This is a genomic window from Streptomyces sp. NPDC001634, assembly GCF_040298185.1.
Taxonomy (GTDB): domain Bacteria; phylum Actinomycetota; class Actinomycetes; order Streptomycetales; family Streptomycetaceae; genus Streptomyces.
In genome coordinates this window covers 55,771-111,746 of record NZ_JBEOZU010000025.1, presented here as the reverse complement: position 1 = coordinate 111,746, position 55,976 = coordinate 55,771, and the positions used below count along the sequence as shown (strand labels likewise).

General features: G+C 69.1%; 54 protein-coding genes and 2 pseudogenes (2 of these 56 only partly in view). 30 read left to right on the top strand and 26 right to left on the bottom strand.

Annotated elements, in window-relative coordinates; all coding sequences use genetic code 11:
• Positions 1-519: the 3' portion of a hypothetical protein gene (locus tag ABT186_RS19105; RefSeq protein ID WP_351233277.1), read on the top strand. It extends 111 nt beyond the left edge of the window; only the last 519 of its 630 coding nucleotides appear in the window; its start codon lies off the left edge, out of view; its stop codon occupies positions 517-519.
• Between the two features lie 217 nt (positions 520-736).
• Here the strand turns inward: ABT186_RS19105 and ABT186_RS19100 are convergent, their stop codons facing one another.
• Positions 737-1,258 (bottom strand): hypothetical protein, encoded by a 522-nt coding sequence (locus ABT186_RS19100; protein ID WP_351233278.1) that lies wholly within the window; start codon positions 1,256-1,258, stop codon positions 737-739.
• Between the two features lie 78 nt (positions 1,259-1,336).
• Positions 1,337-1,750, bottom strand: coding sequence for an ATP-binding protein (locus ABT186_RS19095; RefSeq protein WP_351233280.1), 414 nt, complete (start codon positions 1,748-1,750; stop codon positions 1,337-1,339).
• 357 nt (positions 1,751-2,107) lie between these two features.
• On the opposite strand from ABT186_RS19095, the gene ABT186_RS19090 reads away from it, so the two are divergent.
• Both ABT186_RS19090 and ABT186_RS19085 read left to right on the top strand, forming a co-directional pair.
• Positions 2,108-2,338, top strand: a complete 231-nt coding sequence (locus ABT186_RS19090) for a DUF397 domain-containing protein (protein WP_351233282.1) — start codon at positions 2,108-2,110, stop codon at positions 2,336-2,338.
• 98 nt (positions 2,339-2,436) lie between these two features.
• Positions 2,437-3,357: a helix-turn-helix domain-containing protein gene (locus ABT186_RS19085; RefSeq protein WP_351233284.1), complete on the top strand. Its 921-nt coding sequence runs from the start codon at positions 2,437-2,439 to the stop codon at positions 3,355-3,357.
• Positions 3,358-3,363: 6 nt separating this feature from the next.
• Here ABT186_RS19085 and ABT186_RS19080 read toward each other — a convergent pair whose 3' ends face one another.
• A complete protein-coding gene (locus tag ABT186_RS19080) occupies positions 3,364-4,182 on the bottom strand; it encodes an SAM-dependent methyltransferase (protein ID WP_351233286.1) in 819 nt (272 codons plus the stop codon).
• A gap of 335 nt (positions 4,183-4,517) precedes the next feature.
• Between ABT186_RS19080 and ABT186_RS19075 the strand changes: the two genes are divergently transcribed.
• Complete coding sequence (locus tag ABT186_RS19075; RefSeq protein ID WP_351233288.1) at positions 4,518-6,050, top strand: methionine--tRNA ligase; 1,533 nt, start codon at positions 4,518-4,520, stop codon at positions 6,048-6,050.
• Positions 6,051-6,184: 134 nt separating this feature from the next.
• On the opposite strand, the gene ABT186_RS19070 is transcribed toward ABT186_RS19075, so the two are convergent.
• Positions 6,185-6,901 carry an SDR family oxidoreductase gene (locus ABT186_RS19070; protein ID WP_351925971.1) on the bottom strand — a complete coding sequence of 239 codons (717 nt, stop codon included), beginning with the start codon at positions 6,899-6,901 and terminating at the stop codon, positions 6,185-6,187.
• A 70-nt stretch (positions 6,902-6,971) separates the two neighbouring features.
• On the opposite strand from ABT186_RS19070, the gene ABT186_RS19065 reads away from it, so the two are divergent.
• Together ABT186_RS19065 and ABT186_RS19060 are read left to right on the top strand one after the other, a co-directional pair.
• Complete coding sequence (locus ABT186_RS19065) at positions 6,972-7,811, top strand: helix-turn-helix transcriptional regulator (RefSeq protein WP_351925969.1); 840 nt, start codon at positions 6,972-6,974, stop codon at positions 7,809-7,811.
• Between the two features lie 86 nt (positions 7,812-7,897).
• A pseudogene (locus ABT186_RS19060) lies at positions 7,898-9,014 on the top strand (YihY/virulence factor BrkB family protein).
• 18 nt (positions 9,015-9,032) lie between these two features.
• On the opposite strand, the gene ABT186_RS19055 reads toward ABT186_RS19060, so the two are convergent.
• Both ABT186_RS19055 and ABT186_RS19050 read right to left on the bottom strand, forming a co-directional pair.
• A complete protein-coding gene (locus tag ABT186_RS19055; protein ID WP_351229517.1) occupies positions 9,033-10,043 on the bottom strand; it encodes an ABC transporter permease in 1,011 nt (336 codons plus the stop codon).
• Between the two features lie 39 nt (positions 10,044-10,082).
• Positions 10,083-11,123 (bottom strand): substrate-binding domain-containing protein, encoded by a 1,041-nt coding sequence (locus ABT186_RS19050; protein ID WP_351925967.1) that lies wholly within the window; start codon positions 11,121-11,123, stop codon positions 10,083-10,085.
• Between the two features lie 174 nt (positions 11,124-11,297).
• On the opposite strand from ABT186_RS19050, the gene ABT186_RS19045 reads away from it, so the two are divergent.
• Positions 11,298-12,059: an ATP-binding cassette domain-containing protein gene (locus ABT186_RS19045; RefSeq protein ID WP_351229520.1), complete on the top strand. Its 762-nt coding sequence runs from the start codon at positions 11,298-11,300 to the stop codon at positions 12,057-12,059.
• Positions 12,060-12,855: 796 nt separating this feature from the next.
• Here the strand turns inward: ABT186_RS19045 and ABT186_RS19040 are convergent.
• Both ABT186_RS19040 and ABT186_RS19035 read right to left on the bottom strand, forming a co-directional pair.
• Positions 12,856-13,125: an FAD-dependent oxidoreductase gene (locus tag ABT186_RS19040; RefSeq protein WP_351925983.1), complete on the bottom strand. Its 270-nt coding sequence runs from the start codon at positions 13,123-13,125 to the stop codon at positions 12,856-12,858.
• Entirely contained in the window at positions 13,026-13,475 is a 450-nt protein-coding gene (locus tag ABT186_RS19035; protein WP_351925965.1) for an FAD-dependent oxidoreductase, read from the bottom strand. Before ABT186_RS19035 ends, ABT186_RS19040 begins: the two co-directional genes overlap by 100 nt.
• 230 nt (positions 13,476-13,705) lie before the next feature.
• Here ABT186_RS19035 and pip point away from each other — a divergent pair, with 230 nt between their 5' ends.
• A complete protein-coding gene (pip, locus tag ABT186_RS19030) occupies positions 13,706-14,668 on the top strand; it encodes a prolyl aminopeptidase (RefSeq protein WP_351925963.1) in 963 nt (320 codons plus the stop codon).
• Between the two features lie 153 nt (positions 14,669-14,821).
• Here pip and tgmB read toward each other — a convergent pair whose 3' ends face one another.
• Positions 14,822-15,799, bottom strand: a complete 978-nt coding sequence (tgmB, locus tag ABT186_RS19025; protein WP_351229524.1) for an ATP-grasp ribosomal peptide maturase — start codon at positions 15,797-15,799, stop codon at positions 14,822-14,824.
• A gap of 16 nt (positions 15,800-15,815) precedes the next feature.
• Positions 15,816-16,007 carry a putative ATP-grasp-modified RiPP gene (gene tgmA / locus ABT186_RS19020; RefSeq protein ID WP_351229526.1) on the bottom strand — a complete coding sequence of 64 codons (192 nt, stop codon included), beginning with the start codon at positions 16,005-16,007 and terminating at the stop codon, positions 15,816-15,818.
• Positions 16,008-16,446: 439 nt separating this feature from the next.
• Between tgmA and ABT186_RS19015 the strand changes: the two genes are divergently transcribed.
• The gene (locus ABT186_RS19015) at positions 16,447-17,304 is read left to right on the top strand and encodes an aldo/keto reductase (protein WP_351229528.1); all 858 of its coding nucleotides are present in this window, start codon (positions 16,447-16,449) and stop codon (positions 17,302-17,304) included.
• Between the two features lie 38 nt (positions 17,305-17,342).
• On the opposite strand, the gene ABT186_RS19010 is transcribed toward ABT186_RS19015, so the two are convergent.
• Positions 17,343-17,909, bottom strand: coding sequence for a CYTH domain-containing protein (locus ABT186_RS19010; RefSeq protein WP_351925961.1), 567 nt, complete (start codon positions 17,907-17,909; stop codon positions 17,343-17,345).
• A 200-nt stretch (positions 17,910-18,109) separates the two neighbouring features.
• On the opposite strand from ABT186_RS19010, the gene ABT186_RS19005 reads away from it, so the two are divergent.
• Complete coding sequence (locus ABT186_RS19005; protein ID WP_351925960.1) at positions 18,110-19,303, top strand: macrolide family glycosyltransferase; 1,194 nt, start codon at positions 18,110-18,112, stop codon at positions 19,301-19,303.
• A gap of 114 nt (positions 19,304-19,417) precedes the next feature.
• Here the strand turns inward: ABT186_RS19005 and ABT186_RS19000 are convergent, their stop codons facing one another.
• Positions 19,418-19,873 (bottom strand): SRPBCC family protein, encoded by a 456-nt coding sequence (locus ABT186_RS19000; protein ID WP_351229534.1) that lies wholly within the window; start codon positions 19,871-19,873, stop codon positions 19,418-19,420.
• Positions 19,874-20,037: 164 nt separating this feature from the next.
• Positions 20,038-22,209 (bottom strand): TerD family protein, encoded by a 2,172-nt coding sequence (locus ABT186_RS18995; protein WP_351925958.1) that lies wholly within the window; start codon positions 22,207-22,209, stop codon positions 20,038-20,040.
• Between the two features lie 216 nt (positions 22,210-22,425).
• On the opposite strand from ABT186_RS18995, the gene ABT186_RS18990 reads away from it, so the two are divergent.
• Complete coding sequence (locus ABT186_RS18990) at positions 22,426-22,977, top strand: hypothetical protein (protein WP_351229538.1); 552 nt, start codon at positions 22,426-22,428, stop codon at positions 22,975-22,977.
• 60 nt (positions 22,978-23,037) lie between these two features.
• On the opposite strand, the gene ABT186_RS18985 is transcribed toward ABT186_RS18990, so the two are convergent.
• A complete protein-coding gene (locus ABT186_RS18985; RefSeq protein WP_351925956.1) occupies positions 23,038-24,540 on the bottom strand; it encodes an alpha/beta hydrolase in 1,503 nt (500 codons plus the stop codon).
• Positions 24,541-24,650: 110 nt separating this feature from the next.
• Positions 24,651-25,004 (bottom strand): hypothetical protein, encoded by a 354-nt coding sequence (locus ABT186_RS18980; RefSeq protein WP_351229542.1) that lies wholly within the window; start codon positions 25,002-25,004, stop codon positions 24,651-24,653.
• A 398-nt stretch (positions 25,005-25,402) separates the two neighbouring features.
• Between ABT186_RS18980 and ABT186_RS18975 the strand changes: the two genes are divergently transcribed.
• Positions 25,403-26,221, top strand: coding sequence for a class I SAM-dependent methyltransferase (locus tag ABT186_RS18975; RefSeq protein ID WP_351229544.1), 819 nt, complete (start codon positions 25,403-25,405; stop codon positions 26,219-26,221).
• 45 nt (positions 26,222-26,266) lie between these two features.
• Here the strand turns inward: ABT186_RS18975 and sbnA are convergent, their stop codons facing one another.
• The 6 genes from sbnA to ABT186_RS18945 all read right to left on the bottom strand — a co-directional run bounded on the left by sbnA (position 26,267) and on the right by ABT186_RS18945 (position 36,285).
• Positions 26,267-27,292, bottom strand: coding sequence for a 2,3-diaminopropionate biosynthesis protein SbnA (sbnA, locus tag ABT186_RS18970; protein ID WP_351229546.1), 1,026 nt, complete (start codon positions 27,290-27,292; stop codon positions 26,267-26,269).
• A gap of 38 nt (positions 27,293-27,330) precedes the next feature.
• The gene (gene sbnB / locus ABT186_RS18965; protein ID WP_351229548.1) at positions 27,331-28,410 is read right to left on the bottom strand and encodes a 2,3-diaminopropionate biosynthesis protein SbnB; all 1,080 of its coding nucleotides are present in this window, start codon (positions 28,408-28,410) and stop codon (positions 27,331-27,333) included.
• Positions 28,407-29,411 (bottom strand): TauD/TfdA family dioxygenase, encoded by a 1,005-nt coding sequence (locus ABT186_RS18960; protein ID WP_351229550.1) that lies wholly within the window; start codon positions 29,409-29,411, stop codon positions 28,407-28,409. The genes sbnB and ABT186_RS18960 overlap by 4 nt, the downstream gene beginning before the upstream one ends.
• A 102-nt stretch (positions 29,412-29,513) precedes the next feature.
• Positions 29,514-32,792: a non-ribosomal peptide synthetase gene (locus tag ABT186_RS18955; RefSeq protein WP_351925954.1), complete on the bottom strand. Its 3,279-nt coding sequence runs from the start codon at positions 32,790-32,792 to the stop codon at positions 29,514-29,516.
• Positions 32,793-32,805: 13 nt separating this feature from the next.
• A complete protein-coding gene (locus tag ABT186_RS18950) occupies positions 32,806-35,451 on the bottom strand; it encodes a Pls/PosA family non-ribosomal peptide synthetase (protein ID WP_502973247.1) in 2,646 nt (881 codons plus the stop codon).
• Positions 35,452-35,829: 378 nt separating this feature from the next.
• On the bottom strand, positions 35,830-36,285 hold the full coding sequence (locus ABT186_RS18945; RefSeq protein ID WP_351229554.1) for a MarR family winged helix-turn-helix transcriptional regulator: 456 nt from the start codon (positions 36,283-36,285) through the stop codon (positions 35,830-35,832).
• A gap of 161 nt (positions 36,286-36,446) precedes the next feature.
• Here ABT186_RS18945 and ABT186_RS18940 point away from each other — a divergent pair, with 161 nt between their 5' ends.
• The 7 genes from ABT186_RS18940 to ABT186_RS18910 all read left to right on the top strand — a co-directional run bounded on the left by ABT186_RS18940 (position 36,447) and on the right by ABT186_RS18910 (position 40,675).
• A complete protein-coding gene (locus ABT186_RS18940) occupies positions 36,447-36,842 on the top strand; it encodes a hypothetical protein (RefSeq protein WP_351229556.1) in 396 nt (131 codons plus the stop codon).
• Entirely contained in the window at positions 36,839-37,465 is a 627-nt protein-coding gene (locus ABT186_RS18935) for a multicopper oxidase domain-containing protein (protein WP_351925952.1), read from the top strand. The genes ABT186_RS18940 and ABT186_RS18935 overlap by 4 nt, the downstream gene beginning before the upstream one ends.
• 84 nt (positions 37,466-37,549) lie before the next feature.
• Positions 37,550-38,431, top strand: a complete 882-nt coding sequence (locus ABT186_RS18930; protein WP_351925950.1) for a multicopper oxidase family protein — start codon at positions 37,550-37,552, stop codon at positions 38,429-38,431.
• Between the two features lie 118 nt (positions 38,432-38,549).
• Positions 38,550-38,975 (top strand): VOC family protein, encoded by a 426-nt coding sequence (locus ABT186_RS18925; RefSeq protein WP_351229560.1) that lies wholly within the window; start codon positions 38,550-38,552, stop codon positions 38,973-38,975.
• A 69-nt stretch (positions 38,976-39,044) separates the two neighbouring features.
• Positions 39,045-39,251: a hypothetical protein gene (locus tag ABT186_RS18920; protein ID WP_351229561.1), complete on the top strand. Its 207-nt coding sequence runs from the start codon at positions 39,045-39,047 to the stop codon at positions 39,249-39,251.
• Positions 39,252-39,445: 194 nt separating this feature from the next.
• Positions 39,446-40,222, top strand: a complete 777-nt coding sequence (locus ABT186_RS18915; protein WP_351229562.1) for a class I SAM-dependent methyltransferase — start codon at positions 39,446-39,448, stop codon at positions 40,220-40,222.
• Positions 40,223-40,324: 102 nt separating this feature from the next.
• Complete coding sequence (locus tag ABT186_RS18910; protein ID WP_351229563.1) at positions 40,325-40,675, top strand: acyl-CoA dehydrogenase family protein; 351 nt, start codon at positions 40,325-40,327, stop codon at positions 40,673-40,675.
• Positions 40,676-40,768: 93 nt separating this feature from the next.
• On the opposite strand, the gene ABT186_RS18905 is transcribed toward ABT186_RS18910, so the two are convergent.
• The 4 genes from ABT186_RS18905 to ABT186_RS18890 form a co-directional block, all read right to left on the bottom strand.
• Entirely contained in the window at positions 40,769-41,281 is a 513-nt protein-coding gene (locus ABT186_RS18905) for a hypothetical protein (RefSeq protein WP_351925948.1), read from the bottom strand.
• A complete protein-coding gene (locus ABT186_RS18900) occupies positions 41,278-41,547 on the bottom strand; it encodes a hypothetical protein (protein WP_351925946.1) in 270 nt (89 codons plus the stop codon). Before ABT186_RS18900 ends, ABT186_RS18905 begins: the two co-directional genes overlap by 4 nt.
• A gap of 246 nt (positions 41,548-41,793) precedes the next feature.
• Positions 41,794-42,228 (bottom strand): SbtR family transcriptional regulator, encoded by a 435-nt coding sequence (locus ABT186_RS18895; RefSeq protein ID WP_351925944.1) that lies wholly within the window; start codon positions 42,226-42,228, stop codon positions 41,794-41,796.
• 26 nt (positions 42,229-42,254) lie between these two features.
• Positions 42,255-42,506 carry a helix-turn-helix domain-containing protein gene (locus tag ABT186_RS18890; RefSeq protein WP_351925942.1) on the bottom strand — a complete coding sequence of 84 codons (252 nt, stop codon included), beginning with the start codon at positions 42,504-42,506 and terminating at the stop codon, positions 42,255-42,257.
• A 275-nt stretch (positions 42,507-42,781) separates the two neighbouring features.
• On the opposite strand from ABT186_RS18890, the gene ABT186_RS47985 reads away from it, so the two are divergent.
• Positions 42,782-42,952, top strand: a complete 171-nt coding sequence (locus ABT186_RS47985) for a hypothetical protein (RefSeq protein WP_502973246.1) — start codon at positions 42,782-42,784, stop codon at positions 42,950-42,952.
• 149 nt (positions 42,953-43,101) lie between these two features.
• Here ABT186_RS47985 and ABT186_RS18880 read toward each other — a convergent pair whose 3' ends face one another.
• Positions 43,102-43,911: an SGNH/GDSL hydrolase family protein gene (locus ABT186_RS18880; RefSeq protein ID WP_351237415.1), complete on the bottom strand. Its 810-nt coding sequence runs from the start codon at positions 43,909-43,911 to the stop codon at positions 43,102-43,104.
• Between the two features lie 353 nt (positions 43,912-44,264).
• On the opposite strand from ABT186_RS18880, the gene ABT186_RS18875 reads away from it, so the two are divergent.
• The 10 genes and pseudogenes from ABT186_RS18875 to ABT186_RS18830 all read left to right on the top strand — a co-directional run.
• Positions 44,265-44,831 (top strand): TetR/AcrR family transcriptional regulator, encoded by a 567-nt coding sequence (locus ABT186_RS18875; RefSeq protein WP_351237417.1) that lies wholly within the window; start codon positions 44,265-44,267, stop codon positions 44,829-44,831.
• An 87-nt stretch (positions 44,832-44,918) separates the two neighbouring features.
• Positions 44,919-45,263 carry a PadR family transcriptional regulator gene (locus tag ABT186_RS18870; protein WP_351925940.1) on the top strand — a complete coding sequence of 115 codons (345 nt, stop codon included), beginning with the start codon at positions 44,919-44,921 and terminating at the stop codon, positions 45,261-45,263.
• On the top strand, positions 45,263-46,099 hold the full coding sequence (locus ABT186_RS18865) for an HD domain-containing protein (protein WP_351925938.1): 837 nt from the start codon (positions 45,263-45,265) through the stop codon (positions 46,097-46,099). Before ABT186_RS18870 ends, ABT186_RS18865 begins: the two co-directional genes overlap by 1 nt.
• A gap of 160 nt (positions 46,100-46,259) precedes the next feature.
• Positions 46,260-47,449: pseudogene (locus ABT186_RS18860) on the top strand (RNA-guided endonuclease InsQ/TnpB family protein); the annotation flags it as partial.
• Positions 47,450-47,803: 354 nt separating this feature from the next.
• Complete coding sequence (locus ABT186_RS18855) at positions 47,804-49,681, top strand: HEAT repeat domain-containing protein (protein ID WP_351925936.1); 1,878 nt, start codon at positions 47,804-47,806, stop codon at positions 49,679-49,681.
• Positions 49,682-49,757: 76 nt separating this feature from the next.
• Complete coding sequence (locus ABT186_RS18850; RefSeq protein ID WP_351925934.1) at positions 49,758-51,911, top strand: hypothetical protein; 2,154 nt, start codon at positions 49,758-49,760, stop codon at positions 51,909-51,911.
• A gap of 404 nt (positions 51,912-52,315) precedes the next feature.
• On the top strand, positions 52,316-54,652 hold the full coding sequence (locus ABT186_RS18845) for a molybdopterin cofactor-binding domain-containing protein (RefSeq protein ID WP_351925932.1): 2,337 nt from the start codon (positions 52,316-52,318) through the stop codon (positions 54,650-54,652).
• Between the two features lie 16 nt (positions 54,653-54,668).
• Positions 54,669-55,145 carry a (2Fe-2S)-binding protein gene (locus tag ABT186_RS18840; protein ID WP_351234819.1) on the top strand — a complete coding sequence of 159 codons (477 nt, stop codon included), beginning with the start codon at positions 54,669-54,671 and terminating at the stop codon, positions 55,143-55,145.
• Positions 55,146-55,248: 103 nt separating this feature from the next.
• Positions 55,249-55,701 carry a DUF3995 domain-containing protein gene (locus ABT186_RS18835; RefSeq protein ID WP_351925930.1) on the top strand — a complete coding sequence of 151 codons (453 nt, stop codon included), beginning with the start codon at positions 55,249-55,251 and terminating at the stop codon, positions 55,699-55,701.
• Positions 55,682-55,976: the 5' portion of an RNA polymerase sigma factor gene (locus ABT186_RS18830; protein WP_351234823.1), read on the top strand. The gene runs 227 nt beyond the window's last position; the window shows 295 of its 522 coding nt (coding positions 1-295); its start codon is at positions 55,682-55,684; the stop codon falls past the right edge of the window. Before ABT186_RS18835 ends, ABT186_RS18830 begins: the two co-directional genes overlap by 20 nt.

The window sequence follows — 55,976 nt, the reverse complement described above, 5'->3', positions numbered from 1 at the left end:
AACCGGAACAACAACAACAATGAGGTTGGCGGTCTCGGTCGTGACGGCGGCGTTGGCGGCCTCGGCCGTGATGGCGGCCGTGACGGTGGCGGCTTCGGTGGCGGCTTCGGCGGCTTCGGCGGCGGCTTCGGCGGCGGCTTCGGCGGCTTCGGCGGCGGCTTCGGCTTCGAGGACGGCGTGGGCCGGATCCACGTCAACGAGCGGGACTTCTCCGCGTTCCCCGGCGGCTGCATCACCGTGGTCAGCGGGCTCGGCTCCAACAGCATCAACATCCGCAACGACAGCAAGCGGTTTGTCGAGGTGTTCAACGGTGCCACCTGTGACAACGGTGCTCCCATCGCCACCGTCGGCCCCTTCAGCTCCAGCAACGGCGTGCGTCCCAGGCACGTCCGTGGCGGTGTGAAGGTCAAGCACGGCGTGGTGGCCAGCTTCCGCGTCGTCGGCCACGGCTTCTTCGGTGGCGGCTTCGGCGGCTTCGGCGGCGGCTTCGGCGGCGAGCGCGGCGAGGGTGGCAAGTGATCCAGCAGTCCCTCGTGTGATGTAGCGAACCAGAACCCCGGCCCGCCGGAATCGGGCCGGGGTTCTGCTTTGGGGAACCCCTGACCGGCGCGCCCACGTTCCACCCTATGCCTTGGACGGACACCCACGTGTCAGGAGCGCGGGCAGGGCAGCGGCCGCGTCGGCTCCAAGACCGCTGGGAACGAGCAGGATCGGGCGGTTCGAACCAGCGCGGTGCTCAGTGTTGGAGCGCCACCTTGGCGGCCACGATCATCAGACCGAGAACAAGGTTGACCGCGCCGACGGAGACCAACGCCCAGCGCGAGGCTCCGGCCCGGCGGGCCGCGACACCGGCCCAGGTGACCTGCTGGGTCACCGCGACGCCGAGCGCCAGCCACGCCGTGCTCGTGAGCCCCAGGTTCAGGAGCGGACTGATCATGACGGCGAGGGCGGGCAGGACGGCTGCCTGCACGATCGGCCACTCGCGGACGCAGACATGGCGAATCTCCGACCAGGTCAGGGGCTTGTGCATCAGCCGGTCGCCGACGAAGCCGCAGTAGGCGTGCGCGGCCCAGAACACCACTCCGGTTGCCAGCAGGAGCAGCGCGAGCTCAAGGCGCGGGTACGGACCGAGTGCGCTGGCCCCGGCGATCACGGAAGCTGCCAGCAGTGAGCCGTAGATCGCGCCCGTGTAGTCCGTCCGGGTGGTGTCCGGCGGTTGACCGGCGTCAGGTTCCTGAAGGGTGGTGTGATGTGACACTTCCCCAGGATCACGGAAACGTCGTGCCCCGCCGCGTACCGGCAGTGGTCTGCCGGTGGTGTCGGCCCAGTGACCCTCTCAGGTGTGAGGACCCGTCGGCAGCATGGCCCAGACGGTCTTGCCCATGGGGGAGCGCCAGGTCCAGCCCCAGTGCTGCGACAGGGCCTCGACGATGAGCAGACCGCGGCCGTGTTCCTGCAGGGGATCGCTTGTGCGCGGGAACACGGGCAGGTTGTTGCTCTGGTCGGTGACGGAACACATCAGGTGGGCGGATCGCAGGGTGAGCCTCAGCCATACTCCGGCCTGCTCCGTCCCTTCGGTCCGGTCCGCCGGCAGGGCGTGCAGTACGGCGTTGGTGGTCAGTTCCGTCACCACTGCCAGGGCGTCGTCCCGGCAGTGGTCCAGCGCCCAGTCGTCCAGGACGCGGCGGGTGAAGTCCCGCGCCTGGGTGCACCCCTGCCTGGTGCCGACGAGGCGGACAGCGGCCGTCATGGGCGATTCATCTGTGGGCTTGTGCCTCGAGAACTGTGCCCGGCCCGAGGTGCCGGACACTGCTCCACGCGCGGGAGGGCCGACCGGTGCGGTCCGGTCTGCCCACGATGCAGTCTGAGGGGGAATGCGGGGCGCCGGGGGCGCAGGTGATGACACGGCATCTCCCTGATGCGAGGTCAGGTTGGGGCGCCGGCGCCGCGGTTGACGCCACGGTTATTATCCACGCTGACAACGTCTCCGTGCAATTTCACGGGAAATTGCGCGACCGGTGGATGAGGCAGCGAGGATACGTGGTGCGGCCCGGCCCGGCGGGTGGCCGTTGTGCCTGCGTGGCGGAGCGCGTGTAAGGAGAATGCGGTGTCATCAGTGCCGAACGGAGTGCGAGCGAGCTCATTGGGTGCCCGCTGGATCAAGAGCCGGTACAGCAATGCCGAAGGCAATTGCGTAGAGGTGGCCGCTCTGGCCGGAGGAGGGATCGCCCTGCGCAACTCCCGCGACCCGGACGGCCCGGCCCTGGTCTACACGCCGGCCGAAGTGGCCGCTTTCCTGGCCGGCGCGAAAGAAGGCGAGTTCGACCACCTGCTGTGACGCGGAGTCAGGGACCTCCACTTGTGCCGACGCGTGCGACGGCAGACGGTGGGATGCGATACTGCGGTCTGTCGTCTGCCGGTCTACGGGGAGTCAGGATGTCTGCCGAGTCGCCTCGTGTCTCCCGTCTCGAACGGTATCTGAACCGGGCCGAGCCTGCTCCGACCTTGCTGAAGATGCTGGTCGGCGTCCAGCTGGCCGGAATCCGCGAGGACGCGGGCCTCTCTCAGGACCAGGCGGCGCGCGCCGTCGGCTTCAGCCCGGCGAAGCTTTCGCGTATCGAGGCGGGCAAGGGCCGCCGGCCGCCCACGGAAGGCGACGTCCGCGCGTTGCTGGAGCTGTACAGGACCGACGGCCACGAGGCCACGGTGCTGCTGGAGCTGCTGCGGCGCGCGGGTGAGCCGGGATGGTGGCAGCGCTACGACAAGCGCTTGATGCCCGAGTGGTTCGACCGTTTGGTCGGACTGCAGGAGGCCGCCGCGGCCATCCGTACCTTCGAGATCCAGTACGTGCCGGGCCTGCTGCAGACCCCGGCGTACACCCGCGCCGTGGTGGAACGCGGTCTGCCGACGGCGACGGACCGAGAGGTGCAGCGCCGCGTGGAGCTGCGCATGCGCCGACGCGAGCTGCTCGACCGTGCGGACGCCCCGCAGCTGTGGGCGGTCATGGACGAGTCGGTCCTGCTGCGGGTGCTGGGCAGTCGCGAGGTGATGCGCGAACAGCTCCAGCACCTCGTGACGATGGCCGAGCGCCCCCATGTGACCGTGCAGATCGTGCCCCTGGATGTGACGAACGCTTCCGCCCCCGCCATACCCGTCACCTATCTGCGCTTCGGCGGCGCGGATCTGCCCGACGTCGTCTACCTGGAGCACATCAGGAGCGCCACGTTCCTCGAGGACCGGGAGGAGACGGAGGAGTACCGGCTGACGCTGGACCGGCTCGGTGACGAGGCCCTCAACCCGCGCGAGTCCTTGGTGCTGCTGCGCGACACGGCCAAGCGGCTCTATCCGGCCCCGTGACCGCTCCTACCGGATACGGCCCACTCCACCGAACTCGATCCACTCCTGGGTGAGCTGACGGGGCGCCACTTCGTTGTCGGGCCGCCAGGTGGAAACCTCCACCAGCCCCGGCTCGAGGATGTCCAGGCCCTCGAACAACTCCGCGACATCCTTCTCCTGGCGCACCCGGCCCCAGTGCCCCTGCGTCGCCTTGTCCATGAAATCGGTGACGAAGTCCCGGACGTGGGCGTCCTCGCTGACCAGCTGGCACATCACCATGCAGCTGCCCGGCACGAGCGGCTCCGCCACGCGCCGCACCACCGCGAGCGGCCCGTCGGTGTCACTGTCCGGAATACAGTGGAACACCGAGTTGAACAGCACGGCCACCGGCTGTGTGAAGTCGATCAGACGCTGCGTGTCGGGGTGGGAGAAGATCCCCTCCGTGTCCCTCATGTCGGCCTGGATGACGGCGGTGAGCTCGTTCTGCTCCAGCAGGGCCCGGCCGTGCACCATCACCATCGGGTCGTTGTCGACGTACACCACCCGCGAGGAGGGATCGATCCGCTGCGCGACCTGGTGCACATTGTTCTGGGTGGGCAGCCCCGACCCGTGGTCGAGGAACTGCCTGATGCCGTACTCGGCCGCCAGCGTCCCGACCACCCGCTGCAGGAAGCGCCGGTTGTTCAGGGCCAGGGCGCGCGTGCTGGGCACGACCTTGTCCAGCTCTTCACAGGCCGCGCGATCGGCCGCGTAGTTGTCCTTGCCGCCCAGGTAGTAGTCGTACATGCGTGCGGCCGTTGGAACCGTGGCATCGATCGACGTGGACAGCTGCTTCCCAGGCTGCATCAATTCCCCCAGATCCAAGCCGCGGCCCAGTGGTCTGGCCGGACAGACAATACATCGTAGGGACAGGGCAGTTGGCGAGAACAGCCCATCTCCCGAACGTCCCCCGAAGGTGGCGCCCGCGGACCCCGGACGGCCGGTGTGAAGGGACAGGAAAAGCGCATGCCCCGTGCCGGGTCCGTTGCTAGGCTCGGCGTCATGATCACGCTTTCGGCCCAGCACTGGATGATGCCCCGCCAACGGGGCTGCTGAGCACGGACGCGTACCGAATCCAAGGCCCCGGGACGGGGCCTCGACGTGTTGCGTCAAGCGGGCCCCGCCACCCGGCAGGAGGACCGATGACCACATCACGTCACTACATCACCACGACCATCCCGTACGTCAACGCGCGACCGCACCTGGGTTTCGCCCTGGAACTCGTTCAGGCGGACACACTGGCCCGCCACAGACGACACCGGGGCGATCACGTCCGGCTGCTGAGCGGCACCGACGACAACTCCCTGAAGAACGTCCTGGCCGCCGAGGCCGAGGGTGTCGACGTACAGTCGCTGGTCGACCGCAACGCCGACGCGTTCGCCGCCCTGCGCGGGCCCCTGGCGCTGTCGTTCGACGACTTCATCCGCACCAGCAGCGACCCCCGCCACCGTGTCGGGGTGGAACGGCTGTGGCGCCGGTGCGGCGCGGCGGGCGACCTGTACCGCAAGGAGTACGAGGGCCTGTACTGCGTCGGCTGTGAGCAGTTCTACACCCTGGACGAACTGGTCGACGGACGTTGCGTCGAACACGGAACCGAGGCACAGCGTGTCGCCGAGGAGAACTGGTTCTTCCGGCTGTCGCGTTACGCCGGCAAGCTCCACGAGCTGATCTCCAGCGGCACCCTGCGCATCGAGCCGGCCGTCCGCCGCAACGAGGTCCTCGCCCTGATCGCCGGGGGCCTGCACGACTTCTCCGTCTCCCGCTCCCAGCACCGCGCGCGCGGCTGGGGCATCCCCGTCCCCGAGGACCCGAGCCAGGTCGTCCATGTGTGGTGGGACGCCCTGGGCAACTACGTCACCAGCCTCGGCTACGGTACCGGCGACGCCGCGTACGAACAGTGGTGGGCGGCCGGTGAACGCCGTATCCACGTGGTCGGCAAGGGGGTCGTGCGCTTCCACGCCGTGTACTGGCCGGCCATGCTGCTGTCGGCCGGGCTGCCGCTCCCCACCGACATCCTGGTCCACGACTACCTCACCGTCGGAGGCCGCAAGATCAGCAAGTCCGGCGGGACCACCGTGGACCCGGTCGCCCTGGCCGCGGCGTATGGCACCGACGCAGTGCGCTGGTGGCTGTTGCGCGACGTTCCCCGGGTCGGGGACGCCGACTTCACCCCCGAACGACTGACCGCTCGCGCGGATGCGGACTTCGCCGGAGGGCTGGGCAACCTCGTCCACCGCATCGTGACAATGGTCCACCGCTACCGCGCCGGGAGGGTTCCCACCGTCCACCCCACCGGGTCCGCCGAGGCGGCCCTGATCGACGTGTGCCGGAAGGCTCCCGGCCGGATCGACGCCGCCCTGGCCGACTTCGACTTCCGCCACGCCATCCGTGCTGTCTGGGACATCGTGGAGGAGGCCAACCGCTGTATCGACGCCGCCCGGCCCTGGGAGCCGGCCCGCGCGGAGCGGCAGGGTGACAGCGCAGCAGGCGGCCGTCTGGACGCCGTCCTTGCCGCACTGGTCGGGGCGTGCCGTGTCCTGGCCGACGAACTGCGGCCCTTCATCCCCGACGCCGCCACGCGGATCGCACACCAGGTGACGCCCGTCGACGGAGGGCAGCTGCCGTCCGCATCCGCGCTCTTCCCCCGCCTCCAGGAGCCCAGGCAGCCCGGGTGACACCTGCGTTCACCGGTCCCGGCCGGTCTCCGCCCGACACACCGCGCGGCGCCGGATGGCACACCCTCGTCCCGGTGCTGTCGTCCGTGCCACGAAGGCCGCGGCGGCCCGGCCGACCACGGGATCCCGTGCGCTCACCAGGGCACGGGTGTTCCGTCCCAGGAGAAGAACGCGCCGGTGGGGCCGTCGTCCGGCAACAGTGACAGTCGCACGGCCCCCTGGGCGGCCTCCGCCGGGTCCCCGCCGGCGGAGGCCGCGCGCTCGTTGAGGTCGGTGGCCCGCAGACCGGGGGCGAGCGCGTTGACCTTGAAGCCCCCCTCGGCCAGTGCCTGGGCATAGAAGGCGGTGAGGGCGTTGAGCGCGGTCTTCGACGATCGGTAGGCGGCGGCGCCACCACTGCCGTGGGTGAACTGGGGGTTGGGGTTCGTGCTCCAGGTCAGCGATCCGGTACCGCTGGAGATGTTGACGATGCGGGGATGGGGAGAGCGGCGCAGGGCGGGCAGGAAGGCATTGGTGACCGCGATGACCGCGAACACGTTGGTCTCGTACGTCCGTCGGAACTCCTCGACATCGGCCTCGGCCGCCGGGGCGGGTGAGACCGAGATGCCCGCGTTGTTCACGAGGACGTCCAGGCGGTCCACTCGCGCCGCGGCCTCGGCGATGCTCTCGGTGTCCGTCACGTCGAGGACCAGCAGGCGGGCGTCGCCGCCGATCTCCTCGACGGCCCGCTGCCCGCGCCCGGGGTCACGGGAGCCGACGTACACGGTGAAGCCCTCCTCGGCGAGTTGGCGGGCAATGTGTTTGCCGATGCCTTTGTTGGCACCGGTGACGAGTGCTGTGCGATCGTTCATGCCGCCAACGGTTCCCTGGCGGTGAACGCCCTGCCAGGGACAACCTGTACCAGGCACGGGAGGAGGGATCATGGCGAGGCAGGAACTGGCCCGCTTCCTGCGGCACCGCCGTGAGAGGCTGCGTCCGCAGGACATCGGCCTGCCGACCGGCGCTCCCCGGCGTACGCCGGGCTTGCGGCGCGAGGAAGTGGCCGAGCTGGCCCATATGTCGGTCGACTACTACACACGGCTGGAGCAGGCCCGCGGCCCCCGCCCGTCGCCCCGGATACTGGACGGGCTGGCGCAGGCCCTGCACCTCACGCCCGCCGAGCGCAGCCACCTGTTCCGCCTGGCCGGATCGAGCGCGCCACCAGGCAGCAACGCCGTGCGGCGGGTGCGTCCGCACGTGGCCGGCATGCTGCAAAGGCTCCCCGAGACCGGTGCCATCGTCACCGACGCGGCCTACGGCGTCGTCGCTTGGAACCCGCTGGCGCAGGCACTGCTGGGCGATGATCTCGGACGCGGAACCACCAACCTGGCCCGCCGTCGTTTCCTCGGCCAGGGACACATGTACGAGACCTCCAGCGCCGAGGAATTCGGGCACATTGTGGTGGCGCGGCTCCGCCGGGCCGCCGACCGCTACCCCCACGATGCGCAACTCACTGGTCTGCTGGCCCAGTTGCGCGCTGGCAGCGAGGAGTTCCGGCAGATCTGGGAAACGCGCCCGGTCCACGCTCCCGGGCACCGCACCAAGGTCCTCGACCATCCGGTGGCGGGGAAGGTGCGGCTGAACTGCGACGTCCTGCTCGTGCCCGAGGACGACCAGGAAGTCGTCCTGATGACGGCGGACCCCGGATCACCGTCGGCCCGCACATTGCGCCACCTTGCTGCAAGGACGGGCGGCGGACCGGTGCTGTTCCCGGCCGTGTGACCACGGCTGTACGCAGCTGATCCGGTACGCATCCTTCCGGCCGACCACGCGGAGTGATCCGGCGCGGCGGGGATACCCGTGGACGTATGACTCGGCTGCTGAAACGGGGACGCGGGGATCACGAGGCGCGACACGGTCGTCGGCCGGATGCCGCGGACCGACGGCAGGAGCCCCGTACGGACACCACGGTCGCGCGGCCCGGGCCGGACCCGGAGGTGGAACGCAAGGCTCCGGACGCACCCACCGAACTGTCCGGACAGCGGTGGGGGTGGTGCTGAAGGGCACGCTGCGCGAGTTCCGGAATGACGAACTGACGGACCGGGCCGCAGCTCTGACCTACTACGGGGTGCTGTCGCTCTCCCCGGCCCTGCTGGTGCTGGTGTCCCTGCTGGGCGTGGCGGGCAGGTCGGCGACCGACAAGGTGCTGAACAATCTCAAGCACTTCGCACCCGGCCCGGCCCGGGACATCGTCACGCGGGCCGTGGAGCAACTGCAGGGCAACGTCGGCAGCGGATCCGTCGTGGCGATCGCGGGCCTGGCCATGGCGGTGTGGTCGGCGTCCGCCTACATCGGTGCATTCATCCGCACCGCCAACGTCGTCTACGACGTGCCCGAGGGCCGGCCGATCCGGAAGGTGCTCCCCATCCGCGTCGCCGTGACCGCGGTGCTGCTGATGCCGGCCGTGATCAGCGCGCTGACCGTGGTGTTCTCCGGCGGCTTGGCCCGCCAGGCCGGGACCGCGCTGGGTATCGGGCACTCGGCGCTCACGGCGTGGTCGATCGCCAAGTGGCCCGTCCTCGCCGTGCTGGTGACGATCATGATCGCGACCCTTTACCGGGCCAAACCGAACACCAGGACCGGCGGCGTCCGGTGGGTCGCGCCGTCCGGTGGGTCACGCCGGGCAGCTTCCTGGCGTTGGTGATCTGGATGATCGCTTCCGGCGGGTTCGCGTTCTTCGTCGCCGACTTCTCCGCCTACAACAAGGCGTACGGCACCTTGGCGGGCGTCATCGTCTTCCTGGTCTGGCTGTGGATCGGCAATCTCGCGATCCTGCTCGGCCTGGAGTTCGACGCGGAGACGGCGCGGCAACGGGCGATCGCAGGCGGCCGTCCGCCCGATCAGGAGCCGTACACCGAACCACGCGACACCCGTGCCTGGGACGAGGACGACCGACACCGTTCGGGTACCGATGAGGAGGGGTGAGAGCCTCGTGCCCCGGTGTCACCGCCGGGCGCTCCTGCGCAGGACCTGGTCGAGGCCGACCGCGACGATGACGAGGGTCCCGGTCGCCACGTCCTGGTAGAGGCTGTCGATACCCGCCTGGGTGAGGCCGGAGCGCAGCACGTTGACGATGAGGGTGCCGATGAGAGTGCCTACGACGCTTCCCCGCCCGCCGAAGAGGCTGGTTCCGCCGATGACGACGGCGGTGATGCTTTCCAGGTTCGCCGTCTGGTACGCGTTGGGGTCGGCGTTGGCGATGCGGCCGAGGGCCTGCCAGGCGGCGATGCCGTAGAGGAACCCGGCGGTGACGTAGACCGAGAGGACCGTGCGCCGCACGTTGATCCCGGTCAGCCGGGCGGACTCCGGTGCGTTGCCGACGGCGTAGATGTGCCGGCCCCAGGCCGTGTCGGCGAGCACGTACCAGAAGAACGCGTACAGGCCCACGAGCAGGAACGTCCCCCAGGTGAGGAGAACCGCACCGAGCTGGGCGCCGTATCCCCACACCAGGAGCAGATGGTTGGTCACCGGATAGCTGCGCGACTGGGAGTAGAGCCTGCTCACCGCGAAGACGACGGTCAGGGCACCCAGGGTCACGATGAAGGGGGGCAGGGCCAGCCGGGCGACGAGCAGGCCGTTCACCAGTCCCAGGAGGGTCGCCACGACCAGACCCAGCAGCAGGGCCACCACGGGGTTGCCGCCCTGGAAGGCGAGTTTGGCCATCACGATCGTGCCGAGGACCGTGATGGCGCCGTTCGAGAGATCGATACCGGCGGTGAGGATGATCAGGGACTGACCCAGTGCCAGCGTGCCGATCACGATGGACTGCTGCAGCACCAGCGAGAGGTTCTCGGCCGTCAGGAACGTCTCCGTGGTGATCGAGAAGGCCACCACGGCGATGAGCAGAGCGGCGAGAGGGCCGACGATCGGCGTGCGCAGGGCGTACCGGAGCGTCTCCCGGAGCCGGGCGCGCCGTTCACTGGCGGCGGCGCGGCTGGTGACAGGTGTTCTCATCGGCCGTCCTGATCCCTTCGACCGCTCGGCGTCGGTACGTCATCCCCAGCAATGCTTCAGTCCCCAGTCCGTGTTCTGGGACGCCAGTCCGTCCACCGGCTTGTCGGTGATGAGCACCGTGCCCGTGTCCCAGATTCCGTGCGGCCTCTTCCCGCTCCTGGCGTACTCGACGACCGAGTCGACGCCCCGCGTGGCCATGGTGACCGGGAACTGCATGACCGTGGCCGCGTACTTGCCGGACCTGACGTCGCGGACGCCGTCGCATCCGCCGTCGATGGAGCCGATGGTCACCTTCTGGGCGAGGCCGCGGGCCGCGATGGCCGCGGAGGCGCCACCGGCCACCGGCTCGTTGATCGTGTAGACCGTGTTGATGTCGCTCGTGCGTTCCAGCAGGTTCTCCGTCGCGGTCTGCCCCGGATTGCGTTCACCATTGGTGTTCGCCTGCCCACGGATCGCCGGAGAGTGGTTCGTGATCCCGAAACCCCTGAGGAATCCCTCGTGGCGCTGCTGGCTGACGGTGGAGTCGCTGGTGCCGTCGAGTATGAAGGCCTTGGGCGGCCGGCCGGCGAGAGCGGCCTTGAGGTAGGCACCCTGGAGGCGTCCCGCCTTGACGTTGTCCGTCGCGTAGGTGGCGTCGGTCGCGCTCGGCGGCTGGGTCGTGGAGTCCAGCGCGATCACCAGAATTCCCTGTCGGCGGGCCTCCGCGATGGCGCTCAGGAGCCCCGTGCCGTTCGACGGGGTGATGAGGATGCCCTTCACACCGCGGGAGATGAGGCCCTCCATCGCGGCGACCTGGCCCTCGTTGTCCCCGTCGAACCGGCCGGCCAGGGCGATGAGCTCGGCGTGGTTCTTCTTCGCCGCAGCCTCGGCGGCCTTGCGCATGGTCACGAAGTACGGATTCGTATTGGTCTTGGTCACCAGGCCGATCGTGAACTTCCCCGTCCCGGCGCCACCGCTGTGGCTCTGCCCCCCGCCGCAGCCGGCCGCGACGAGCAGGAAGCCTCCCGCCATGAGGAGAGCCGCTCCCCGTCGGCAACGCCACCGCTGGGCGTGTGTGCGGCCCGTACGGTCGTGTGTCATGGTCACGCCCTCCTCCGGCCGGTCCAACGTCACACGAGCCTTGTCCCTACATCATGTGCCGAGATTATTCCGAAAGGTAACGTATGGGGGCTTTGACCTACTGTTGACCCCGGGTCGGGTTTCCGCCGAGGCCTTGCGGCCTCACCGCCGTCGTACGGAGAAGGCGAGGTTCGCGTGACCGGTCCGCCGCTGCTGGCGCTGCGCGGCATCTGCAAGCGGTTCGGCGCCGTCCAGGCCCTCCAGGACGTCGAGCTGGAGGTGCACAGAGGTGAGGTCGTCGCCCTGCTGGGGGACAACGGTGCGGGCAAATCCACTCTCATCCGGGTCATTGCGGGAGTCGACCCCGCCGACAAGGGCGTCATCGAATGGGAGGGCCGGGTCGTGCAGATCAGGACGCCCCGGGCCGCCCAGCACCTCGGTATCGCAACGGTCTACCAGAACCTCGCGCTGTGCGACGGCCTCGATGTCGCCGAGAACCTCTTCCTCGGACGCGAGCAGAGGCGCCCCAGTGCTCTGGGCCGCTTCTTCCGGGTGATGGACAAAGGCAGCATGCGCAGGGAGGCGCGCCGACAACTCGACGCGATGGGCATCCGGGTCCCCGACGTGCGTGCTCCCGTCGCCTCACTGTCGGCGGGCCAGCGGCAGACGGTCGCGATCTCCCGGGCGCTCCTGGGCGAACCGAAGGCCGTCCTCCTGGACGAGCCCACCGCGGCACTCGGCCTCCAGCAGGCGGGCCATGTCCTCGACCTGGTCGACGAGCTCCGCGAACGGGGGATCGGGGTGATCCTCATCAGCCACAACATGGGAGACGTCAAGGCCGTCGCGGACCGGGCGGCAGTGCTGCGGCTCGGCCGCAACAACGGCCTCTTCCATGTGCCGACCACACCACAGGACCGGATCATCTCCTCAATCATCGGCGTCTCGAGCAACCCCTGACCCGGGGCGGCGTCCCGCGGGCCCGGGCGCCGACGGCGGAGGGCGGGCGGCGTCGTGGTCCACTCCTGATCGCCCGATCCCTCGATCCACCGGAGCGAACCGGCCCCGCGGCGCGGCGGCGGACAGGCCGTTGAGCAGGTCGGCCGTCGGCCCCGGCAGGGCCCGGGGAGCAGGGCCGCACGGTAGTCGGCGTCGGAGACGACGACCCCGCGGACGGAGCGGCCCGTGAGCTGCGTGGCGATCGCAGCGATGCAGACCATATCGATCGCATCGGGGCCGGTGAGTGCGGGTGTCACCCCCTCGCCGTTGCGCAAGGCGGTGAAGGAGACCGGACTCCCGGAGCGCCGCCTCCGCGGCGGCGTGGTCGGACGCGGACGCAAGGAGGGCCTGATGGACGCGGTCGTCGCCCTGGCAAACCCGACGCTGTCACACTCCTGTACGGCCGGTACCGTCCCGCCGCGCCCCTCCCCGCCTGCTAGGTGCTCGCCTCGCACATCCGGCGCATCGCCGAGGCGGGCCGCCTGCGGATGCCCGAGGACCGCGCCGCGGCCTGGTCAACTCCGCCCGATGCGGTACGGCAATCACGCTCATCGCCACGCCCGAGGACCGCCGCGATCCGGAACCGCCCACCGCGGCCTGCGACGCGGTTACCCGGCCATCACCACCGACGCACACGCCACCGGGTACCCGGACCCGTCGCGGCTGCCGCCTTCCGTGCCACGCTCCCGCAGACCGACGCCCTGACCGCGCCGCAGCGCGCCCTCATGCAGGAGCGAATGACCGACGGGCGTGCGCATCAGGTCGCGCCCAGGACCTCGCGCGCCGCCCGTTCGCCGGAGCGCACCGCTGCCGCCATCAGCCCGTGCATCACCGTGGCCGACTCCGTGCTCGCCCAGTGGACCCGGCCCACCGGCCGCCGCAGCGCGCTGCCGTAGCTCGTGAGGACACCGGGCGTGAAGTGGGCCATCATTCCGCCCAGTGACCAGGGTTCGGCCGACCAGTCCGTCTCCAGGCAGACGGTGGGTGCCAGTGCCTGGGGACCGAGGCGTTCGGCGAGTGCCGACAGCCAAAGTTCCCGCGTTCCCGCCTTTGAGCGGGGTCCAGACGCCCCAGCCGCAGGGCGCCGGGGCCGAACGCGTAACGGCTGAGCACGCCCGGCCGTCCGGAGCGCGGGGTCTGGTCGATGGTGACGCTCACCGGCGACTCGGGCGCCAGTGTCTGCCCCGACAGGTTCCGGCTGCGCCAGAACGGCTCGGGGTGGATCGTGTGCACTCTGAGGACGGCCCCGGGCACCAGCCGTTGCAGCAGGTGGCTGTGGACGGCGGGCAGGGGCGGGTCGAACACGATCCGTCCCGCCGGCGCGGGCGGGGTCGCCACGATCACCCGCCCGGCCCGCACCGCCAGTCCGTCACCCACCACCTGGGCGCCGCCGCCGTTCTGGAGGCGCAGCCGGCCGCCATGGCATCCCGCCGCGCCCTGTGGTCACCCGCCGGTGGATCAGGCATACCCGTCCGGTCGATCCGTCAGCCGGTACCACCGCCCATTGCGGCACACAGACTGCCCGGCGGGACGGGCGGTCTCCTCGCGCCCGGTCGTGATCCCCATAATGAGGAGCCCGCGGTGCCGTACGACGCTAGGGTGCTGCGATGGGCCTGTATCCGGAGACGGAACCGTACGACCACGGCATGCTCGACGTCGGTGACGGCAACCGCATCTACTGGGAGGTGTGCGGAAACCCGCACGGCAAGCCCGCGGTCATGCTGCACGGCGGACCCGGTTCCGGATGCGGCCCCTCGTTCCGTCGGTACTGCGACCCGGCGGCCTACCGCATCGTGCTGCTCGACCAGCGCGGCTGCGGACGGTCCACCCCGCGCGCGAGCGCGTACGACACCGACATGAGCGTCAATACGACGGCCCACGTCATCGCCGATCTGGAACTGCTGCGGCGGCACTCGGGGATCGAGCGGTGGCTGGTCTGGGGCGTGTCGTGGGGGTCCGTGCTTGGGCTGCGATACGCGCAGACACATCCCGAGGCCGTGTCCGAGCTGGTCGTCACTGCCGTCGGCACCGGATCGAACCCCGAAGTGGCCCTGCTGACCAGGGGGCTTGGCCAGATCTTCCCCGAGGCCTTCGAGCAGTTCCTGGCCGTGCTGTCCGAGGACGAGCGCGACGGAAACCTCGCGGCCGCCTACAACCGGCTGATCGAGTCGCCCGATCCGCAGGTGCGGGCCCGTGCGGCGCGGGCCTGGACCGACTGGGAGACGGCGATTGTTCCGGCGCCGCCGCGATCCGTCGAGCGCTTTGAGGACCCCGCCTTCCGCATGGCCTTCGCCCGCACCGTCACCCACTACTTCGGCAACGACCACTTCCTCGGCGACGGCAACGACGAGGGCGTCGTGCTGCGGGACGCCCCCCTCCTCAAGGGCATCCCCGGCACACTCGTCCAGGGCAGCCTCGACTTCGGCAATCTGCTCGGCACGGTGTGGCGGCTCCATCATGCCTGGCCCGGCAGCGAGTTGATCGTGGTGGACGACGTCGGCCACACGATGGGGGCGTCGGGCGTGGTGGACGCACTGGTGGCGGCGACGGACAGCTACGCGCGCCGCTAGGCCACGGGTCCTGCCGTCCGTGTCGGCCATGAACACGCGTCGTGCGCGGACCGCCGCCCGCCGCTTCGCTCCCGCCCTCCTCAGCCGATGCGGGCCTCGCACCAGGCGAACCGGGCCGACCGGGTTCGACCGGTGTGCCGAATCGACTGTGGATCAGCGAGTCACACGCATCGGACCGGTGGAGTGTGGCTCCGGTTCCGGCTCCTGACGTGCCAGCCACTCCGCGATGGTGCGGGCGATCGGCTGGCCCGTGTCCATCTCCACGAATCCGAACTGGCCCGACTGGTTGCACTCGAGGAACCACCAGATCCCGTCGCCGTCCTCGGCGAAGTCGAAGGCTCCGTAGGCCAGTTCGGCCTCGCGCAGATACGAGTGCACGGAAGCGGCAATGCGCGGCGGGACGTCGACGGGCTGCCACGGGTCGGTGGAAGGGGCAAAGCGGACATCGACGTCGTCGGGGTCGGGGGAGGCCGGTTTACGCGCGGCCAGGAGCCGGTCACCGACGGCGGTCAGCCGGATGTCGGCGCGCTTGGCTATTCGCCGCTGCAGCAGGGTCGGACCGAATGCGACGGCAGTGAAGTCGGCGTCCGGAGCGATACGGCTGGTGGGCACCGCCCTGGGCGGCTCCTGGGGGTGCGTGCCGGAGACGGGCTTCACCACCAGGTCGGGGAATCGCTCGGCGAAGTCGCGGGCGGCCTGCGGAAACGTGGTGATCAAGGTGGCCGGTACGGGGAGTCCACTGCTCTGGGCGAGACGCAGCTGCCAGGGCTTGCGGCGGGCCCGCCGGGCCGCGTCGGGGCGGTTCATCCAGCGCGCTTCGGTGCCGTGCAGCATCCCGTAGAGGGCCTGCGAGGACTCCTCGGTCAGCCAGTCGGACTGCTCGTCGACCCGTGTGGCCGGAACTCCGGGCCTGCGCACCCAGATGGACCGCAGTCCGCTCGTGCTCACCAGGCGGCCTGCGGCGGACAGATGCCCGCGGAAGGCCCCATGCACGTACTCACCCGAGAGGGCGACATCGCCGGGGAGGTCCGCGGGGTCCAGCCGGAGCACCGGGACCCCGGCGGTGTTCAACTCGGACACCACCATGTCTGCCGTCACATCCTGTTGACTGGTGAGGATCAGCACGGTCATCGTCGACGTTCCGTGTTCAGTCGTCGAAGTGGGTCTTCGAGCCCGCGGTGGAGGTCGTGGCCCCCCATTCTTGCAACACGGCGTAATCGTGGGCGGCGATCCGCCCGTCCGGGAGCACGTTCAACTGCAGTCCGGAGTCATACCTGTACGGAACGCTGACCTCCAACTCCTCGGCAGGGCGAGCGTAGTCGAGCGCGAACAGTCGCATCGTCTCTCCTTGTTCAGTGCTTCCTCGGGCAACCGGATGGTGACGCTCCGGCATCACCGTCGCTGCCGGGACGCTGTGCTCTCACGGAGTTATACGAATCGAACGGGTGAATGGTTGCCTCACGGTGTGTAACCATAAGGGGCGGTCTCCGGCTCTTCCTCCTCGGCATCCTCGATCCGCCCTCCGTGCACGTGCCCTCAGCTGCATGGGACGTGCCACCCGGCGCTGTGGATCCGGTCACGACCGGCCTCCGCGCAAGGCCACCGAATTCAGATGACGTGATTCAGATGACGTGCTGCTGAATGCGTTCGTTTTCCTCTATTGGACCTTCGGTCCCGGGCCAGCCAGGCTGGTGTGCGGGCCGATGCCGCCGTGGGCCTTTCCCGCGGTGGCCGGCCGGTACAGGTTCTCCGCGACAGCCGAAAGAGGTCACGAGCACATGCACACTCGCCGCATCGGTGACGTCGAGGTCAGTGCGATCGGCCTGGGCGGTATGCCCATGTCGATCGAGGGCCGGCCGGATGAGACACGTTCCCTCGCCACCATCCACGCGGCGCTCGACGCCGGCGTCACATTGATCGACACCGCGGACGCCTATCACCGCGATGCCGACGAAGTCGGTCACAACGAAACCCTGATCGCCAAGGCCCTCGCCTCCCACGAGCGGGGCACGGAGGTTCTCGTGGCCACGAAGGGCGGGCACCTGCGCCCCGGCGACGGCAGTTGGACGCTGGACGGCTCCCCCCGGCACATCAGGGAAGCGTGCGAAGCCTCCCTGCGCCGTCTGGGCGTGGAGGCCATCGGGCTCTACCAGTTCCACCGTCCCGACCCCAAGGTCCCCTACGCGGAGTCCGTCGGAGCGGTGCGGGAGCTCCTCGACGAGGGGAAGATCCGTATGGCGGGCATCTCCAATGCCGACCCGGACCAGATCCGGCAGGCCGGAGAGATCCTCGGCGGCCGCCTGGTCTCCGTACAGAACCAGTTCTCGCCGGCCTTCCGCTCCAGCGAGCCGGAGCTTCGGCTGTGCGACGAGCTCGGCATCGCCTTCCTGCCGTGGAGCCCTCTGGGCGGTATCTCCCGGGCACGCGAACTGGGCTCGGCGTACGCGCCGTTCGCTCGGGTCGCCGAGGCCCACGGAGTCAGCCCGCAGCAGGTGTGCCTGGCCTGGATGCTCGCCAAGTCGCCGGTGGTCGTGCCGATCCCCGGCGCCAGCCGGCCGGAGACCATCCGCGACTCGGTGGCGGCCGCGGAGCTCGAGCTCAGGGCCGAGGAGTTCGCCGAGCTGGACGCGGTCTGACACTTCCGGGCTCGCGCTTTCCCGTTGCGCATGTCGACTCAGGGGACCTCCGGGTGGAGGCCGTATTCGGCCGGCCACTCGAGCAGGTCCCGTCGGGAGGCCCCGACCAGGTGCCCTCCGGTGAAGCGGGCATCGTCGGTCACTTCTGCCACACACTCGGGAGGCGGAACAAAGGACTGCGCTTCCTCGTCGGTGGTGAACTCGGCCTCCGCCAGGACGAGGCCCTGCAGAGGGCCGTCGAAGACATCAACGCCCAAGGGTGGCACGCTGAAACGCCTCTTGGAGAGCTCCGCTGCCGGCAGCGAGGCGAGCAGATCGTACTCGGACGGTGACAGACAGATATTCGTGATCAAACCCTGTACGGCGCCTGGGAGAGGGACCGGCACCTTCTGAGTGAGCTTCAGCTCGCAGGTGTCGTCCGGGAGTTGCGCGCGTCGCAGCCGTAGACGCGTTCCCACCAGATACCGGTCGGTGATCGCACGAGTGGCAGTGACCGATGATGGTGCCGGCGGGTGGGCCAGCAGGAACCGTCTCTCCCGCTCGATGCGTGCATATTTCCCTGGGCGAACGGACGAGCCTTCGTATCCACCGGCCTTCTCCACCATGGGACAAGCCTAGGGAAATCCACAGTCTGCCCGGTGATTGGCAAGAGGTACCTCGACCTCGGCATCCGGCCCCTCGTACCGTGACGGCGTACACGGGGGTTGTGCGCGCACCCGGCCCGGGGCACGGCACGTCAGCCCGGGGGAATCCCCCGTGTGCCGTGCTCGGAGCGAGCCCGGACGGTTGCCTCCAGGAGGTCCATATGCCCGGCCATATCGCCGTCCTCAGCATCCCGGCACAGGGACACATGCGCCCCGCGCTGGCGGTCACCGAAGAGCTTGTCCGGCGAGGACACCGTGTCAGCTTCCTGACGCCGGAGAGCTTTGCGCCCGCGGTGCGGGCAACGGGCGCCACCGCGCTGCCGTACGAGACCGTGCTGACGGAGATCCTGGGCCCCGGGCAGTACCAGACGCTCACCCCGGACATGCTGGCCTGGTCGGCCGTGCTGTTCCTGGAGGAGAGCGCGAAGTTGGTGACGCTGGCCCGGCAACTCTTCGTCGACGACGTGCCCGACCTGGTGCTGTACGACATGATCGTCGCCCCGGCGGGCCGGGCCCTGGAACAGCTCTGGGAGCGCCCCGCGGTGCAGTCCACCCCCTCGATGGCGTCCAATGCCCACTACTCGCAGATGCGCGCGGTCTGGGAGATGTGCGGTGTTCCGGACGACCACCCGGCCACGGCCGAACTCCTCGACCGGGCCAAACAGTTCGCGGCCGAGCTGGGCCTCACCGCCGCCCCGGAGTACCTGGTCGACTGGGGAGCCGACCGGAGTCTGGTCTACGCGCCCCGTGAGTTCCAGCCGGTCGGGGAGACCTTCGGGGAGGAGACGACGTTCGTCGGCCCATGCCTGTCCGCGGAGTACACCAGAGCCACCTGGGAGGCGCCGGGGGACGGGCTGCCGGTCGTCGTGATCTCGATGGGCACGCTCTACAACAACCAGCCCGATTTCTTCCGTACCTGCGTTCGTGCCTTCGACGGCCGACCCTGGCACGCGCTGATCACCGTGGGGAACGGCCTGGATCCCCAGGAGCTGGGCCCGCTTCCGCCGAACGTCCAGGCCCTTGCGTGGATTCCGCAGCTGGCGGCGCTGAGGCAGGCCGATGTCTTCGTCACCGCCGCGGGGCTGGGAAGCCTGATGGAGTCGTTGTACACGGGCACACCGCCGGTGCTCATCCCGCAGATGCCGGAGACCCGGGTGCTCTCCCGCCGGGCGGTGGAGCTGGGGCTCGGCACGCTGCTGGATCCCGCGGAGATCACGGAGGACACCCTGCTGGGCGCCGTGCGCGGGACGGCCGCGGACGAGGGGCTGCGCGAACGGGTGCAGCGCATGGCCGAGGTGATGGAACGAGCTGGCGGCGCCGTACGGGCCGCGGAGGCCCTGGAGGCCCGGTTGTGATCAACGGCCCTCGGGGCGGGACTGCTGACGGCGGAGGTCGGGGGCGCGCGAGGTGCGTCCCTGCCATCGTCGCCTCTGTCGGCGCGCCTACCTGGGCGGGTTTGACGACAGGTCCTAGCGGCGGATATGGCGGACAAGCCAAGGGGTAAGCGTGTGACGCCAGATCAGCTCCTTGTACGTCTCGTCGCCGGGCAACGGGACGATCAGCCACTGGCCGGGAGGGAAGGACCTCTCCCTGACGTGGGCCAGACCGCCGTGGACGGACCGCAGGAACGCCGGGACCGAGTCGCGGGGAACGTCGTCGAACTCCACGTCCTCGACGGTGATCTTCGCGTCGTCCTCCGGGAAGAGCCGGACGGTGACGGAGGGAGAGCCGCCCAACTCGATGAAAGCCTCGTGCGGCAGTGAGCCGTCCGGGTCGAGAACTGTGAATGCCCCGGCGGACGTGCGCCGGGACGTCTGGTCCGCGCCGATGTCGTCGGTGACGGTCAGCGCCAGGTTGTACTCCTGCGCGATCTCGCGTATCGCCGTGACGGCTGCCTCAGTGGTCGGCAGATGCGGGTGCTTCATGGTCCCGATCATGCCTCACGAGTGGCGACGCACCTCAAGAACGCACGGAGCGCCGAACAGCGCCCCGCGGTGAAAGGCTGAGGGCGAGGAAAGCGAAGGGACTATTTTCGAGAAGAATTGAGAAGGAAGTCCGTTCATGGCCTCGCCGCGGCCAACAGTAGCAGTCAGCCCGGGATCAGGTCCCGCAGATTTTCCGGGGTGAGGATCCTGGAGTCCGGGTGCAGGCCCTCGGGGCGTTCCAGGCCGATGTAGGTGACGGGGCCGTCCGGAACCGTCTCGCCGTCCCAGAGCGCCACGGTCGTGGCACCGTCGGCCATCAGATCAGTGAGGTACCGGACCGTGAGGTGGTCGCGCTCGACGATGCCGCGCAGCAGCGTTGCGACCGACACCCGGTTTCCTTCGACACGGTTGGCCGAAGGATTGCCCTTGAGATAAAGGTGCAGCCACTTGGCGCGCCATTGACCGTCACGCCCGCGTTGGAACGCCAGCGGCAGTGCGACGCGGCCCGGACCACGCAGGTCCGACTTCATGCGCACCGTGCGCGGCTCGAACGGCCGGCCCTGTTGTTCGGCTTCGCGCAGCATGAAGCCGAAGAACGACTCCTCGACCTCCTCGAAGCCCTCTCCGGAGAAGATGTTGACCTGCGGGACGATGAAGGTGCCGCGCACCGCCCCCAGACGGAGGTTGATGAACTCCGAGGCGCCGTCGGGTGCATCGGTGATATCGCCCGAATGCTCGCCTTCGATGTCGGTGAGGGCCGTGTAGGACAGCCAGGAGAGGGTCGTGTAGCGGGCGTCCAGCATCAGCGCCGAGAGGTCGTAGTCGGTGCGGTGGTGCGTCTGCTTCCAATAGACGAAGAAACGCAGCAGCTCGCCATGGACCGGGGTGACGGAGCCGCGTGGCAGTACGCCGAGGCCGGACGACGTCGCCTTGCCGCTGAGCGGGAGCGCGACATCGAGGATGTCGGGGTCGATCAGCAGGTGCCCGGTGGCCGGGAGACGCCGGCGTATCTCGGCGTCAAGAGCGGTGACCAGGCGCTTGCGTTCCCGGGGCAGCACGGGTGCGCGGGTGTCGGAGGTGACCCAGGCACGGCCGAGGCGGTTGACGAAGACGCGGCGTTCGCCGGTTTCCCCGTCGCGGTTGTGGAAGTGTTCGCGCACCGACAGCACGACCCGGCCCGAGACCTTGGGAGCGACCTGCTCGGCCGCGGCCACGACCGCGTCACGCTCGTCCTGGGTGAGGGCCGTACGCAGCAGGCGGTCCAGGGAGCGGAACAGCTTGCCGGGGGCGGACTTCAGCAGCTCGGCCGCTGCGGTGACGTCGCTCAGGCCGAGCAGCTCCTCGACACGGCTGTCGAAGGACTGTGCCTTCTTCTCGCCCCGGGCGATGGCGAACACCTCCGCGGCGTGCGGCCACCGCGGGTACTCGTGCGGGTGAAGGCGTTCACCGAGGCGCTTCCAGGCCTCGCGATGCGCGTGGACATCGGCGAGCTTGGCAGGGGCCACGGCGACGACGGCGTCCAGACCCGCGAGCAGGGCGCGGCGAACAGGGCGGGACAGCGCTCGGAACCGAGTCGGTTCCTGGAGGGTCACGTCGCCCTCCGACAGCGCACAGGCCAGACGGAGTACATCGGTGACCGTGTCCAGAAGGAGATCCGCGCCTGCGTTCAGGCGGGCCTGGTTGATGAGGGCTCGGTTCTCCCGGATCGGTATCGCTTCGGGCTGCGGACCGTTCACCCGGTGCTCGGCGAGGACCCTCAGGTCACGCAGGTCGTCCTCGCCCAGCGGTGTGGTGCTGCCGGCCAGCGCCAGGTACAGGGCGGTGACCTCGTCATCCAGGTCGCTGCCGAGGTGCAGAACCGTCATGCGGTCCCCGACCGCGGCGATCAGCTCGTCGTGGGCGGCGAGCATCTCGGTATAGCTGTGGCGGTAGTTGCCGTAGGACGGGAGGGTGAGCAGGTCGAGGACGCCGGTCTGGAGTTGGGCGACCGTGCGGACCCGTGACGCGTCATCGGCGAGCGCCTCGGCGATGCACTGCATCCAGAAGTCGAACGTGTCGGGCACGTTGGCCGGGAAGTCGATGAAGTAGACGTTGTGCCGGACGTGGTCGCCGACCATCTCACGGATGGTCGGCAGCGTGCGCGCGGCGGTGTCCACGACCGTGGCCTCGGACAGTCCCGACAGGTGCTCCAGCAGGCCCGCCGAGAGTTTGAAGCCCACAGACATGAGCGCGGCGTCGAACTGCCGCGCTGCGACGTCGCCCTCACCCGCGGCTCCCACGGGGGAAGGAAGACGGTGGGTATGCCGGATGACCAGCGGTTCCAGGCTGAGGCTCATTGCGGCATGCTCCCAGAACCGTGCGCCTCGACGCATTCGGGTTTTGAGGTGGTCGGCTGGTGTCGAGGAGTCAACTTGCAGTGAGAGTCGCGCTTACACCTGACTGGCCCCGTGGCGTCACACCTTGGCTATGTCCGATATGACAGTTATATGGGGTGTCGGTACGTTCATCGCAGGTCGGCTACTCGGCCGGCGTCTGTGAGAGAGAGAAGTGACATGCCCACGCGTACTTTCATTGTGACCGCTGCCGCAGTGACGGCAGCGGTCCTTGCCGCCACTGGCATCATCACCTACGCCTCGACCGCCGGATCCGCCGAGGCCGCCCCGGTCGCTCGACGAGCGGCTCCTCCCGTCCAGCGGGCGGCCCCGACCGTCAAGCGGGCCGCCCCTGCCCCCGTCCCGGCCCCGGTCGGTGGCGCCGCCGGAAAGGCGGACGAGCGGCGTGGCCGGGAGGGCGGCGACCACGGCTACGGCCGCAGGTACGAGGGAAGGATCTATTTCAACGACCGGGTGTTCTCGGCCGCCATCGATGGCTGTGTCCCGGCAGCTTCCGGGCTGGGGTCCAACAGCTTCAACATCTTCAACGACAGCAAAGAGATTGTTGAGGTCTTTCGCGGGTTCACCTGTGACAATGGCGCTCCGGTCGCCACGGTCGGACCCTTCGGGGCCACGAACGGAGTCGTGACCCGCACCGTCAGCGGAGGCGTGTTCGGTGACGATGGCGTTGTGGGCAGCTTCCGTGTGGTCGGACATTTCGACGAGTGGTGACGGCATCACCCGCGACAGAGGGAAACCCGGCCCGCCGGAATCGGGCCGGTGTTTCCGGTTCTAGCCGCAGTAGGTGTCTCCATCGGGCCGCTGACCGCCGGTCGCCAGGAAGCGGGAGACGGTTCGGTCGCCGCACGCGTTTCCGTTGGCGAGGTAGGAGTCATGGCCGGTGGAGTCCACGGTCACGATGACGGCGCGTGCGCCGAGTGCACGGCGGAGCTTGAGAGCGCCGCTCAGCGGGGTGGCGACATCGCGTTCATTCTGCACGAGCAGGATGTCGGAGGGTCCGCGGTCGGTGATCCGTACCGGCGCGTGCCCGGGCGGGTACGGCCAGGCGGCGCAGACCATTGCGTTCCGGGGCATGCCCGCGGTCAGCGGGTACTTCTTCCGGCTTTCGGTGACCTCTTTCCGGTACTCGGTGGCCGATGTGGGCCAGGCCACGTCGTTGCAGAGGGTCGCTGCGCCCACCGCGGCGACGTTCTGCAGCACCGGCTCCGGCGGTGCCGCCGGCGCGGGCGGCACGGTGCCGTTCCCCGCGGCCACCATCAGTTTCGCCAGGGTGGGGAAGCGGCTGGGCGAGTAGAGGCTGTCGAGCATGGTCTGGCGCAGCACATTGCCGTTCAGCTCCTCGGGGTTGGCGCCCGGCCAGGGGATCGGTGCTCGGTCGAGACGTGCGGCGAGGCGCAGGAACAGAGGCCGCACCTCGGCCGCACTCCTGGCCACCCGGTCCGGATTGCCGGGCGCCGAGGCCCACTTGGCGAACTCCGGAAAGGTGTCCTCGACGCCCGTCTCGTGCCCGGCCAGCCAGGCACGCGCGACGCGGTCCGGGTCGGGATTGTCGTTGCTGTCCAGGACGATGCGGTCGGTGCGGTGCGGGAACAACTGGCTGTAGACGGCACCGACATACGTACCGTACGAGACGCCCCAGGCGGAGAGCCTGCGTTCGCCGAGCGCGGCGCGGATGCGGTCGATGTCGCGCGCCTCGTCGACCGTGCTGATGTGCCGGAGCAGCTCGCCGCCGTTGCGCGCGCAGGCGTCGGCCATCCGGCGGGCGGTGGTCATGTTCTCCGTGACGGACCCGTCCGGGGCCGGCCACGGCCGCAGCTTCGAGGTGGCGAGGTCGGCGTGGTCGAGGCCGCAGCTGACGGAGGTGGAGGGCGCGAGCCCGCGCGGGGCAAAACCGATCAGGTCGTAGGCGTCACGCACATCCTGCGGCAACTTCTGACCCTTGCCCGAGGGGTCGGCGAGGCTGGAGCCTCCGGGCCCGCCGGGGATCATCAGCAGCGCGCCACGACGCGCGGCCGGCTTCTCGCTGGGGATCCGGGAGATGGCGACGTCGATCTTCCGGCCGCCCGGGTCGGCGTAGTCCATCGGCACCTCGACGGACGCACACTGCTGCCACGGGTCGAGCCCGCTGCCCTCGCACTTGGTCCACTTGAGGGAGGGGGCCGCGGCAGCCGCCGCCGCGGACACGGGTGCGGACGTGGTCAGCGGGGCGACGACACCGAGAAGGACGGCGGAGGTGGCGATCCAGGAGGCTCTTGCGTTACTGGTCAGCTTCATGCGCAGAAGCCTCGCGGATGGCCCCCCACCTCTCCCATCCGGGCAACGTCCCTGTTTTCACTGGGGTTTGCCCCACTCGACGCCTCGGGTCCGCATGCACCCCGACGACGTCAGTTCCAGAGGGGAACGTTCTCCACCCGGCCGAACCCGTCCGGCGTGCCCTGGGTGAAGACGAGGCTCATCTGCGTGTAGTGCTCCACCTGCGGGTGCTTCTTCCAGGGCTGTGGGTGGTCGAGCCGCACGACGACCGGGTACTTGTGGAATTTTCCCGCCGCGCAGTACGGCTTGCAGTCGTTCACCCAGTTGAAGCCCTTGGCCACCGCCGAGTTCTCGTCCCAGCGCGACCACTGGAGCGAGGCGAGCCGGCTGTTGCCGTCACCGCACGCGATGATGAAGTCGCCGGGGTTTACTCGTGCGTGCCAGAAGCAGTCGACGATCACGGGGCGCGCGGGCTGCTGCTTCACGGCGCGCACGGTCGACGAAGACGCCGTCGGTGCGGCGGAAGCCGTTCCCATGGCTGCCGCGAGCGCAGTAGCGATACAGAGCGTGACCGTCGTACTCACTGTGTGTTTCCGCATGTGCGCTCCCGGTCGCCTGTCTCCGGACCCCATGTGCCCCGCGCGTGCACTCCTGCTTCGCCCGTCTGCCAAGGTCTCGCGTGCGAGGGTTTCTGTAACGACGCTACGACCGTGTCAGGGGATGCACCACTCGTACGTAGCAATGGCGCGACATCGCTGCGCTGTGTAAGGCCGGATGTGGCCGAGTGTAGCCGAGCGATGCCGCCCGCCGAGGCAGCGGGCGGCACAGCGATGGTCGGGCCTGTGCAGCCGTGAACGCGGGTTCGAGGGCCTAGGTTCTGAGCATGACGACAACCGCATCGCAAGAGGCGTTCCTGAAGACCTTCCACGCCGAGCAGCCGGCGCTGACCGCGGACGTACTGGGCCGTGGCCGCGCTTCGGACGGCCGGACCAGCTATCAGATCCTGTGCGACCGGGTGGCCGGGAGCAGCCGGGTGCTCGACCTCGGGTGCGGCGACGGGCTGCTGCTCGAACTGCTCGCCGCGGTCGGCGGTCGGGAGCTTGCCGGGATCGATCTTTCTCCCGAGGCGTTGGCGCTGGCCCGCAGCCGACCGGGGTTGTCCGGCACGACGCTGGTGGTGGGGAGGGCACAGCATCTCCCTTTCGATGACTACAGTTTCGACGCCTGTGTCTCCCATATGGCGCTGATGCTGATGAGCGACGTGGAGCAGGTCGTCGCGGAGATCGCGCGGGTGCTGTCCTCGGGAGGCGTACTCGCGTGTGTGCTGGGAGGCGGAATCGCCGGTGATGCCTACGAGCGGTTCCGCTCCCTGCTGACCTCCGCGATCGAAACGCTCCCCGCGGCCCGGCGTATCCCGGCGCTGGGTGACAGAAGGACGCGAACCCGCGACGGGCTCGACGACCTCCTTGGCCCGGCCGGGTTCGAGCCCGTGGACTGGGAGACGATCGCCATCGATCTCAGCGGGACGGCGGAGCAGGTGTGGGCGGCCGTCTCGGGTGTCTACGACATGGGCCCGCTCGAACAGGAGGCCCGCGCAGCACTGCGTGATTCCTTCCTCGACGAGGCTCGAGCGATGGCACCCTCTGGCGGTCACGTCCCCTGCACGTTCAGAGTCCATGTCGCGACGGCGCGGCTGCGCTGAAGCACCTCTGAAGGCGCTCTGAAGGCGCGCGCCCGCGGGAGAGTTCTACGGTTTCGGCGGGCGGCCCGACATCTGTGGCATCGGTTCGGTTCCCCGGGGACCGACGGACACCTTCTCGGTGTCGAAGATGTCATCCCCGTACAGATCCTGCACCCAGTTGGTCTGATAGATGGTGTCGAGGTACCGCTCGCCGAGGTCCGGGGCGATGGCCACCGCCGTGAGATCACGGGTGCCATGCCGGTCCAGCCATTCCATCGCCCCGCTGACCACCGTCCCAGTGGAGCCGCCGAACAGGAACCCCCGTCTTGCCAGACGGTGGCAGGCACGGATGGTGTCCACTTCCTCGACCTGCATCACCTCGTCCACGTATGACTCGTCGAGCAGCGGCGGACGCATGCTCATGCCCAGGCCTGGAATCATCCGGCGGCCTGGCCGGCCGCCGAAGGTCACCGAGCCGACACTGTCCACCGCGACGATACGGACCGGACGGTGCCACTCCCTGAAGTAGCGTCCGCAGCCCATCAGGGTCCCGGTGGTGCCCGCGCCGACGAACAGCACATCCAGTCGCGGGAACTGACGGGCGATCTCCGGCGCTGTTGTCCGGTAGTGCGCCCGCCAGTTGCCCGGATTGGTGTACTGACTGAGCCACACATAACGGTCGTCGGAGGCGCACAGCTCGCGGACGAAGTTGATCCGCGAGCCGAGGAGGCCGCCGTTGGCGTCCACGTCGGCGATGATGTGCACCTGGCTGCCCAACGCCTCCATCAGCAGTCTGGTCGACAGATTGCAACGGGAGTCCGTCACACACATGAATTGGTAACCCTTGCTCGCGGCGATCATGCTGAGCGCCACGCCCAGGTTTCCGGACGAGGACTCGACCAGTATCGAATCCGGCGTCAGGATTCCTTCCTGTTCGGCGGTCTCCACCATCTCGGTCGCGGCCTTCATCTTGATCGAGCCCGCGAAGTTGAAGCCTTCGCACTTCAGGTAGAGGGAGCGTCCGAGGATCGACTGGAGGTCGATGAAGAGACGGCTTTCGTTGAAGCCATGCGGAGCGGATATGACGGGCACGGTGGCCTCCTGATGCCACAGCTGAGGGAAACAGGCCTTCAGCCGTAGCGGCGCAGGTCCTGGAAGAAATCGTCGATGGTGTGGAGGTCTCCGGTCCTGGTCACCTCGTCGTAGACGTATTTGCCGACGGCGAGGTCGAGGACACCGAGTCCGAAGGGCGAGAAGATCACCGGCCGGTCGGCCGGCGGGGTCACCCGTCCGGTCATGACGTCGTTCAGGGTCCCGTCCAGGAAGTCCCGGTGACCGGTGAGCTGCTCGGCCAGATGGGGGGAGGTGTCCGCCTTGAGACAGTGCTCGACGTCGTCGACGATGTTGGCCGACCCGAGCAGGATCTGCGGGGCGAGGTCACGCAGGGACACATGCAGGACCAGAGGGTTATGGGTGAACCAGGCCGGGTCGGTGACATGGGGTTCTCCGGCGATGGTGGCGAAGACCACCAGGTCGCTGGAGCGAATCAGTTCCTCGGCGCTGTCGTGGACGGAGACCTGTCCGGTGCGTCCGGTGGCGTCGGCCTGCTGCAGATAGCCGCAGAAGCCGGCGGTGCTGTCGGAGGACACGTCGTACACGCCGATGCTGTCGAACGTCCAGCCGGTGCGGGTGAGGAAGGTGTGGATGTAGCGGGCGATCAGGCCCGTGCCGAAGAATCCGATACGGGTGGGGCGGGTCCGGTTGCGGCTGAGCCAGTCGGCTGCCAGGGCGGCGGATGCCGCGGTTCTGGTGGCGCTGATGATGGAGCTTTCCAGACAGGCGAAGGGATACCCGGTGTCGTGGTCGTTGAGGATGAGGACCGCGGAGGCCCGGGGGAGGCCGGTCGTCACGTTGGCCGGGAAGCTGGAGATCCACTTCAGGCCGTCCACATGCATCGGTCCGCCGAGGGAGGCCGGCAGCGCGATGATCCGTGCCGTGGGTCGGTCGGGAAAGCGCAGGAAGTACGACGGTGGGTTGACCGAGTCTCCGGCGCCGTGCAGCCGGTAGGCGTCCTCGACCAGGTCCACGATCTGTTTCTCGCGCCCATCGAGCGCTTGCTGTACCTGGGCGCCGGAGATCACAGCGAAGCTCGGCGCCGGGGCCGGGTGGGACGTGGTGCGTCGGTCGGATGGGGACAGGACAGGGGTCATCGCCGGCTTACCTCCGGGGTCGGGCAGCAGTCGGCCAGGCGTTGAGGCTCGGCCATGGCGACCAGCACCTGGCGTTCTCCCGTGTAGGCCTCTCTGCTGTGTGCGGTGCGTACGTTGTCGACCAGCATCACGTCGCCGGCCTGCCAGGGCTCGCGTCGGGTGTGGTCCTCGTAGGTGGTGTTGAGCAGTTGGATGACGTCCTCACCGATCGGGGTGCCGTCTCCGAACCGGGTGTTGAACGGCAGCCCGTCCTCGCCGTAGACGTCCACCAGGTACTCGCGCACCTCCGGGGCCAGCGTCCACTCGTTGAGGAAGGCGATCTGGTTGAACCAGCAGCGCCGGCCGGTGACCGGGTGCCGCACCACGGCGTTGCGGCGCTGCCGGGTGTGCAAGGCACCGTCGGGCTGCCAGGTGAAGTCGATGGCGTGGGCGCGGCAGTAACGCTCGATGGCCGCGGGGTCGTCGGTGCCGAACGACTCCGTCAGGGAAGCCCCGATCTCGTCGTTGTAGCTGCGGGTGAGCAGCCAGCCCTCGCGTTCGAAGCGGTCGCTGAGCGCGGTGGGCAGCGCCTGGAGAACACGTTCCGCGTCGGCCACCGCGGTCGCTCCGCCCTGGTCGGGCGCGGTCAGACACGCGAACAGCATCAGGCCGGGAAACTCCAGTGTGTAGCTCAGTTCATGGTGCATGCACATCGGCTGGTTGGCCGGCCAGTTCGCGGAGGAGTACAGACCCGGGCCGTAGCGCTGCCGGGGCGCGAACGCCTCCCGCTCCGTCATCAGTCCACCGGCCAGCTCCGCGAGGACGGCACCGACCTGGTCCGGCTCCCGCAGTCCCAGACCGCGGACGAGAACCACGCCGTGCTCGGTGACCTCGGCACGCAGTGCATCGCGGTACTCGGCCGCCCAACTGGACGCATCATCAGGGGTGTCGACATGCAGGATCGGAGGTCTGTCCGACCGCAGCTCCACCTCGAGCAGTGATGTCGGGGGTGAGGACGACATCTCGGTTCCTTTCAGTTTGTCATTCAGGAGATCCAAAGAGGCCCAAGGGGCGCGAGGGAATACCGATTGGCCCAAGGAGGCCCCAAGCGGGCCCAAGGCGGCTCACGATGAGACCAGCAATTCGGCGGCACTCAGGACGGCCTGTGCCGCCTCGGCCGGACGAGTGCGCAGGAAGTAGTGCCCACCGTCGGCCAGTTCGTGCAGCTCCACGTTTTCGGCCAGCAGCTGCCAGTCGCGGTATCGGTCGGGGAACTCCTCCGCGTTCGGGTCGTCGGCGGCGACGACCACGGTCACCGGCGCGTTCAGCTTCACCGCCGGTGGGACTTCCATGGCGTCTGCGAAATAGCGGTGGGCGGATACGCAGTCGTGCCGGTAGGCGGCACCGACATGCTCGGCATGCTGCGCGCTCAGCTCACCGAGTTCGGTGTACCCGCTGTCCGTGCTCAGCTTCGCGGCGATCTCGGCGTTGCTCCGCCCCGTGAGCTCCGTGATGGCGGCGCGGCGGGCGGCGGCGGTGCCGGGCAGCTGTGCGCCGAGAAACACCCGCGGGACGTCCACCCCGCGCTCCTCCAGCTTCCTCGCCGTCTCCATGGCCAACGCGGCGCCCGCTGAATGCCCCCACAGCATGACCCTGGTCAGGCCACGGCCGGTGATCTCGGCGAGGACCTGCTCCGCCACCTGCTCCATCGGCGCGAACGGCTCGTTCCGGGCGGCCAGGTCATGTCCGGGCAGCTCGACGGCGTAGACCGCGGGCCCGCTGCCGGCCAGGGCTCCGGCCATCGGCCGGAAGTTGACCGCGTTGCCGCCTGCGTAAGGGAAGCACACCAGCGCGCATTCAGGCACACCGTCCGATACCGACAGTGGCTGAAGCAGCTCCGGCCGCTGCTGGGTCGTCCCATCGAGGAGAGCGGCGAGGTCGGCGAGTACCGGGTGGCGGGTGATGTCCTTGAGGGACACCGCGCGATCCAGGGCGATCGTGAGCCTGACCGCCGACAGCGACGTGCCGCCGGAGTCGAAGAAGTGGTCCTGTCGGCCGATGTGGTGCTCGGGGATGCCCAGCAACTCGGCCCACGCGGCCGCGAGCTTCCGCTCGCTCGGGGTACGTGGGGCACGCTCGTGCTCCCCGGCCACGTCGCCTCCTGCGGCCGGTACAGACGCTACGGCCTCTTCGGCCAGTGCGATGAGGGCCTTCCTGTCGATCTTGCCGTTGGCAGTCAGAGGCAGACTGTGCTGCCAGTGAAAGGCCGAGGGGACCATATAGGCGGGCAGTACGGCGCCCAGCGCCTCGCGCAGGACGTCCGCCTGTTGGCGCCGACCGGTGTAGAAGGCGATCAAATGCGTGCTGCGGCCTGCCAGTTCGGCGACGATGACCGCCCCGTCCCGTACGCCGGGCACCCGCAGCAGGGTGTTCTCGATCTCACCGATCTCGATACGGAAACCACGGATCTTGACCTGGTTGTCGCGACGGCCGAGGAACTCCAGCTTGCCGCCGGGATGCCAGCGACCCCAGTCACCTCCCAGGTAGAGACGCTCACCCGGCCGGTACGGATCATCCAGATAGGCCGCACGGGTGCGCTCGGGATCGTTGACATACCCCCGCCCCACGCACACCCCGGAGAAGGCGATCACCCCCGGGGCGCCCAGCGGAACCAGCGACAGATGCTCGTCGACGACGTAGACATGCACGTTGTTGACGGCACGCCCCAACAGAACCCGGCCGCCCTCGGGTACCCCGTCCATGATCTCGTGATTGGTGTCGTCCGAAGTCTCGGTCAGCCCATAGGCGTTGACCAGCCTGATCCCCGGCTGCAGGCGGAACCAGCGCTGGACCAGCTCCGGCTTCAACGCCTCACCGGTCACCGACACACACTTCAGGTCCGGCAACGCGCGGGGACGCTGCTCCAGATACGACACCACGACCTCCAGATAGGAGGGCACGACCTGGACCACACCGACCCGGCCATGAACGAGGGTGTCGAGGAACCGCTCCACATCCACGATCACCTCCTGCCCCACCAGCAGCGTCCGCCCGTCCACCAGGAGCGCGGCCAGCAACTGCCACAGCGAGATGTCGAAACACTGAGGGGCCGTCTGAGCCACCACATGGCCCTGACCGATCCCCAGGTCGTCGATCTTGGCGTAGAGATGGTTGAGCATGCCCGCGTGCTCACACATCGCCCCCTTCGGCTCCCCGGTGGAGCCGGAGGTGAAGTAGATATAGGCGAGCTGATCGGCGCTCACCTCCACCCCCACATCTCCCTCGGCGTGCCGTTCCTCATACGCCGCCTCGACCAGCAGCTTCTCGACCCCCGGCAGGGTGGCCAGGGCCTGATCGAGGCTGTGAGTGCTGCCGGCCTCTGTCAGCACCAGCCGGCACCCGGCGCGTGACAACGTCGCTGCGATACGGCCCGCCGGAAAGTGCGGCTCGATCGGCAGATACACGCCCCCGGCCTTGAACACAGCCAACACCGCGGCCAGCCAGTCAAGATTGCGTTCGGTGACGACTCCCACCACCGCTTCCCGGCCCAGACCCCGTGCCAGCAGCGCCCGCGCCAGCCGGTTCGCCCGCGCATTGAGCTCTCCGTACGTCCATCGGCGGTCACCCTGCACCGCCGCCACCGCCTTGGGATGGGCCCGCACCCGCTGCTCGAACAGCTCGTGCACCCGCCCCTCCGGCAGCTGCCGGTGAGGCCCGGCCAGCCCATCGAGCTGGTGGCCGATCTCCTCGGCCGACAGCAGACTCTGCCGTGCGTGCTCGGCATCGGCATCGGCCGCCATCAATCCCAGAGCGGTGAGGTGATAGCCACCGATCCTGGCCGCGCACTCGGCGTCCAGCACATCCGTTCGGTACCGGAGCCGCAACACCGGCCGGCCGCCGAGACCACACCAGCTCACGCCCAGCACCACGTCCTCAACGAGCGCGCCCTCCGCCCCCGCCGGATCGAACACGACCTCGTACGACGGGCCCGCCACCCCCAACTCACGGCGCAGCTCATCCACTTGGAACTCCCGGTGCGCCAGCAGCTCCGCCTCGACGCGATGAGCGCTCAGCACCAACGCGCGCCACGACTCGGGTGTGACGGTCAGCCGACACGGCAGCGGGCCGCCCGCCACACCGGCGGCATAACCCGTCACCACCTCCTGCTCACCCGACAACGCGGCCAGCACCTTGGTATGCGCGGCAAGCAGCACCGCACTCACCGGGACCCCGAGTTCGGCAGCAAGCCCGCGCACGGCCTCCGTCATATCGGCCGGCACGGCCGCCTCGTACTCGGCGACACCCGCAACCGGCGCCCGCGCCCACCGCGGAACCGCGGTGAAGCCACCGGCGGTCAGCACACTGCCCCAGAACTCCCGTTCCGCCTGCACGTCCACTTCCATCACATGGCCTTCCTCAACTCGCCGTCACGGCGTCGTTCGCCGAGGACGCTCCTGTTGCCGTTGCCGTTGCCGTTGCCGTTGCCGTTGCCGTTGGGCCAATGGCGCCGAGCTGCCCGGCGCCGTCCGGCATCTCCACGGCGGGATTTCCTCCCCAGTGCGCCCGCGCGGGGACTTCCTCGCCCTTCATGAGGAAGGAATCAGGTGCCAGTACGGCGCCGTCGCCCATCGTCACGCCGTAGTGCACGTGTGCGCCGACCCCGAGGGTGCAGCCCGGACCGAGCGTGCTGTGGTCGGACTTGAAGGTGCCGTCCTCCTGTGAGTGGCACTGGATCTTGGTCCCGGCATTGAGTGTGCAGTCGTTCCCGATGGTGGTGAGCGTCCGCTCGGTCATATAGCAGCCGTCATCGAACACTCTGCTGCCGACACGAACACCCAGCAGCCGCCAGACCACGTTCTTGAACGGGGTTCCGTTGAAAACGTTGAGGTATTCGTCCGGCACCTTCCACAGGCGTTCGTGCCACCAGAAGTAGGGGTCATAGATGGAGCACAACCTGGGACGCAGAGGACGGAACGACCCGATGCAGCGCTCAACCAGGACGAAGTAGAGGGTGGTGAACCCGAGGGCGAGGGCCAGGTACGCGGCGATCACCACATGCCCGACGACTCCGTAAAGGCCGACGGAGGCGAGACCGAGCGCCGTGAGAACGAAGGCGTGCAGCCATCGCACCAGCAGGAACAAGATCATCGAGCGGATGTTGTAGCGGTTCTTTGCGGCGAGGTTGCGGTGGAATTCCGCTCCGGTCCTGAGATGGTCGAACCGGGAGTCACGTTCCACCGACCGCGGAATCTCGAAGCACGGCGAGCCGAGCAGCCCGACACCTTGGCGGATCTCACCGTCGAGAGGAACCATCACCTTCGTCGCAAGCAGGCAGTTCTCCCCTGTTCTGCCGCCCGTGGGGTAGGCGATGTTGTTCCCGAGGAAGTTGCGCGGACCGATCGTCGCCCGGGACACCCGGAAGGATGTGCTCGAGAAGTCGGCATTGATGATGGAGAGCCCGTCGGCCACCATCGTTCCACTGCCGACAGAAACCAGATACGGCGACTCGTGCTGCACTTCCGTGCCGAAGTTCGACCCGGTCTGCTCCACCTTGGACAAGTCGTATCCCAGGCCGCGAAGATAATGGACGATGTACGAGCTGTCACCGAAGAGCCAGGCGAAGAACCGAATGTTCGTCATATGGGACATCGTCCGGTGCACGGAATAGTGGAAGCCGTAGAGCGGATAGACCTTGTCGGGCTTGACGACCAGATTCAACAGGCGTGGAACGGTGAACAGCAGGGCGAGGCCCACGAACACGAAGCCGAAGAACAGTGCGACGGACAGGGGCAGCGCGTCGATGAGGAGTTCCGACGACGTGAGTCCGGCCGTCTTGGGCTCCAGTCGCTTGCCGAGCGCCGGAACCTCCGTGAACAGCATGTACGTACCGCCGACGGTCAGCGGTACGTACACGAGGAACAGCTGGAGCAGGGTGGCGAGGCCGAAACCGGCCCGGCGCAGCGTGCCGCACCGGGCCGGCGCGACCCTCACGTAGTCGATCTCCGTGGGCTGCGCCGGCGATCCGTGCCGACGCTCCCCGGCGGGGACCACCTGGCCTCGGTAGAGGGCTGATGTGTGGCCGAGCTGGGCTGCGTCGCCCATCGACGTGTCGATGTCGAGCACGGTCTTTTCGCCGATGAACACGTCCCGGCCGAGAGTGATGCGGCCGGTCTGGATGTGCCCGGCGTGCGCCCGGTAGCAGAGGAAGTGCGAGTCCTTGCGGATGACCGTACCGGCGCCGATCGTGAGCAGGTCGGTGCAGACCGGTACGGAGTGCGAGAGGATCGTGACCTCCTTGCCGATATGTGCGCCCAGCGCCCGCAGGTACAGCACATACAGCGGATTGCCGACGAAGAAGAGGACCGGGTTGGCGTGGAGCAGCACCTTGACGATCCAGAAGCGCAGATAGGTGAGACTCCAGACGGGGAACTCGCGAGGTTTCCAGCGGCCGATGAGGATCCATTTGGCCACGACGGGGAATGCGCAGATGGCGACGAAGCCGAGGCCGCCGAACATGATCGACCGAAGATAGATGTCGGTCAGGCCTGAACCGGTGGCCACCCATTCATAACCTTTAGCGGCCACAAGTCCGGTGACGAAGGAATAGCCCAGGAAGATCAACAACTGGAGTGTTCCGCACAGGACATAGGCCGACGTGCTCGCCATCCCCGCTCGCGCGGGCGACATCACCTGCGTCGACGGCGATGTCGGGGGAGGCGAATCGATCGGGAGCGGTGAAACGACAGGAGCGGGAGTGGCGTCCGCGAGAGCGGCTGCCAGGGTTCGGATGGTGGGGTGCCGATAGATGTCCTTCATGGATGCGGAGGGCAGATCGGACCGCTTCCTGATCCGTGCGCAGAACTGAGCCATGACCAAGGAGTTGGCGCCCAGGTCGTCGAAGAAGTTGCTGTCGGGCGCGATGTGTTCGACGCACACGACGTCAGCCAGTACTTCGGCCAGTTTCCTCTCGGTGTCTGTCGGCGTCGGGTCGGTGCCGCCGTTCCCGACGAGCGCACGTTCATGCGGCCCGGATATCAAGACCTCGGCAGACTTCTCCACGATGCGAACTCCTTGCGGAAATCCCAATGAGCATGAGCCAGTTGGCGAGTCCGTTTCCTCACGTTCGTAAAGAGCCGAACCGAGCAATCCGGAAGCCGCGAGGTCGCGCTCTCTGATGTGATCACGAAACCGTGCGCTTCAGTTTCATTCGGCCATCGTCAAGTTGCCACTCGGCCTCGATCGCGATGACGCGAAGGTGACGCTCAAAAGGGGGGTGTTTCCGGCTCCCTGCACCGCTGGGGTGCGCAGCAAATCACCCATATGGAGGTTCACTCCGAGAATTAGGGTCGCCGGTGCGAGTGGGTGACGGCGGTGGAGCGTCTGCCGGTCGTGGTCCGGCCGCGCGGAGGCGTCACCGAACGGGCCGGATTCAGATGATCTCTAAGCCTTCCCAGCCGAGACGAAGCGCTCGAGGAGCGTGCACAGGAGTTCCTGGTCGTCCTCGCTCATGCCGTCGAGGAGGCGGGCGGCCACCTCGTCGGCGATCAGGGAGGCCTCGGTGAACAGTGCCCTGCCGTCCTCGGTGATCTCGACCGCGTAGGCGCGGCGGTCGGTGGGGGAGGGGCGCCGTGCGACCAGGCCACGTGCCTCCAGATCGTCGACGGTGCGCACCATCGTGGACTTGTCGCTGGCGGTGAAGTCGATGAGCCGGCGCTGGCTGAGTGGTCCATGCGTTCCGAGGTTGAGCAGCACTCCGTAGTGACGGCCCTCGATGCCCAGCGGGCGCAACGCCTCGGCGAACGTCTGCGCGGCGCGCCGCTGTGCAAGGCGGAGCAGCGGGCCGACACGGACGGGGCCGGTGCCGAACGAACGGGGAGTGGACTCGGGCGGGTTCATCGGCATCAAGCATAGGGGAACACGAGACTGGTTCCGATGAGATGGTTCCATGTGGCACTATCTCATCCATGCCTAATAGGATTGTGGTGTCGTCGCGTCCGGTGGGAGAGCCGCCTGAGTGCGCAAATGCCGGGCGTCCGTACGCGCGGCGATGGACTCTCGTGGTCTTCCGGACCGTGGTGACCTGCGAGGCCGCCCTCGCTCTGGGGCAGGCCGTGCTGGCCGGAAGCTTCCTGTCCGGTCACTACGGAGCCCTCGACCTGCATGCGCTCAATGCCACGGCCACCGGGCTCACCGCCGTGGCGCAGACCGTGGCCGCACTGCTGCTGTGGCGGCCCGGCGGAGGGCCGCGCTGGCCGGTCATGGTGTGTGCCGCGCTCTTCGGCGCGGAGGCGGGGCAGATCGCCATGGGATACGGGCGGGTGCTCGCCGTGCACGTCCCGCTGGGTGTGGCGATCATCGCCTGCACTCTTCTGATGCTGGTCTGGGCCTGGCGCCCGGCGCAGCACCCGGACCGATCGCTCCGGGCCCGGAGCGGCGAGGAGGAGCCGGTATGACCAGAGGCATCAGCAGGCGCCGCCTTCTCGCCACGGCGGCCGTGGGCGGCGGAGCGCTCACCGCCGGCGGATGGGCCGTGGCCGGCGGGGCGCTGACGTCAGGTCAGCCAGGGCTGCTGCTGCGCAGCCGGGCAGCCCTGCCGCGACCGTACGAGGTACCGCTGCCCGTGCCGTCCGTACTCCGACCGGTCCGCTCCAGCGGCACGACAGACGTGTACGAGATCACCCAACGGACGGCACGACTGAGGATCCTCCCGGGGCTGGAGACCAGCGCCTGGAGCTACGACGGCACGTTCCCCGGGCCGACCATCGTCTCCCGTTCCGGACGCCGGACAGTTGTGCGGCATCGCAACGAACTCCCGCACCCGACCGTGGTCCACCTCCACGGGGGCCACACCCCGTACGGGAGCGACGGCTATCCGACCGCGCTGATCGTGCCGCGGAACGTCACGGGCTCCGGAGCCGGCGTCGACGGCATGACGGGGATGCCGGGCATGTCCGGGGCGGCCGGCTCACAGGACGCTTCCGTCGGGCAGCGCACGTACACGTACCCGATGGAGCAGCGGGCCGCCACGCTCTGGTACCACGACCACCGCATGGGCTTCACCGGGCCGAACGTCTGACACGGCCTGGCCGGGTTCCACCTGGTCCACGACGACGAGGAAGAGGCACTGCCGCTGCCCCGCGGCGAACGCGACGTCCCGCTGATGATCGCCGACCGGTCCTTCGCTGCCGACGGTGCCTTCAGGTACCCCGCCCTCGACGCCGCCCAGCGCCTGCCGGGCGTCACCGACCCGTACATGGACGGGGTCCTGGGCGACGTCATCCTGGTCAACGGGGCACCCTGGCCCGTGCTGGAGACCCAGCGGGTGCGCTACCGTCTGCGCCTGCTCAACGCCTCCAACGCCCGTCGCTACCGCCTGGCGCTCGATCCCCAGCCGCCCGGCGGCGGGGCCCTGGTGCAGATCGGCGGCGACGGCGGTCTGCTGGAGCGGCCACTCGTGCACGACACACTGGACATCGCCCCTGCCGAACGCTTCGACGTGGTCGTCGACTTCTCCCGCTACCGGCCCGGCACCCGCGTACGGCTGGTCAACCTCCTGGGCAGCGGCAGCACCGCGTCCGTCATGCGCTTCGACATCTCCACCACCCGGCCTCCGGCCGACGACTCACGCATACCCGCCCGGCTGTCCGCGATACCCGCGCCGCAGCCGAACCGGGCCGCGGTGACCCGTACCTTCCACTTCCAGCGGCGGGCCGGATCCACCGGTTGGGCCATCAACGGCCGCCCCTATGAGCCCGGTAGGCCACTGGCCACTGTCCGCCTCGGCACCACCGAGGTATGGCGGTTCGTCACCGATTTCCATCACCCTGTCCACCTCCACCTCAACCACTTCCAGGTGACCGCCCGCAATGGCCGCTCGCCGGGCCCGTACGACGCGGGTTGGAAGGACACCGTGGATCTACGCCCCGCCGAATCCGTGGAGGTCGTCACCCGATTCACCGACTACCCAGGTCGATTCATGCTTCACTGCCACAACCTCGAGCACGAGGACATGGCGATGATGGCCGACTTCGTCACGGAGTAGAGGGCAGGGAACTCGGGTCTTTCCCTACGTCTGGCGTACGGAACGGCCACGGGACTCGCGACAGGTCGGGCCGCCGCCTCCCGAGGCGCTGCGGCACTGTCCACGGGACAGTGGGGGCATGAACCCAGACGACAAGAACCCTCTGGCCCGGGGCCGAGTGGCGACCAGGCTGCCGGCCCAGGACCTGGACCGGGCGCGGCGTTTCTACTCCGAGCATCTCGGTCTGGAGCCCGTCGACGAACGCCCGGGCGGGCTGCTGTATCGGTGCGGAGGCGTGGACTTCGTAGTGTTCCGGTCGACGGGGGCCTCTCCCGGCACCTTCACCCAGATGGCGTGGGAGGTGGACGACATCGAGTCGGCCATGGCTGAGCTCAGACGTCGCGGCGTGGTGTTCGAAGAGGTCGACGTACCCGGACTCCGTACGAGGGACGGAATCGCCGAGATCGAGGGGAACTACCCGAGCAAGGGCGCACGGGGTGAACGCGGCGCCTGGTTCCGTGACAGCGAGGGGAACATGCTGGGCATCGGCCAGCGGGTCGTCTGAGCCGGTGAGCGCGAGCACGCGCTGGCCGCACTGCCCGGCACACGCACCCTGATCTCGCTCGTCGTCCGGATGAACCGCGACAACTACCGCTCCCCGGCCCGCATCGTGGTCAACCAGGAGTTCCACCAGACCGACGACCAGGCCAACCACGCCGCCCGCACGATCACCCAGGCGCTCCAGGACACCGGCTACCGCGCAGCAGGCAGGGACGCCCGGCGCAGACCCCCACGCGATGCGCATGCCGGCCTCAGCAGCCTCGGCGCACGGGATGCCTGAGCACGGGCCAGGTCGGGATGGTCCAGGCTGACCGCGGCCGCGTCATCCGCACCCGCCGCCAGGCACAGTTTGCGCAGCCAGGCCGCGTCGATCACCGGGGGAGGGTTCTGGGCCTCACCGGCTTCATGCCGGGCGAGCACGGCCCGCACTGTCGGGTGCGCGGCCAGTTTGGCCGGGAGCTGTAGCCTCGGCCCATGCCCGACGCATCGGTGGCACGCTTCTACGACGAACTGGCCGACGACTACCACCTGATCTATGCGGACTGGGATGCGGGCATCCGTCGGCAGGGCGCCGCCCTGGACGCCCTGATCGGTCAGGACCGTGGTGAGGTGCTCGACTGCTCCTGCGGCATCGGCACGCAGGCGATCGGCCTGGCGCTGCGCGGACACCGCGTTACCGGGACCGACCTCAGCCCCCGCGCCGCCTCCCGCGCTGCCCGGGAGGCCGCCGCCCGGGGGCTGACGCTCCTCACGGCCGCTGCCGACATGCGGCGCCTGCCGTTCCCCGGCGGCCGGTTCGACGCCGTCGTCTGCGCCGACAACGCACTGCCCCACCTCCTGACGGAGCAGGACGTGCGTGGCGCCCTGGTCGAGATGCGCCGCGTGCTGCGTCCGTCGGGCCGGCTGCTCATCAGCACCCGCCCCTACGATGAACTGCTGCGCGACCGCCCCACCTCGACGCCCCCGCAGATCAGCCAGCCCGCCGGGCCCACCAATGGCGGAGAGCGTACCGTCACCTTCCAGCTCTGGCACTGGCACGACGACGGCGAGCACTACGACCTGGAGCACTTCCAGCTGTTTCCCGAGGGCGGGGGATGGCGCGTCAAGGTCCGCCGGACCGCGTACTGGGCGCTCGGCCGCGACCGGCTGAACGGTCTTGCGGCTGATGCGGGGTTCACGGACCTTGAGTGGCGGATGCCGCGGGAGACGGGCTTCTTCCAGCCGCTGCTCATGGCGCGCGCCGGCGAGTAGGCGGTTCCGTGGCCTGGCCATGGATATCCGGGCCGCTCCCATGTCGCTCTCCGGCTGGGTCCGGAAGCCCGCACCAGCGCCCGGGCCACGGGAGGGCGGCAGTTGGCGCTGAAGGGCCAGAAGATCTTCATCACGTGGGGCGATCGCGACCTCACCGAGAGCATCGTTCACCTGGTCCTGGCCCGCACCGAGGGGGCACCCCAGGGGCTCGGTGGCCTGTCCCTGTTCGTCGTGCCGAAGTTCCTGCCGAACGCCGACGGTACCCCCGGTGAGCGCAACTCGGTCCACACGGACTTGCTGGAGCACAAGCTCGGCATCCATGCCAGCCCCACCTGCGTCCTTGACTACGACGAAGCGACCGGATGGTTGGTGGGCGAAGCGCGCCCTGCCGTTGCAGGTGGCGGCCTGGCTGGACCTGGCGCGGGCCGAAAGGTCGGCCGAGGCGTTTGTTGAACAATCCTCGAGTCGATGGGCCCGACTGTAGACCGATCGGTTTTCTCAGGGCAGGCAGCGAAGCGGCCCTGGGTTCACGGGCGCGCCGGAAAATCAGCCCGTCGATTGCCGCGGTGTCCACTGCAGTCGCAGCAGCGAGTGGACGCGGCGGAAGATGTAGACCGCTGTCGGCAGTTCGACGAAGACGGCCAGCGCGGCCGATGCCCAAACCCCAGGAGTGCCGAAGGCGAGCGAGACATCGAACCACGCGTCGCACACCAGCAGGACGGCGGTTGCCAGAGCGGGAATCACCGCTGCGCGGTGGCGGCGCAGACCGAGGACGGCCGTCGCCACGAAGGCGGAGAGCAGCAGTATGTCGAAGCCGACCCAGGTCGTGCGCCAGGCGTGGACGCGGTAGTCGGACGGCAGCGTCAGTCCCATGATCACCGTCCACGGGATGAGTCCCAGCGCGGACGCCGCGAGCAATTCGAGGGTGTGCCGTCGGCGCCGCTCGAACACGTCGTCACGGCCGCCACTGCTGAGGCGGCCCGCACAGGCCAAGCCCTCCGGTGGTGGGGGCTCTGCGGAGGGGTCGGCTGCCGTCGGGTTCCCGGTTGCCTGGCTCATCGGCGTGTCGGTTCCTCGAGGACCGCGCGTGAGGACGTGGGGTACCAGGCAGCGATCCTCCCGGTGGTGAACCAGCCGATGGCGGCCAGGAGTACACCGGCCAGCGCGTTCGGAAAATTCCTGCTCAAGAGCATCATCACGGCCGCTGCGTCCAGGCCGACCGCGAGGAGGACGAAGGCGCCGCGCTGCCATGGTGCGCGCGGCGCCGAGGCCGAAACGGGGCGCTCGGGGCGACTGCGGAGGATTCCCGGCATGAGGTGGCTCATCGCAGCCACCTCCTCTGACCCGTCCGGCCGTTGTGCATGTCAGCCTCCAGAGAGCCCGCCCACAGATGTCAGCAATAACTGGAGGCGGGTCTCCTGATATTTCCGTGGAGACCGCCCAAGAGGGGATCCGGGTCGTGACATGAGGCACACATCGGGCAGAGCAGGCAGCGGGTCAGTCCCGTCGGCAGAGGAGACGGAGACAGGACTCCGAGCAGACGGTCCGGTGATCGAAAGCTGTCGGAGGCCTCAGCCCTTGGCCTGTTCCTTGGGCCCAGGCGCATGGCGGTGGCGTGGCCGAGCATCGCCCGCTCGGTCTGCCGGGGTTGGGCGCGGCGGGCAGTGGTCCCGTGTCTCCCGCCCGGCACGCCTGAGCAGGAAGGCGACCAGCCGACGCCAGGCGTGGGGAGCCGGGGCGTGGGTCACCTGTACGACGCCGGCGTTCGCCATGAGGAAGAGCATCACGTCCTCGGGCACGAAGTTCTCGCGGAGCGCACCCGCCTCCTGGGCGCGACGCACGAGTGCGGACAGGGCGCGGTTCCGGCGCTTGCAGAGCGACCCGGCCGTCCGGGACGTGGGCAGCACACTGACGACCAGATCACTGAACCCGCGGTCGGTGGCCATGGCACCGCAGATCCGCTCGACGAAAGTGCTGAACCGGATCCAGGGGTCGTCGCACTGCAACGCCTCCTCGGCGATCGCGGCCCACTTCAGGAACTCCTCTTCGAAGGCCGCTTCGACCAGGCTCTCCCGGGTGGGGAAATGACGGTAGAGCGTCCCCGCGCCTGACGATAGAGCGTTCCCGCGCCGACTCCGGCGCGCTCGGCGACCTCGTCCAGCGGAGCGTCGAGTCCGCGTTCCTGGAAAAGCCGGCGCGTTTCCTGGCCGATGCGTCGCCGATTCCGCGCGGCGTCGGCGCGCAGGGCGCGGTCGCCCGTACGACTGCTCTCCGCGAGACTCATACACGGAGAGTAACAACCGGAGAATATTGTCCGGTTCGGATGGCGGAACGATACGGCAGCGGAGGCTCCAGCCACGAGGGCCCCAGCGACGGGCCTCGCGAAAGCGCCCACGAACATGCAGGTGGTCCGCCGGCTGTGGCGGTCCCTTCGCCAGGCTGTCCGGATCAAGGACGGGGAGCTGGAACCAGCCCGAGAAGGGTCGCTCCGAGAACTTCGCCCGCCTGCCCCAGCGCGGAGGGGACGAGATCGCCCAGCTCTCCGAGGCCGTCCATGCGATGCCGCCGGCCCTCGCCACCCGGTTCGAGGCCGGATGCGCCGTGACGGCGAACATCGCGCACGAGCTTCGCACCTCGGTCGCGGGACTGCTGACCGCGTCGAGCCTGCTCATGGGGGCGACCGTCCCACCGAGAGTCGGCACAGCCCGCCCGAAGGCGGCGCTGTCGTAACCGTGACTTCCCGCCGGAAACTCCCGAGCCGTGTGGGGCCGCGCGCTCCGAGCCCTCGATCCGTCCGCATACGCCTCAGCGCAGCCCCTCAGCGACCACCGTCCTCACCAGGTAGCTCGTCACCTCCTTCGTCGCGTACACGGAGGTGTTCAGGTTGCGCCGGCGAAGACGGGAAGGTAACCGCGGGACTGCCCGAGTTCCGTGGGGTGGTACGACTCGGTGACGGCCAGCCAGTTGACGCTGCGCAGCCAGGGGCTGGTCGAGCAGATCTCGTGTCCCGTGAACGAGGACCTGACGTCGGCGAAGGCGAATCCGTGGTCGGCGACCCGCTTCGCGATCACGCCGTCCAGATGGTCCACGGCGTTGTTGATGGCGGACCGCTCGGTCTCCGAGAGGCCCCCCTTGCAGCTGCCGTTGAGCTTGTACAGGTGCGGATAGCTGAGAACCACGACACGGGCGGCCGGGGCCTTCCTGCGGATGGCCGTGTAGAGACGGTCCAGGTCGCCCGGCAGGGTCCCGTCCATGTACGAGCGCGCCTGGGCGATGGCGGACAGGCAGGCGCTGTCACCCCGCAGCACACAGGTCGTCATGACGTCGGAGAAGCCCGAGTCGCTGCCGCCGACGGAGATGCTGACCAGGCCGGTACGGGTGCTGAGCACGCCGAGCTGGCGATTCAGGACATCACTGGTGTGAGCACCGTTGCATGCGGTGAAGCTGAACGACGACGGTGAATGGGCCGCGGCCCACAGGGCGGGATAGGCCCGGCTGCTGCGCAGGCAGTCGACGCTGGATGCGAGGTAGCTGCCGGCTCCGACCCCGGCCGAGTAGGAGTCGCCGAGGGCCGCGTAGCCCATGGCCGCTGTTTGCGGTGCCGCCTGCGCCGTCGCGGCACCGGTGAAAGTGCACGCGACGGCGAGGAGGAATGAGGACGAACATGCCGCGATTCGGGACTGTCTCATAAACCTCGCTTAGCACGGCCCGTTCGTCACGGCTGCCATGGCCGTCACCCTGTGTTCAGTCGTGTTGAGAGGCGACCACGGCCATGCCGCATCCGAAGAACCCCGCACCGAAGGGGTTTTCTGCCGAAACCAGAGGCTCGGCGGTGTGGCCCGGCCCCGCTCGGGTTTCACCCCATGAGCCGTCACTCGACTGGCCGCGTGTATGTCGCGGCTGAGGTGGTGGCCCTGGTCAAGATCCTCGAGGGGCCGGAGACGGGGCGGCTGCCACCCCAGCAGCTCGCGGATGAGTGTGCTCAAGCCTTGCGAGGCACTGTGCTCGATGTCAGCAGCTGTCATCAAGTAGGATCCGGGGCATGAGCCGATGGGAGCCAAACGCGCGCGGCCGTCTTGAGCAGGCGGCACTGGAGCTCTACATCGAGCGCGGGTACGAACAGACCACGGTGGCGGAGATCGCCAAACGTGCGGGGCTGACGGAGCGTACGTTCTTCCGGCACTTCGCCGACAAGCGTGAGGTGCTGTTCGCGGGCGCGAGTTCACTGCAGGAGCTCTTTGTGAACACCGTCGCCGATGCGCCCGAATCCGCGGCGCCGATCGACGCGATGGCTGCGGCCCTGGACGCCGCGGCGGCAGTGTTCCGGGAGCGCCGCGACAGCGCGCGACGGCGCCAGGCCGTCATTGTCGCGAACGCGGAGCTCCGGGAGCGTGAGCTGATCAAGCTGGCGTCGTTGTCCTCGGCCGTCGCCGACACGTTGCGTCAACGCGGCGTCAGGGAACCGGTCGCGAGCCTGACCGCCGAGGCGGGGATCGCCGTGTTCAAGATCGCGTTCGAACGCTGGGTCGACGGGGGCGACGACCAGGATCTGTCGCACCTCATCCAGGAGTTGCTCGACGAGCTCAAAGCCGTGACCGCAGGCAAATGATCGCCTGGGGCGTATCGGTGACATACAGGGCCTCACGTACTGTCACAGCCTCTGGACGGTCCGTACGGGGCTATGTAGAGTACGAGTATGGGTATGCCGCGTATGACCCTGCAGACCCAACTGGTGCTGCGGGCTTTGCTGGAGGACCCCGCCAGACAGCGCTACGGGCTTGAGCTGTGCGAGTTGGCGGGATTGCCGTCGGGCACGATCTATCCGATCCTCGCCCGGCTCGAACAGGTCGGCTGGCTGGACAGTACCTGGGAGGACCCGGCCCTTTACCAGGACGCCGGGCGCCCGCGCCGCCGCTTCTACCGGATCACCGAGCAGGGCGCAGAGCAGGCCCGCGACGCCCTGGCACGTGCCTACCGGTCCCGGAAAAAGCCCCTTCCCGGATGGGCTGCCGCCCGCCCGCTCGCAGACGGAGGCGCATAGTGACGGCACAGCGGTACACCGCACCGACGTTCCCCGCGCGGCCGGGCGCGACCCCCTCGCTCGAGGGCATCCTCGCCGTCGTTCGCTCGCACCACCCCGACGCCGACCCCGAGTCGATCAAACGCGCCCATGCCGAGGCCGCCTTATGGCATGAAGGCCAACGACGCCGCAGTGGCGCTCCCTACATCACTCACTGCCTCACGGTCGCGGCCATCGTCGCCGACCTGGGTATGCCCCCGCCCTTCGTGTGCGCGGCCCTGCTGCACGACATGGAGGACACACTCTGCCCGCCACACCGGCTTGCTGATCAATTCGGCGAGGACGTCGCCCAGTTGGTCGCAGCGGTTCCCGCCACGCCCCTGCTCCCACAGCCCACGGCCGACACCTCGTCGGACGCCGGCCACGATGCGCCGGGACCGTCATGGGAGACTGCCGTACTGGCCATCCGCCTCGCCGACCGGCTCCACAACATGCGCACCATCGCGTTCCTGTCCCCGGCCACGCGACACCGCAAAGCCCGCGAAACCCTCGACGTCTTCGCACCCCTGGCCCGCGCGGCCGGACTGGAGACGGTTGGCGGCGAACTGCACGACCTCGCCTCGGCCGTCCTGCACCCCGCACCGCCCACCCAGGCCCTCACCCGCCGTCTGCTGGCCGCCCTCACCCTGCTGCTGCCCGCCCGGCAACGAGCACGCTGGCGCGAGGAATGGACCGCCGAACTGGCAGCCCACGCCACCCGCCTGGAACGAGCCCGCTTCTGCTTCCGGGTCATGCTCGGCGCGCCGCGACTGTCCCTGACCCTGCGCCGTCCGTTCCGCCAGGCACGACAGTCATGAGCGCGGCAACCCGATGCGGGAGCGCCCTTGGCGCGGTTGCCGCGTTCGTCCTGGCCCTCGCACGCGGAGGACTGACGGCCTGGGCGGCCGCGGCCCTCACCGCAGGCGGCCTGATCCTGCTGGCTTTGATCTCTACATTTGGCCGCACTAGTTTGTGAGCATGGCCGTGAACCACGTGAAGCGGGCGTTCAAGTACCGCTTCTACCCGACCGATGCGCAGGCAGCCGAGTTGTCGCGCACGTTCGGGTGCGTGCGGAAGGTCTACAACCTCGCCCTCGCCGCCCGCACCGAGGCGTGGACGCGGCAGGAACGGGTCAACTACAACGCCACCTGGGCGATGCTGACCGCGTGGAAGAAGACCGGGGAACTGGCATTCCTCGACGACGTCTCGTCGGTGCCGTTGCAGCAGACACTGCGGCACTTGCAGACGGCGTTCACCCACTTCTTCGCCAAGCGGGCCAAGTACCCGCGCTTCAAGTCGCGGAAGAAATCCCGGAAGTCCGCCGAGTACACCACCAGCGGTTTCCGCTTCCGCGACGGGAAGCTGACTCCGGCGAAGATGAGCGAGCCGCTGGACATCGTGTGGTCCCGGCCGCTGCCCGAAGGCGCCAAACCGTCCACCGTGACCGTCTCGCAGGACACGGCGGGACGATGGTTCGTTTCCCTGTTGTGCGAGGACCCGGCCATCAAGCCGCTTCCCGCCGCCGATGGGGCAGTCGGGGTCGATGTCGGCCTGGAGCACCTCCTGACCCTCTCCACGGGGATAAGGTAGCCAACCCGAGGCACGAGCGCCGTGACCGCGCCCGCTTGGCGAAGGCCCAGCGCAGGCTCGCGAAGAAGGCCAAGGGCTCCGCGAACCGAGAGAAGGCCCGGCGCAAGGTCGCCAAGGTCCACGCCCAGATCGTCGACCGGCGCCGTGACAACCTGCACAAGCTGACCACTCGTCTCGTTCGTGAAAACCAAACGATCGTGATCGAGGACCTGACCGTGCGTAACATGGTCAAGAACCACTCCCTGGCCCGCGCCATCTCGGATGCGGGCTGGAGCGAGTTCCGCTCCATGCTGGAGTACAAGGCCGTCTGGTACGGGCGGGAAGTGATCGCCGTGGACCGCTTCTTCCCCTCTTCCAAGCTGTGCTCCACCTGCGGCACCCTGCAAGAGAAGATGCCGCTCAACGTCCGCACCTGGACGTGCGACTGTGGCACCACGCACGACCGCGACACCAACGCGGCGCGTAACCTTCTGGCCGCCGGACTGGCGGTGTCGGCCTGTGGAGCCGGTGTAAGACCTCAACGGAGCACTCCGGGCGGGCAGTCGGCGATGAAGCAGGAAACCCCACGGCGCGAGCCGTGGGAATCCCCCTCGTTCACGAGGGGGAGGAAGTCAACCCCAACGAGACACCGGCCCGCCGCCTGGGCCGGCTGATCCAGGCCTGGAGAAGCCCACCGGCCCGCCGCCTGGGCCGGCTGATCCAGGCCCGGAGAAGCCCGACAGGCCGGGCCGCCGGACCTGAACCGGGCTGTCAGCCCTCGCCTCCGTCACCACCCGCCGGAGGCAACATGTGATCGGTGCGCTGCGGGCGCGGGCCGCAGCCCGCGATGGTGTGGTCGTCGCCCCGGCAATGACAGCATGCGTCGTGGGCTGCGGTTTCGATGAGCCCGTGGTCGAGGTGATGGGTCCGGGCGGACGATAAGGTCGGTCGTCGTGAGGCCGCCAGGGGAATTGGACAGCGTCGACTGGTCCGCGTCGACGCACGCGTACGGCAGTGCCGAGGACGTCCCGGAGTTGATCCGGGCGTTGTACTCGACGGACGTGGAGCAGATCGACGAGGCGTTGTACGAGTTGTACGGCAACGTCCATCACCAGGGCTCCGTCTACCCCGCCACGGTGGCGGCCGTGCCGTTCCTCGCCCATGCGGCGCTGCACTCGGTGGCCAAGCGTGAGCAACTGCTGATGTTGCTCGTGGTCATGGCCGACCAGCCCGTGCCGGAGACACCGGTAACCGACGGCACGCGTTCCGTGACGCAGGCCGTACGGGAGACGGTCGCCGCACAAGTGCCGCTGTTGCTGCCGTGCCTTGGCGACCCGGACCGGGCCGTACGCCGGGCGGCTGTGCGGCTGGCCGCACTGGGCGGGGTCGGCGCGGAACCGGTACCACCCGGTGCCGTACGGCAGCTGACCGATCTGTTCGACAGTGATCCGGTCGCCGAGGTCCGTGCCGACGCGCTGACCGCCCTGGCCCACATAGACCCCGACACGGAAGCGGCCCGCCGTCGGGAGGCCGCGGCACTGGACGGCCCGGTCCCGGCGGTCCGGCTGGCTGCCGCACTGCTGGGCCTGGAACGGTCGGGGCCGCCGTACCCGTCCGACCTGGTCGCGGTCCTCGCCGCCGACGGTGCGGAGCCGGACCCAGGCGAGGACGACTTCCCGTTCGCCGGGCTGGGCACTCAGGAGCAACGGCTGACCGACCTGCTCACCGCCGACCCGCACGCCGGGCTCGCCGTGGCCGAGGCATGGGTGGCCGAAGGCGATCTCGGCGGCCGCGGCTCCTGGCTGGCCGACGGCATCGCCGACACCTGGCGGGACCGTGAGCCACAGGTGGTGGCGGTGCTGGCCGAAGCCCTGCCGCAGCAGCGCGACAACGATGCGCTGGCCATGCGGCTGGAGGCCATCGCCCGTTGGATACCACGTGTTCGCGAACCGGATGCAGACGTGCGTGCAATCCTTGTGCGCCACGCCGCCACCACCGATCCGCGCGTTTCCGCCGCAGCCCAAACCGCCCTGGCCCGTTGCGGGAACCCCAGGGTGCTCACCGGGTCGTTCGAGCCGTCGGTGAAGGCCCTTGCCGAACTGACAGCTGACCACCGTGCTCTGGGGCCCATCCGCCAGGTCCTGCGCAATGCCGACTCCAGCGGTCTCACCGCCCTGATCAGCGCCCTCACCCCAGCCACCGCCGAGCAGTTGCTGCCCGAACTCATCGAACTGCTGAGAACTCGCCGGTCAGCCATCCCGGTGGCCCGGCTGCTCGGCACCGTGGACGACACGGCGGCTGTCACCGAACCGGACCTCCTGGACGTACTCGCCGCGGCCATGAACAGCACCGACGAGATGCTGCGGGCGGCATCGGCCGCCTCCCATGCACGGCTGAGCAAGGACCCCGCCCCCGCAGTACAGGTACTGGAGCTTCTGCTGTCCAGAGGCAAACAGAAGCACTGGTACCTGCCGGAGGCCGGCCGCCTTGGTGCAGCGGGCTCCCCGTTGCTGCCCGCCGTCGAACAGCTTCTGCACGCCCCGGGCGCCTGGACGCGGATGGCCGCGGCCGAGGCCCACTGGTCCATCACCGGCGACCCCGAACGAGCTGTACCGGTGCTCGCCGAACTGACCGGAGCTTCCCCGGTGGGGCTCCGGGCACTGGAAGCACTGGTCGAGATCGGAGCCGTCCCGGAGGAGTTGCGGCCCCGGCTGCGGCATCTCGCCTGGTCGCCACTGCGCCTGATGCCGGTCGCCTGGCCGCCCGAGATCCCGCATCCCGACGAGCGGCTTCGGGCGGCGGCCCTGCGCCTGCTGAGCCGACCGTCCTGACCGTCGACACGCTGCAGGCCGCTGCCGCCCCGGACCCGTCGTCCGTACTGTCAGAGCCTTCTGCCAAGATCCGGTCATGGAACTCGCAGATGTCCTCACCGGCCTCGACGACCGGCCCTGGGCCACGCTGGTACATGCATACGGCAGTGCGGAGGATGTGCCCGGCGGACTGCGTGCTTTGGCAGGCACCGACACACAGGCGGCGGAGCAGGCGCTGTACGAGTTCTGGGGCAACATCCTGCATCAGGGCACGGTGTACCCCGCGACGGCCGAGGCGGTGCCGTTCCTGGCCAGGCTGGCGGCTGCCGGGCGCCGGAGCGCCGATCTGCTGGTGCTCCTCGGCTCCATAGCCGCGAGCAGTGACGAGCACGGCCTTGCGCCGGGTGCCTGTCGCGAGGCGGTCGCCGCACAGCTGCCCGTGATCCTGCCGCTGCTGGCTTCGGACGACGCGGGGGTTCGGCAGGCCGCGGCCTGGGCGGTGGGGCACACCGCCGCCGGTGCCGAGGCGTGGCCCGCGCTGGAACGGCGCTGGGCCATGGAGCAGGAAGGCATCGTCCGGGCGGAGCTGCTGGCCGCCATGGTCCGGGTCGATCCGGCGAGGAGTGTGGCTGCGGCCACCGCCGCCCTGGATTCGGCGGGTCCGGCGGAGCTGCGCATCGCCGGCGTACTGGCCTGTCTGGATGCGGGGCTGCCGTGGGACGCCACCCAGCACGACACGCTGCTCTCGGTGCTCCCGGCCAACGACCTGGTCGCCGGGCGGTTCGACGACGAGCAGCGCGAACCGCTGCAGGCCGTCGTCGACGTCCTCCTGCGCCGTGATACGGACCAGGGACGTGAAGCCGCCCTTGCGCTGCTGGACGCCGCCTTGCGCACTCCGGCGCCGGAGGTCCGGGAGGAAGCAGTGTGGGCCGCCGACCACGCATGCATGATCTCCCGTGCCGCCCCGGCGAGGTTGGTCCCCCTGCTGCTGCCTCTGCTGGACGATCCGTCGTCGGTACCACGCGTACTGCCCCTGCTGGGCAAGATCGCAGAGCAGGCGGGTCCGGCCGCTGCGGCACTCGCCCGGCTCGCCGGCAGCGGCGGCGACACGGCCGACCGCGCACTGGCGGCACTCATGACCATCGCACCCGACCAGGCCGCACCACTGCTCGCCATTGACCTGCCGCAACGGCCGCGCGCGCTGGCTGTCGCGGCCGGCGCCCGTGGCGTACGTGCGACGGACGAGGCCGCCCTGCCCTTCACACCCGCTGTGCTGGACGCGGTCCGCCGCCGTCTCGCCGACCCGGAGCTGAGCGGAAACGAACCGATCCATCTCGCGCTGCTGCTCGCCTCATGGGGCAAGGCGGCCGCCGCCGCTGTGCCCGAACTCCTCGACGCGCTGCCCCGCATCCCACTCGCCGGGCCCAAGGCGCTGAGGGCCGTGTGCCCCGACGAGGGCGCGATCCGCAGGCGCATCCAGCGCCGGCTGGCCAAGGCAGTCCGGCAGGGCCCCGAGGACGGCCGCCTCGCCGCGGCGCACGCCCTGTACGAGCTGAACGGCGAACCGCACCCCCTCCTCACCGCCATCCGCGCCGAACTCGCCCACGGAGGTCACCGGTTGCCCCAAGCCGCCCAGCTTGCCGCCCGACTCGGCAAGGATGCCGACGACATCGTGCCCGACCTCCGAGCCGCGCTCAGCGATCCGGCACAGGACCGGACCATCCCACAGCTGGACGGCGACGTGGCGCTGGCCGACGCGCTGTGGCAGATCACCGGCGACGCCGACGAATCCGTACGGGTACTCGACGGAGTGCTCGCGGCAGCCGACGGGCCCTGGTTCCGCTGGACGGGAATCCGGGCAGCGCGGCTGGCAGCACGGCTCGGGCCCGCCGCGCAGCCGTTGCGGCCGGCGCTGGAACGGATGCTTGCCACGCCACTGCACGCACCCGCCGCTGCGCTCGCACTGACGGCCATCGGACCCGAGGAGGAGCTCCGGGAGCCACTGGACCGCGGCACGCTGGCCGATCTGGTCCTGGACGCCGCGGAGAGCAACGCCGACCCCGACACCGCATTTGAAGCACTCTCGGCCCTGGGCGCGCCCGCACTCACCGACGAGCATCTGCGCAGACTGGCCGCCTTGGCCGACCGCGATCCGAGGGTGGTGGACTTCGGGCTCGAGGACGAAATCATCCGCAAGGACGAACGGCTGCGCGCCCGTGCCCGCACGACACTGGCGGCCCTCGGCCGCTGAGCATGGGCTATGCTTGAACCAGAGCTGGTCACCACAACTCCTGGTGCCTGGTCTCGCGTTGGTGGTCCAAGGAAAGACGTCCCGCTTCCTGCGGGAAGATGCAGGTGCAAGGCCTGCCCGGCGCTCGCATGCGAACCCCACTCCGCGGTATGCGGGGTGGGGTTCGTGCGTTGCCGCGCCTGACCCGACCCTTGTGGCCAAGGGCACCCGGAGCTTCACAACTGAAGCGCCTTGCGCGGTTTCTGAGGAGAAGCGCGGCGGAGATCTTCCGGGATACGCGCCACCCGTGCACAGTCAAGAGCTGCCATGAACGGATCGGGTGCGCAAGCGGTACGGGACGCCGCCGCGCCTGCCCCGTCCCTGGCCACACCCGGGTGCACCGCACGTCGTCAGGAGGACAGTCGATGGAAGATCACGGCCGCCTGGCGAAGCAGGAATCCCCTTCCGCGCCGGACGGCATGGGCCGCCGAAGATTCCTCGGATACGTGCTGGCCGCCTCGACTCTGACGGTGGCCGCCCAGCTGGGCGAGGAAGTCCTCGCTCCCGCCCGGGCATCCGCGGCGATTCCCTCCCCGCCCGGGCCGGCCGAGATCTACGACCTGAACGACATGCTCACCCACGCCACACTGCCCACGGCGAACCTCATCACGATCAGGATCGACACCGAAGGCACGGCCTCGTTCGCGCTGCCCCGCGCCGAAGTCGGGCAGGGCATCACCACCTCGAGTGCGATGCTCATCGCCGAGGAGCTCGACCTTCCGCTGGAGAAGATCCGTGTCACGCTGGCCGACGCCCGCCCCGAGCTGGTGTTCAACCAGCTCACCGGCGGGTCGAACACCACCATTTCCACCTTCACCCCGATCCGGGTCGCGGCCGCCGTGGCACGTGGCCGGCTCCTTGAGGCCGCGGCCCTGGAACTGGGGGAGACGGTGGGCTCCCTGACCGCCAAGGCAGGGGTTGTCACCTCCACCACAACAGGCAGAAGCCTCACCTACGGCGAACTGGCCCAGAAAGCGGCCGGTACAGCGACCACTCGAGTATCGGTCACCCTCAAAGAGCCCTCCGAGTTCACGATGATCGGAACGGCGCAGGGGCGCATCGACGCGCTGGAGGCGGTCACGGGCCGCAAGAAATTCGCGATGGACCTGCACGTACCGGGCGCGCTGCCGACCATGGTGTGCCGGCCGCCGACGATCAACGGCACGGTGCGTTCGGTGGAGAACCTGGACGAGGTGCGGGCCATGCCCGGCATCACCGACGTCGTGCGGATCTCCACGGGTGTCGCCGTGCGCGGCCGGACGTTCGGGCAGTGCATCGACGCCGTACGCGCCCTGAAGGTGACCTGGGGGCCGGGAACAGCCCACGGCGCGTCCGATGACACGATCCGCGACAAACTGCGCAGGGCCGAACTGCCGCTTCCCGCCCTGGATCTGCTGACGAAGTCCGTGGACGCGCGCTTCACCTTCCACTTCGCCGGCAACAGCGCCCTGGAGACCAACTGCGCCATCGCCGACGTACGAGAGGACTCGGCCGAGATCTGGGCGAGCCTGAAGTCCCCCATCACCGCGCAGGAGCAGATCGCCCTGACGCTCGGTCTTCCGGCGAGCGCGGTGAAAGTGCACGTCACCGAGGGTGGCGGTTCCTTCGGGCGCAAGCTCTTCCACGACGCCGCCGCCGAGGCCGCCGAGATCTCGAAGGCGATGGGCAAGCCGGTCAAACTGATGTGGCACCGCACGGACGACTTCCGTCAGGGCCGCACGCACCCGATGGCCACCTCCCGGGTCAGGGCCACATACGCGCTGGGGGAGGTGCTCACCTACGACCAGCGCCACACCTCTGTGGCCACCGATTTCGGGCACGGTGTCGGCGAGATCATCACCTCCGAAGCCGCTCGACTACCCGTCGGCGACCTCACCTTCTCCGAGACGATCTTCGCGCTCACCCAGCAGACTCCCTACAACTTCGGTGTCGTCACCCAGCTGCTCAGCGAGACCGACAAGGGCTTCAACACCGGGTCCATGCGCAACATCTACTCGCCGAACGTGCGGTGCGCGCAGGAACTGGTGGTGGACGAGCTGGCCAAACGCATGGGCAAGGACCCTTACGCGTTCCGCCGCACCTTCCTGAAGGACGAGCGGGCCCGCGCAGCACTGGACAAGGTGGCCGAGGTGGGGGGTTGGGGACGGAGCATGCCCGCAGGGACGGCGCAGGGCATCGCGATCCACCCGGAGTACCACGCCGTGGTAGCGGTCCTCGCCGAGATCGACTGCCGTCCGCAGACCACCGGGCGGAAGATCCGCGACGCGTACGCCGGCCCGCGCGTGACCAAGGTCGTGTGCGCGGTGGACGTGGGGCTGGCGGTCAACCCCCGTGGCCTTCAGGCCCAGATGATGGGCGGCATCATGGACGGCATCGCCATCACCCTCAGCTCCAGTCTCCACCTCGAGGACGGCTACTTCCTGGAGGGCAGCTGGGACAACTACTACTACACCCGGCAGTGGAACACGCCGCCGGAGCTGGAGATCGTCGTGATGCCGCCGACCACCGGCAAGCCCGGTGGCGCGGGGGAGCTGGCGGTCGCGGGCGCGATGGCCGCAGTGGCCTGCGCCTACGGCCGCGCGACCGGAACCATGCCCACCAGCTTCCCGGTCAACCACGCCGAACCACTCGGCTTCGAGCCGCTGCCCACCACCCCGCCGATCCCCGCGTCCCCGACCGACGGCCTCGGCCGCGCCTACTAGGAGACCAGGAACAACCGTGCCCGAACACACCTTCATCCTCAACGGCGAGACCGTGACCGTGGACATAGAGGACGACGTCCGGCTGCTCTGGGTGCTCCGGGACGTCCTGGGCGTCACGGGACCCAAGTACGGCTGCGGCCTCGGCGTGTGCCAGGCCTGTACGAGCCACATCAACGGCAAGGCGTTCAACCCCTGTTGTGTCCCGGTGAAGGACCTGCGCCCCACCGACGAGGTGACCACCGTCGAGGGCCTGCCCGCCACCGTCGGGAAGGCGCTGCACCCCATGCAGGAGGCCTGGCTGGAGTACGACGTCGCCCAGTGCGGATACTGCCAGCCCGGCCAGATCATGACCGCCGTCGCCAAGGTCCGCCAGGCCCGTGAGGAGGGCCGCGAGATCAGCGAGGCCGACCTCGACGAGATCCGCAACGTCTGTCGCTGCGGAACGTACCACCGCATCCGCGAAGCGATCGTGGCGGGCGCCAAGAAGTACTGAAGCCAGGGCGGTCGAGGAAGAATTCCCATAGCCCGAGGGAACGTTTCGTGCGGACGGCTCCTCTGCAGTGCGACGGATTGCCATCGTCGTCGTAGGAGGACTCATGTCGTACCGACCCGACAGCCCCACCCCCACCCGCGCCGCGGCACTTGTCGCCTCGGTGCTCACCGCGGACGCCCTGCTCCATCTGTACTGGACTACCGGCGCCACCTGGCCCGCCGCCGACGACAGGAGCCTGTCCCAAGCGGTCCTCGGTACGTACGTGCCGTTCACCCCGCCGATCCTGCTCCCTCTCGTCGCCCTCCTCCTCACCGCCGCCGCCAGTGTCCTCGCCCACTCGCGCCGCCCCCGCCACCTGCTCCTTCGCTTCGGCACCCTCGTCGTGGCCGCAGGCCTGTCGCTGCGCGCGCTCGCGGGGATCTACTGGCTGTTCGCCAAGGAGACCGGCACCGCCTTCTACTGGCTCAACCTCGCGCTCTACACCCCGCTGTGCGCCGTCCTTGCCGTCGCGACCCTGCACGTGGCGCGGTGGAAGGATGCGGCCCGTGCCCGATGAACGACCCGACGACCGGACAGTCCGGCTGGTGCGAGCCGCCCAGCGAGGGGACACCCTCGCCATGGCCGAGCTCCTCGACATCCTCGCCCCGTACGTGGGCCGCGTCTGCGCACCCATCGCCCTGGACCAGGGAGCGGACGCGGCGCAGGAGGCCCTGATGGCGGTCTTCAAGTCGCTGCGCGCCCTGAAGGACCCGGCCGCGCTGCACGGCTGGGTCCGTGCCATCGCCGTACGCGAGGCGGTTCGCACCGCGCACCGCGCCGCCCGCACCGTAT

What these genes read in the sequence shown, in the direction of transcription:
- ABT186_RS19050 (WP_351925967.1), bottom strand. Translation starts at nt 11,123, where the DNA reads ATGACACACGACCGTACGGGCCGCACACACGCCCAGCGGTGGCGTTGC.
- ABT186_RS18925 (WP_351229560.1), top strand. Translation starts at nt 38,550, where the DNA reads ATGAACCCAGACGACAAGAACCCTCTGGCCCGGGGCCGAGTGGCGACC.
- ABT186_RS18975 (WP_351229544.1), top strand. Translation starts at nt 25,403, where the DNA reads ATGACGACAACCGCATCGCAAGAGGCGTTCCTGAAGACCTTCCACGCC.
- ABT186_RS18900 (WP_351925946.1), bottom strand. Translation starts at nt 41,547, where the DNA reads ATGAGCCACCTCATGCCGGGAATCCTCCGCAGTCGCCCCGAGCGCCCC.
- pip (WP_351925963.1), top strand. Translation starts at nt 13,706, where the DNA reads ATGGGCCTGTATCCGGAGACGGAACCGTACGACCACGGCATGCTCGAC.
- ABT186_RS18995 (WP_351925958.1), bottom strand. Translation starts at nt 22,209, where the DNA reads ATGAGCCTCAGCCTGGAACCGCTGGTCATCCGGCATACCCACCGTCTT.
- ABT186_RS19075 (WP_351233288.1), top strand. Translation starts at nt 4,518, where the DNA reads ATGACCACATCACGTCACTACATCACCACGACCATCCCGTACGTCAAC.
- tgmB (WP_351229524.1), bottom strand. Translation starts at nt 15,799, where the DNA reads ATGACCGTGCTGATCCTCACCAGTCAACAGGATGTGACGGCAGACATG.
- ABT186_RS18960 (WP_351229550.1), bottom strand. Translation starts at nt 29,411, where the DNA reads ATGTCGTCCTCACCCCCGACATCACTGCTCGAGGTGGAGCTGCGGTCG.
- tgmA (WP_351229526.1), bottom strand. Translation starts at nt 16,007, where the DNA reads ATGCGACTGTTCGCGCTCGACTACGCTCGCCCTGCCGAGGAGTTGGAG.
- ABT186_RS18930 (WP_351925950.1), top strand. Translation starts at nt 37,550, where the DNA reads ATGATCGCCGACCGGTCCTTCGCTGCCGACGGTGCCTTCAGGTACCCC.
- ABT186_RS47985 (WP_502973246.1), top strand. Translation starts at nt 42,782, where the DNA reads ATGCCGCCGGCCCTCGCCACCCGGTTCGAGGCCGGATGCGCCGTGACG.
- ABT186_RS19065 (WP_351925969.1), top strand. Translation starts at nt 6,972, where the DNA reads ATGGCGAGGCAGGAACTGGCCCGCTTCCTGCGGCACCGCCGTGAGAGG.
- ABT186_RS18990 (WP_351229538.1), top strand. Translation starts at nt 22,426, where the DNA reads ATGCCCACGCGTACTTTCATTGTGACCGCTGCCGCAGTGACGGCAGCG.
- ABT186_RS18935 (WP_351925952.1), top strand. Translation starts at nt 36,839, where the DNA reads ATGACCAGAGGCATCAGCAGGCGCCGCCTTCTCGCCACGGCGGCCGTG.
- ABT186_RS19070 (WP_351925971.1), bottom strand. Translation starts at nt 6,901, where the DNA reads ATGAACGATCGCACAGCACTCGTCACCGGTGCCAACAAAGGCATCGGC.
- ABT186_RS18920 (WP_351229561.1), top strand. Translation starts at nt 39,045, where the DNA reads ATGAACCGCGACAACTACCGCTCCCCGGCCCGCATCGTGGTCAACCAG.
- ABT186_RS19000 (WP_351229534.1), bottom strand. Translation starts at nt 19,873, where the DNA reads ATGAAGCACCCGCATCTGCCGACCACTGAGGCAGCCGTCACGGCGATA.
- ABT186_RS18845 (WP_351925932.1), top strand. Translation starts at nt 52,316, where the DNA reads ATGGAAGATCACGGCCGCCTGGCGAAGCAGGAATCCCCTTCCGCGCCG.
- ABT186_RS18915 (WP_351229562.1), top strand. Translation starts at nt 39,446, where the DNA reads ATGCCCGACGCATCGGTGGCACGCTTCTACGACGAACTGGCCGACGAC.
- ABT186_RS18870 (WP_351925940.1), top strand. Translation starts at nt 44,919, where the DNA reads ATGGGTATGCCGCGTATGACCCTGCAGACCCAACTGGTGCTGCGGGCT.
- ABT186_RS18880 (WP_351237415.1), bottom strand. Translation starts at nt 43,911, where the DNA reads ATGAGACAGTCCCGAATCGCGGCATGTTCGTCCTCATTCCTCCTCGCC.
- ABT186_RS19055 (WP_351229517.1), bottom strand. Translation starts at nt 10,043, where the DNA reads ATGAGAACACCTGTCACCAGCCGCGCCGCCGCCAGTGAACGGCGCGCC.
- ABT186_RS19095 (WP_351233280.1), bottom strand. Translation starts at nt 1,750, where the DNA reads ATGACGGCCGCTGTCCGCCTCGTCGGCACCAGGCAGGGGTGCACCCAG.
- ABT186_RS19010 (WP_351925961.1), bottom strand. Translation starts at nt 17,909, where the DNA reads ATGGTGGAGAAGGCCGGTGGATACGAAGGCTCGTCCGTTCGCCCAGGG.
- ABT186_RS18955 (WP_351925954.1), bottom strand. Translation starts at nt 32,792, where the DNA reads ATGGAAGTGGACGTGCAGGCGGAACGGGAGTTCTGGGGCAGTGTGCTG.
- ABT186_RS18875 (WP_351237417.1), top strand. Translation starts at nt 44,265, where the DNA reads ATGAGCCGATGGGAGCCAAACGCGCGCGGCCGTCTTGAGCAGGCGGCA.
- ABT186_RS18850 (WP_351925934.1), top strand. Translation starts at nt 49,758, where the DNA reads ATGGAACTCGCAGATGTCCTCACCGGCCTCGACGACCGGCCCTGGGCC.
- ABT186_RS18985 (WP_351925956.1), bottom strand. Translation starts at nt 24,540, where the DNA reads ATGAAGCTGACCAGTAACGCAAGAGCCTCCTGGATCGCCACCTCCGCC.
- ABT186_RS19080 (WP_351233286.1), bottom strand. Translation starts at nt 4,182, where the DNA reads ATGCAGCCTGGGAAGCAGCTGTCCACGTCGATCGATGCCACGGTTCCA.
- ABT186_RS19015 (WP_351229528.1), top strand. Translation starts at nt 16,447, where the DNA reads ATGCACACTCGCCGCATCGGTGACGTCGAGGTCAGTGCGATCGGCCTG.
- ABT186_RS18945 (WP_351229554.1), bottom strand. Translation starts at nt 36,285, where the DNA reads ATGAACCCGCCCGAGTCCACTCCCCGTTCGTTCGGCACCGGCCCCGTC.
- sbnB (WP_351229548.1), bottom strand. Translation starts at nt 28,410, where the DNA reads ATGACCCCTGTCCTGTCCCCATCCGACCGACGCACCACGTCCCACCCG.
- ABT186_RS19085 (WP_351233284.1), top strand. Translation starts at nt 2,437, where the DNA reads ATGTCTGCCGAGTCGCCTCGTGTCTCCCGTCTCGAACGGTATCTGAAC.
- ABT186_RS19005 (WP_351925960.1), top strand. Translation starts at nt 18,110, where the DNA reads ATGCCCGGCCATATCGCCGTCCTCAGCATCCCGGCACAGGGACACATG.
- ABT186_RS18835 (WP_351925930.1), top strand. Translation starts at nt 55,249, where the DNA reads ATGTCGTACCGACCCGACAGCCCCACCCCCACCCGCGCCGCGGCACTT.
- ABT186_RS18905 (WP_351925948.1), bottom strand. Translation starts at nt 41,281, where the DNA reads ATGAGCCAGGCAACCGGGAACCCGACGGCAGCCGACCCCTCCGCAGAG.
- ABT186_RS18890 (WP_351925942.1), bottom strand. Translation starts at nt 42,506, where the DNA reads ATGAGTCTCGCGGAGAGCAGTCGTACGGGCGACCGCGCCCTGCGCGCC.